At 74.9% G+C, this 56,681-nt stretch carries 49 protein-coding genes (2 of these 49 running past the window's edge); 27 read left to right on the top strand and 22 right to left on the bottom strand.

Going from position 1 to position 56,681, the window contains the following annotated elements:
- Positions 1-2 carry a 2-nt sliver of a CoA transferase gene (locus AB0C99_RS07100; RefSeq protein WP_362470515.1) on the bottom strand. Its footprint begins 1,180 nt before the window's first position, so just 2 of its 1,182 coding nucleotides fall inside the window; the start codon is cut by the window's left edge — 2 of its three bases fall inside, at positions 1-2; its stop codon lies off the left edge, out of view.
- A gap of 148 nt (positions 3-150) precedes the next feature.
- Between AB0C99_RS07100 and AB0C99_RS07105 the strand changes: the two genes are divergently transcribed.
- Positions 151-1,356, top strand: coding sequence for an acyl-CoA dehydrogenase family protein (locus AB0C99_RS07105; protein WP_362470518.1), 1,206 nt, complete (start codon positions 151-153; stop codon positions 1,354-1,356).
- Between the two features lie 56 nt (positions 1,357-1,412).
- Here the strand turns inward: AB0C99_RS07105 and AB0C99_RS07110 are convergent, their stop codons facing one another.
- The gene (locus AB0C99_RS07110; protein ID WP_362470521.1) at positions 1,413-1,916 is read right to left on the bottom strand and encodes an FBP domain-containing protein; all 504 of its coding nucleotides are present in this window, start codon (positions 1,914-1,916) and stop codon (positions 1,413-1,415) included.
- 122 nt (positions 1,917-2,038) lie between these two features.
- Complete coding sequence (locus tag AB0C99_RS07115) at positions 2,039-3,520, bottom strand: PLP-dependent aminotransferase family protein (protein ID WP_362470524.1); 1,482 nt, start codon at positions 3,518-3,520, stop codon at positions 2,039-2,041.
- 306 nt (positions 3,521-3,826) lie between these two features.
- Here AB0C99_RS07115 and AB0C99_RS07120 point away from each other — a divergent pair, with 306 nt between their 5' ends.
- Positions 3,827-4,363, top strand: a complete 537-nt coding sequence (locus AB0C99_RS07120; RefSeq protein WP_362470527.1) for a universal stress protein — start codon at positions 3,827-3,829, stop codon at positions 4,361-4,363.
- Here AB0C99_RS07120 and AB0C99_RS07125 read toward each other — a convergent pair.
- Complete coding sequence (locus tag AB0C99_RS07125) at positions 4,348-5,526, bottom strand: DUF6777 domain-containing protein (RefSeq protein ID WP_362470530.1); 1,179 nt, start codon at positions 5,524-5,526, stop codon at positions 4,348-4,350. The genes AB0C99_RS07120 and AB0C99_RS07125 overlap by 16 nt on opposite strands.
- Before the next feature lie 393 nt (positions 5,527-5,919).
- On the opposite strand from AB0C99_RS07125, the gene AB0C99_RS07130 reads away from it, so the two are divergent.
- Positions 5,920-7,239, top strand: a complete 1,320-nt coding sequence (locus AB0C99_RS07130) for a streptophobe family protein (RefSeq protein WP_362470533.1) — start codon at positions 5,920-5,922, stop codon at positions 7,237-7,239.
- A gap of 32 nt (positions 7,240-7,271) precedes the next feature.
- On the opposite strand, the gene AB0C99_RS07135 is transcribed toward AB0C99_RS07130, so the two are convergent.
- Genes AB0C99_RS07135 through AB0C99_RS07145 form a run of 3 tightly spaced genes read right to left on the bottom strand, consistent with a single transcriptional unit; the run spans position 7,272 to position 11,707 of the window.
- The gene (locus AB0C99_RS07135; protein ID WP_362470536.1) at positions 7,272-8,363 is read right to left on the bottom strand and encodes a serine/threonine-protein kinase; all 1,092 of its coding nucleotides are present in this window, start codon (positions 8,361-8,363) and stop codon (positions 7,272-7,274) included.
- Positions 8,360-9,148, bottom strand: a complete 789-nt coding sequence (locus tag AB0C99_RS07140) for a hypothetical protein (protein WP_362470538.1) — start codon at positions 9,146-9,148, stop codon at positions 8,360-8,362. The genes AB0C99_RS07135 and AB0C99_RS07140 overlap by 4 nt, the downstream gene beginning before the upstream one ends.
- A gap of 6 nt (positions 9,149-9,154) precedes the next feature.
- The gene (locus AB0C99_RS07145; protein WP_362470541.1) at positions 9,155-11,707 is read right to left on the bottom strand and encodes an FHA domain-containing protein; all 2,553 of its coding nucleotides are present in this window, start codon (positions 11,705-11,707) and stop codon (positions 9,155-9,157) included.
- A gap of 128 nt (positions 11,708-11,835) precedes the next feature.
- Between AB0C99_RS07145 and AB0C99_RS07150 the strand changes: the two genes are divergently transcribed.
- From AB0C99_RS07150 to AB0C99_RS07165, 4 genes are all read left to right on the top strand, one after another.
- Positions 11,836-12,444 carry a DJ-1/PfpI family protein gene (locus AB0C99_RS07150; RefSeq protein WP_362470544.1) on the top strand — a complete coding sequence of 203 codons (609 nt, stop codon included), beginning with the start codon at positions 11,836-11,838 and terminating at the stop codon, positions 12,442-12,444.
- A gap of 106 nt (positions 12,445-12,550) precedes the next feature.
- On the top strand, positions 12,551-13,177 hold the full coding sequence (locus tag AB0C99_RS07155) for a TetR/AcrR family transcriptional regulator (RefSeq protein ID WP_362470547.1): 627 nt from the start codon (positions 12,551-12,553) through the stop codon (positions 13,175-13,177).
- A 75-nt stretch (positions 13,178-13,252) separates the two neighbouring features.
- Positions 13,253-13,960, top strand: coding sequence for a ThuA domain-containing protein (locus AB0C99_RS07160; protein ID WP_362470550.1), 708 nt, complete (start codon positions 13,253-13,255; stop codon positions 13,958-13,960).
- A 154-nt stretch (positions 13,961-14,114) separates the two neighbouring features.
- Positions 14,115-15,506, top strand: a complete 1,392-nt coding sequence (locus AB0C99_RS07165; protein ID WP_362470552.1) for an NADP-dependent succinic semialdehyde dehydrogenase — start codon at positions 14,115-14,117, stop codon at positions 15,504-15,506.
- Between the two features lie 65 nt (positions 15,507-15,571).
- On the opposite strand, the gene AB0C99_RS07170 is transcribed toward AB0C99_RS07165, so the two are convergent.
- Both AB0C99_RS07170 and AB0C99_RS07175 read right to left on the bottom strand, forming a co-directional pair.
- Positions 15,572-16,585: a PHP domain-containing protein gene (locus AB0C99_RS07170; RefSeq protein WP_362470555.1), complete on the bottom strand. Its 1,014-nt coding sequence runs from the start codon at positions 16,583-16,585 to the stop codon at positions 15,572-15,574.
- Positions 16,586-16,604: 19 nt separating this feature from the next.
- Positions 16,605-18,695: a SpoIIE family protein phosphatase gene (locus AB0C99_RS07175; protein ID WP_362470557.1), complete on the bottom strand. Its 2,091-nt coding sequence runs from the start codon at positions 18,693-18,695 to the stop codon at positions 16,605-16,607.
- Between the two features lie 94 nt (positions 18,696-18,789).
- On the opposite strand from AB0C99_RS07175, the gene AB0C99_RS07180 reads away from it, so the two are divergent.
- Positions 18,790-22,206: a BTAD domain-containing putative transcriptional regulator gene (locus tag AB0C99_RS07180; protein ID WP_362470560.1), complete on the top strand. Its 3,417-nt coding sequence runs from the start codon at positions 18,790-18,792 to the stop codon at positions 22,204-22,206.
- Positions 22,207-22,389: 183 nt separating this feature from the next.
- On the opposite strand, the gene AB0C99_RS07185 is transcribed toward AB0C99_RS07180, so the two are convergent.
- Positions 22,390-23,313, bottom strand: a complete 924-nt coding sequence (locus AB0C99_RS07185; protein WP_362470563.1) for a siderophore-interacting protein — start codon at positions 23,311-23,313, stop codon at positions 22,390-22,392.
- 252 nt (positions 23,314-23,565) lie between these two features.
- On the opposite strand from AB0C99_RS07185, the gene AB0C99_RS07190 reads away from it, so the two are divergent.
- Together AB0C99_RS07190 and AB0C99_RS07195 are read left to right on the top strand one after the other, a co-directional pair.
- On the top strand, positions 23,566-23,766 hold the full coding sequence (locus tag AB0C99_RS07190; RefSeq protein ID WP_362470566.1) for a hypothetical protein: 201 nt from the start codon (positions 23,566-23,568) through the stop codon (positions 23,764-23,766).
- Between the two features lie 162 nt (positions 23,767-23,928).
- Positions 23,929-25,119, top strand: a complete 1,191-nt coding sequence (locus AB0C99_RS07195; RefSeq protein ID WP_362470569.1) for an acyl-CoA dehydrogenase family protein — start codon at positions 23,929-23,931, stop codon at positions 25,117-25,119.
- 23 nt (positions 25,120-25,142) lie between these two features.
- Here AB0C99_RS07195 and AB0C99_RS07200 read toward each other — a convergent pair whose 3' ends face one another.
- Positions 25,143-26,102, bottom strand: coding sequence for an ADP-ribosylglycohydrolase family protein (locus AB0C99_RS07200; RefSeq protein ID WP_362470571.1), 960 nt, complete (start codon positions 26,100-26,102; stop codon positions 25,143-25,145).
- A 10-nt stretch (positions 26,103-26,112) separates the two neighbouring features.
- A complete protein-coding gene (locus tag AB0C99_RS07205; protein ID WP_362470574.1) occupies positions 26,113-26,514 on the bottom strand; it encodes a helix-turn-helix domain-containing protein in 402 nt (133 codons plus the stop codon).
- Positions 26,515-26,663: 149 nt separating this feature from the next.
- Between AB0C99_RS07205 and AB0C99_RS07210 the strand changes: the two genes are divergently transcribed.
- On the top strand, positions 26,664-27,323 hold the full coding sequence (locus tag AB0C99_RS07210) for an NAD(P)-binding domain-containing protein (RefSeq protein WP_362470577.1): 660 nt from the start codon (positions 26,664-26,666) through the stop codon (positions 27,321-27,323).
- 22 nt (positions 27,324-27,345) lie between these two features.
- Here AB0C99_RS07210 and AB0C99_RS07215 read toward each other — a convergent pair whose 3' ends face one another.
- Entirely contained in the window at positions 27,346-27,702 is a 357-nt protein-coding gene (locus AB0C99_RS07215) for a hypothetical protein (RefSeq protein WP_362470580.1), read from the bottom strand.
- A 159-nt stretch (positions 27,703-27,861) separates the two neighbouring features.
- Positions 27,862-28,296 (bottom strand): VOC family protein, encoded by a 435-nt coding sequence (locus AB0C99_RS07220; RefSeq protein WP_362470583.1) that lies wholly within the window; start codon positions 28,294-28,296, stop codon positions 27,862-27,864.
- 265 nt (positions 28,297-28,561) lie between these two features.
- Between AB0C99_RS07220 and AB0C99_RS07225 the strand changes: the two genes are divergently transcribed.
- Positions 28,562-29,152, top strand: a complete 591-nt coding sequence (locus tag AB0C99_RS07225) for a hypothetical protein (protein ID WP_362470586.1) — start codon at positions 28,562-28,564, stop codon at positions 29,150-29,152.
- A 145-nt stretch (positions 29,153-29,297) separates the two neighbouring features.
- Here the strand turns inward: AB0C99_RS07225 and cynS are convergent, their stop codons facing one another.
- Entirely contained in the window at positions 29,298-29,768 is a 471-nt protein-coding gene (cynS, locus tag AB0C99_RS07230) for a cyanase (RefSeq protein WP_362470589.1), read from the bottom strand.
- Between the two features lie 77 nt (positions 29,769-29,845).
- Positions 29,846-30,448 (bottom strand): carbonic anhydrase, encoded by a 603-nt coding sequence (locus tag AB0C99_RS07235; protein ID WP_362470592.1) that lies wholly within the window; start codon positions 30,446-30,448, stop codon positions 29,846-29,848.
- Positions 30,449-30,617: 169 nt separating this feature from the next.
- Between AB0C99_RS07235 and cynR the strand changes: the two genes are divergently transcribed.
- Entirely contained in the window at positions 30,618-31,547 is a 930-nt protein-coding gene (cynR, locus tag AB0C99_RS07240; protein WP_362470595.1) for a transcriptional regulator CynR, read from the top strand.
- A gap of 81 nt (positions 31,548-31,628) precedes the next feature.
- On the opposite strand, the gene AB0C99_RS07245 is transcribed toward cynR, so the two are convergent.
- Positions 31,629-32,627 (bottom strand): aldo/keto reductase family protein, encoded by a 999-nt coding sequence (locus AB0C99_RS07245; RefSeq protein ID WP_362470598.1) that lies wholly within the window; start codon positions 32,625-32,627, stop codon positions 31,629-31,631.
- Between the two features lie 188 nt (positions 32,628-32,815).
- On the opposite strand from AB0C99_RS07245, the gene AB0C99_RS07250 reads away from it, so the two are divergent.
- The 8 genes from AB0C99_RS07250 (at position 32,816) to AB0C99_RS07285 (ending at position 43,126) form a co-directional block, all read left to right on the top strand.
- Positions 32,816-34,129, top strand: a complete 1,314-nt coding sequence (locus tag AB0C99_RS07250; RefSeq protein WP_362470601.1) for a hypothetical protein — start codon at positions 32,816-32,818, stop codon at positions 34,127-34,129.
- An 84-nt stretch (positions 34,130-34,213) separates the two neighbouring features.
- Entirely contained in the window at positions 34,214-34,759 is a 546-nt protein-coding gene (locus tag AB0C99_RS07255; protein WP_362470603.1) for a hypothetical protein, read from the top strand.
- 39 nt (positions 34,760-34,798) lie between these two features.
- Positions 34,799-35,725: an oxygenase MpaB family protein gene (locus tag AB0C99_RS07260; protein ID WP_362470606.1), complete on the top strand. Its 927-nt coding sequence runs from the start codon at positions 34,799-34,801 to the stop codon at positions 35,723-35,725.
- Positions 35,701-37,983 (top strand): serine/threonine-protein kinase, encoded by a 2,283-nt coding sequence (locus AB0C99_RS07265; RefSeq protein ID WP_362470608.1) that lies wholly within the window; start codon positions 35,701-35,703, stop codon positions 37,981-37,983. Before AB0C99_RS07260 ends, AB0C99_RS07265 begins: the two co-directional genes overlap by 25 nt.
- A gap of 214 nt (positions 37,984-38,197) precedes the next feature.
- Entirely contained in the window at positions 38,198-39,775 is a 1,578-nt protein-coding gene (locus tag AB0C99_RS07270; protein WP_362470611.1) for an NAD(P)/FAD-dependent oxidoreductase, read from the top strand.
- A gap of 169 nt (positions 39,776-39,944) precedes the next feature.
- Positions 39,945-40,973 (top strand): L-threonine 3-dehydrogenase, encoded by a 1,029-nt coding sequence (gene tdh / locus AB0C99_RS07275; protein WP_362470613.1) that lies wholly within the window; start codon positions 39,945-39,947, stop codon positions 40,971-40,973.
- A gap of 43 nt (positions 40,974-41,016) precedes the next feature.
- The gene (locus tag AB0C99_RS07280; RefSeq protein WP_362470616.1) at positions 41,017-42,216 is read left to right on the top strand and encodes a glycine C-acetyltransferase; all 1,200 of its coding nucleotides are present in this window, start codon (positions 41,017-41,019) and stop codon (positions 42,214-42,216) included.
- 4 nt (positions 42,217-42,220) lie between these two features.
- Positions 42,221-43,126 carry a LysR family transcriptional regulator gene (locus AB0C99_RS07285; protein ID WP_362470619.1) on the top strand — a complete coding sequence of 302 codons (906 nt, stop codon included), beginning with the start codon at positions 42,221-42,223 and terminating at the stop codon, positions 43,124-43,126.
- Between the two features lie 10 nt (positions 43,127-43,136).
- On the opposite strand, the gene AB0C99_RS07290 is transcribed toward AB0C99_RS07285, so the two are convergent.
- Positions 43,137-43,562 carry a hypothetical protein gene (locus AB0C99_RS07290; protein ID WP_362470621.1) on the bottom strand — a complete coding sequence of 142 codons (426 nt, stop codon included), beginning with the start codon at positions 43,560-43,562 and terminating at the stop codon, positions 43,137-43,139.
- Positions 43,563-43,641: 79 nt separating this feature from the next.
- On the opposite strand from AB0C99_RS07290, the gene AB0C99_RS07295 reads away from it, so the two are divergent.
- The gene (locus AB0C99_RS07295) at positions 43,642-44,283 is read left to right on the top strand and encodes a GNAT family N-acetyltransferase (RefSeq protein WP_362470623.1); all 642 of its coding nucleotides are present in this window, start codon (positions 43,642-43,644) and stop codon (positions 44,281-44,283) included.
- A gap of 106 nt (positions 44,284-44,389) precedes the next feature.
- On the opposite strand, the gene AB0C99_RS07300 is transcribed toward AB0C99_RS07295, so the two are convergent.
- Positions 44,390-46,231 carry a serine hydrolase gene (locus AB0C99_RS07300; RefSeq protein ID WP_362470625.1) on the bottom strand — a complete coding sequence of 614 codons (1,842 nt, stop codon included), beginning with the start codon at positions 46,229-46,231 and terminating at the stop codon, positions 44,390-44,392.
- 98 nt (positions 46,232-46,329) lie between these two features.
- Here AB0C99_RS07300 and AB0C99_RS07305 point away from each other — a divergent pair, with 98 nt between their 5' ends.
- The 3 genes from AB0C99_RS07305 to AB0C99_RS07315 all read left to right on the top strand — a co-directional run bounded on the left by AB0C99_RS07305 (position 46,330) and on the right by AB0C99_RS07315 (position 50,199).
- A complete protein-coding gene (locus AB0C99_RS07305) occupies positions 46,330-47,439 on the top strand; it encodes a nitronate monooxygenase family protein (RefSeq protein ID WP_362470627.1) in 1,110 nt (369 codons plus the stop codon).
- Positions 47,436-49,013 (top strand): acyl-CoA synthetase, encoded by a 1,578-nt coding sequence (locus tag AB0C99_RS07310; protein ID WP_362470630.1) that lies wholly within the window; start codon positions 47,436-47,438, stop codon positions 49,011-49,013. Before AB0C99_RS07305 ends, AB0C99_RS07310 begins: the two co-directional genes overlap by 4 nt.
- Positions 49,014-49,092: 79 nt before the next feature.
- Positions 49,093-50,199: an ionic transporter y4hA gene (locus AB0C99_RS07315; RefSeq protein WP_362470633.1), complete on the top strand. Its 1,107-nt coding sequence runs from the start codon at positions 49,093-49,095 to the stop codon at positions 50,197-50,199.
- Here AB0C99_RS07315 and AB0C99_RS07320 read toward each other — a convergent pair.
- On the bottom strand, positions 50,189-52,663 hold the full coding sequence (locus tag AB0C99_RS07320; protein WP_362470635.1) for a penicillin acylase family protein: 2,475 nt from the start codon (positions 52,661-52,663) through the stop codon (positions 50,189-50,191). The two genes, AB0C99_RS07315 and AB0C99_RS07320, sit on opposite strands and share 11 nt — an antisense overlap.
- A 131-nt stretch (positions 52,664-52,794) precedes the next feature.
- Here AB0C99_RS07320 and AB0C99_RS07325 point away from each other — a divergent pair, with 131 nt between their 5' ends.
- The gene (locus AB0C99_RS07325; RefSeq protein ID WP_362470638.1) at positions 52,795-54,327 is read left to right on the top strand and encodes a fatty acyl-CoA synthetase; all 1,533 of its coding nucleotides are present in this window, start codon (positions 52,795-52,797) and stop codon (positions 54,325-54,327) included.
- Between the two features lie 15 nt (positions 54,328-54,342).
- Here the strand turns inward: AB0C99_RS07325 and AB0C99_RS07330 are convergent, their stop codons facing one another.
- Together AB0C99_RS07330 and paaK are read right to left on the bottom strand one after the other, a co-directional pair.
- A complete protein-coding gene (locus tag AB0C99_RS07330; protein ID WP_362470641.1) occupies positions 54,343-54,723 on the bottom strand; it encodes a VOC family protein in 381 nt (126 codons plus the stop codon).
- A gap of 23 nt (positions 54,724-54,746) precedes the next feature.
- Positions 54,747-56,036, bottom strand: coding sequence for a phenylacetate--CoA ligase PaaK (paaK, locus tag AB0C99_RS07335; protein WP_362470643.1), 1,290 nt, complete (start codon positions 56,034-56,036; stop codon positions 54,747-54,749).
- A gap of 360 nt (positions 56,037-56,396) precedes the next feature.
- Between paaK and AB0C99_RS07340 the strand changes: the two genes are divergently transcribed.
- On the top strand, positions 56,397-56,681 hold the start of the coding sequence (locus AB0C99_RS07340; RefSeq protein ID WP_362470646.1) for a type III polyketide synthase. It continues 918 nt past the right edge of the window; only the first 285 of its 1,203 coding nucleotides appear in the window; the start codon lies at positions 56,397-56,399; the stop codon falls past the right edge of the window.

A 56,681-nucleotide genomic window follows, 5' to 3' on the forward strand; every position in this document is an offset into this window, starting at 1 on the left:
ATGGCGCGCTCCTTCGTCGGTGATCGGGAGGTCCCCGGACCGTATGCGGTGGAGAGCGGGGTTTCAAGACTGGATCCAATATCCAATCGGCGGCTAGGCTGCGGCACGCCGTTTGCCTTTCGAGTCGTCGCAGTCGCCAGGAGGCCGTCCGTGAAGTCGTCGCCGAAGCCGTCGCGTCCGTCGCAGTCCTCGCCCGTCCACCCCCTCGACCTGCTCGCCGTCGACGGGCTGCTGACCGACGAGGAGCGCGAGATCCGCCGCACCGTCCGGGCCGCCGCCGACCGCGAACTGCGCCCGCACGTGGCCGAGTGGTTCGAGCGGGGCACCATCCCGGCCCGCGAGCTCGCCCGCACCCTCGGCGGCCTCGGCGTCCTCGGGATGCACCTGGAGGGCTACGGCTGCGCCGGGACCGGCTCCGTCGCCTACGGCCTGGCCTGCATGGAGCTGGAGGCCGTCGACTCCGGCCTGCGCTCGCTCGTCTCCGTCCAGGGCTCGCTCGCCATGTACGCGATCTGGAAGTACGGCTCCGAGGAGCAGAAGCTGCGCTGGCTGCCCGGGATGGCGGCCGGCGAGTACATCGGCTGCTTCGGCCTCACCGAGCCCGACGCCGGCTCCGACCCGGGCGCCATGCGCACCCACGCCAAGCGGGACGGCTCGGACTGGATCCTCAACGGCACCAAGATGTGGATCACCAACGGCTCCGTCGCCGACGTCGCCGTGGTCTGGGCCCGCACCGAGGACGGCGTCCGGGGCTTCGTCGTCCCCACCGACACGCCCGGCTTCAGCGCCCCCGAGATCAAGCGGAAGCTCTCCCTGCGCGCCAGCGTCACCAGCGAGCTCGTCCTGGACGAGGTGCGGCTGCCCGGGGAGGCGATGCTGCCGGAGGCCCGCGGCCTGTCCGGCCCGCTCGGCTGTCTCAACGAGGCCCGCTTCGGCATCGTCTTCGGCGCGCTCGGCGCCGCCCGCGACTGCCTGGAGACGGCGATCGCGTACGCCGCCGACCGGACGGTCTTCGCCCGCCCCCTCTCCTCGTACCAGCTCACGCAGGCGAAGCTCGCCGACATGTCCGTGGAGCTCGGCAAGGGGATGCTGCTCGCCCTGCACCTCGGGCGGCTGAAGGACGCGGGCGGGCTGACCCCCGAGCAGATCAGCGTCGGCAAGCTGAACAACGTCCGCGAGGCCATCGCCATCGCCCGCGAGTGCCGCACGATCCTCGGCGCCAACGGCATCACCCTGGAGTACCCGGTGCTGCGCCACGCCAACAACCTGGAGTCGGTCCTCACCTACGAGGGCACGAGCGAGGTCCACGCCCTGGTCATCGGCAAGGCGCTCACCGGCGAGCAGGCGTTCCGCTGACCTGCCCGCCGCGCGGCCCGGGCCCGCCCGGGCCCGGGCGGCCGGGGCCGGACCGGTCAGCCGGCCGTCACGCGGTCCACGAACGCGTGCAGGTTGCCCATCATGCGCTCGACGCGCTCCGGCACGCTCAGGGACTCCTCCTGCCGCAGCCCGCGCAGCCGGGGCTCGCGCTTGCCGCGCACGTACAGCGGGCAGGCGAGGTCGGCGCACACGTACGTGCCGATGGTGTTGCCCTCCCGGCCGCGGCTGCCCGCCAGCGGCGCGGCGAGCAGCGTGACACCAGAGGAGGCGTGGGCGGTCAGGCAGATCTGGCACATGCTGGACTTCACGGCGCTCGTCCGGCTCACCGCGGGCACCCGCAAGGTCACCCCGACCGGGCCGTCGGGGCGCGGTACGACCAGGTGCGCGCGCAGCGGCGCGCCCGGGTCCACCCAGCCGAGGAAGTCCAGGTCGGGCCACGGCAGTTCGGCGAAGTCGAGGGGGGTCTTCAGGCGGGCCGTGTCGCCCTTCGTGCAGTTCACGAAGGACGCGCGGATCTCTTTGTCGGTCAGCGGTTCCACCCTGGGACGGTACACACCTTCCGGTGCCCCGGGCATCCGGTTATCGGGCGTCCGGGTCCCCGGGCCACGGGCTGCGGGCCCCAGGGCCCCGGTCCCTGGGTCCCGAGTCCCGGGCCCCCGGCTCAGGCCACCCACTCCGGCAGGCCGGGCACCGACACCCGCGCCGGAGCGCCCGCCAGGGCCGCCGCCAGCCGTTCGGCGGCCGTCTCGTACACCTCGGGCGGCAGCGTGTACGGGATGCGCAGCCGGTGCTCGTGGGTGCCGGGGTCCACGCCGAACCGGGCCCCGCCCTCCACCCGCACCCCGTGCCCCAGGGCGCGCGCCGCGAGCTGGGAGGCGATCGGGCGGCCCAGGTCGATCCACAGGCACAGGCCGCCCGGCGGCAGCGTCCACCGCCACTCCGGCACGTGCCGGGCGAGCGCCGTCACCAGCGCGTCCCGGCGCCGCCGCAGCTCCTCGGCGCGGCGCGGGAGCAGCGGGTAGATCCGGTCCATCAGGGCCACGGCGACGAGCTGGTCCAGCACCGACCCCGCCAGGTCGTGGGTGATCCGCACCCGCGCCAGCTCCGTCACCATCCGCGACGAGGCCCGCGCCCAGCCGACCCGCAGCCCGCCCCAGCAGCTCTTGCTGAGCGAGCCCACGCTGATGATCTGCTCCGCCGCGCCGGGCCCGGCCGAGGCCGCGAACGGGCGGGGCGCGGGCACGTCCAGCGCGATGTCGGACAGGGTCTCGTCCACCAGCAGCCAGGTCCGCGTCGACCGGGCCGCCCCGGCCACCTCCCGCCGCTGCTCCTCCGGCATCAGCCGCCCGGTCGGATTGTGGAAGTCGGGGATCAGGTAGGCGAGCCGGGGCGCGGTCTGCCGCAGCGCCGCGTCGATCAGCCCGCTGTCCCAGCCGCTCTCGGTGACCGGCACGGGCGTGATCCGCAGCCGGTGGCCGCGCATGGCGTCCAGGGCGTTGGTGTACGAGGGGTTCTCGGCGAGCACCCGGTCACCGGGCCCGCCCAGCAGCGCGAGGGCCAGCGCCAGCGCCTGCTGGGCCCCGGTCGTCACCAGGATCTGCTCGGGCCGGGTCGGCAGCCCGCGCGCGGTGTACCGCTCGGCGACGGCCGCGCGCAGCTCCGGCAGCCCGTACGGGTGGTAGCCCTGGGTCGTCGCGTAGCGCGGCAGCTCGGCGGCGGCCACGGCCAGCGCCTCGGCGAGCAGCCCGGCCGGGGCCTCGGGCGCCGCGAGCGCGAAGTCGATCACCTCGCCCCCGGCGCCGTGGATGGCGGCGGGCCCGATCGGCGACTGGCCCTCGGGCAGCGCCGTCCAGGTCCCCGCGCCCTGCCGGCTGTGCGCGTAGCCGCTCTCGCGGAGCAGGTCGTACGCGGAGGTCACGGTGGTCCGGCTGACCCCGAGGGCCGTCGCCAGCTCCCGCTCGGCGGGCAGCCGCATCCGCAGCGCCACCCGCCCGTCGAGCAGGGTCTCGCGCACGGCCCGGGCCAGTTCCCGGTAGCCGAAGCGGCCCTCGGGCGGCGGGGTGAGCAGCGCGGCGAGCTGCCGCCCGCTGAGCACGCGGTCCGCCACGGTGACCACGGATCGGACCACTCGGCCCTGTGCCATGCCAATCACTCTCCATTGGCTCTGCTGTCCAGGCCAATAAGGCTACAGACTCCGGTCAAGTGGCCCTCGGGTCACGGCGGGACGAAGAACCAGGGGAGAGGAGCGCGGTATGTCCGGACACTTCACGGACCGGGACGAGAGGGCGTGGCAGGAGCGGGCGGAACAGCGGATCGCCGCACCGTGGGGCGTGGGGCGGTGGCTTCGGTCGCTCGGGCCGCTCGGGCCGCTCGGGGGGCCGTCGCGTCGGCGGCCCGCCCGCCGCGCCGCCGCCGTCCCGGTCGCCCGGCCCCGTCCGCACGGCCCGGCGTGAACAGGGTCGTGGTCGGCGTCAGCGGCTCGCTGGCCTCGCTCGCCGCCCTGCGGCACGCGACCGCCCTGGCCCGCCGCGAGGGCGCAGGGCTCCTGACCGTCCTGGCCTGGGAGCCGCCGGAGGGGGAGGCGGCGTACGCCCGCGCCCCCGACCGGGCCTGGGCGCGGCTGTGGGCCGACGAGGCCCGGGCCCGGCTGACGCGGGCCTTCGACGACGCGCTCGGCGGTGTCCCCGACGGGCTCGTGGTGGAGCGGCGGACCGTACGGGACGCCCCGGCGGCGGCCCTGCGCCGGGCGGCCGACGGCCCCGGCGACCTGCTGGTCCTCGGCACGACGACGGGCACCGGCCGGTTCGGCCGGGCCCGCCGCCGCCCGGTGCTGCGCGCGGTCCTGGCCGGCGCCCCGGGGCCCGTCCTGGTGGTGCCGGGGCCGGTGCTGCGCCGGGGCGAGGCGCGGGTCCTGCGGCGGCACGCCCGTACCGCCACGGGGGTGCCGGGGGAGTACCCGGCACCCTCCTCTCAGACGAGCCGCTGAGGCCCGGGAGCGCCCGGGGCGGGCGGTGAGGCCGGGCCGGACGCCGAGGACGGCGAGACGGCGGCCGAGGCCGAGCCGGACGCCGTACCCGCCGACCGAGTCGAAGCCGACGCCGAGGAGGAGGACGCGCTCGCCGACGTGGACGCCGAGCCCGTGACCGACGACGCCGTCGCGGGCGCCGACTCGCTGGAGGCGGAGGACGCGGGCGACGAGGGCGACGAAGCCGATGACGACGGGGCGGACGGCGAGGACGACGAGGTCGAGGGCGACGGGCTCGTCGACGAGGTGGACGGCGACGTCGACGGGGAGGTCGAGGTCGACGGCGATGTCGAGGGCGAGGTGGAGGTGGACGTCGACGTGGACGGCGAGGCCGAGGGGGACGTCGTCGGCGGGGGCGGCGGCGTCGTGGGCCGGTCGTGGCGGCCGGTGTCGCCAGGCTTCCGGGCGATCCAGCCGTCCTCGTGCGGGTCGTAGATCACGAACACGTTGATGACCGTCACCGAGGGCTGCACGACCACGGTGTTGCCCGCCCGGTAGCCGGGCCAGCCGGTGCCGACCTGCCGGGGCGCCGACTGGGCGACCGGCGGGGTGAGCGGGTTGCCGCAGGCGCACCGCACCCGGGGCACCCCGTGGTCGTCCACCAGGACGGCCGTACCGGCCTGGAGCACGGACTGGAACGGGGTCGCGGACCCGTCGCGGAAGCCGTGGTTGGTCACGCGGGTGTCGACGCGGAGCTGGACCGAGGTCAGGGAGCGCAGATAGCCGGGGACCTCGTTCGCCGAGATGCCGACGACCTTGGCGAAGGCCGCGTTCTTCGGCGGCTCGGCGGCGAGGAAGCCGATCTGCCGCTCGACGTCGCAGCTCGCGGTCCGCTGCGTGCCGCCGTACAGGCCGGGGGCCGAACCCTGCACGCTGCGCGTCGCGTTGGTGTCGGCGCCGGTCTCGCTGGGCAGCGGGACGGGCGACATCGACGCGCCGCTGGACCGGGCCGTCGAGCGGGTGAAGGGGTCGGGGCCGGACGCGGAGGTGTTCTGGAGGAAGACCTCGCCCCCGCCGCCCCCGCCGGCCTCGTTCTTCCCGCCGCCGCCGTCGCCCCGGGTGAGGACGACGACGAGCGCGACGGCCGCCACCAGGACGGCGGTGAGAGAGGCGACCTTGGGCACGGAACGCCACCAGGGGCGCTTGCCGCCGCCCCCGGCCGCGCCGCCGGGACCTTCGGGACCGGGGCCGCCGGGGCCGGACCCGCCGCCCCCTCCGGAGCCACCGCCTCCGCCTCCGCCGCCGGATCCGCCGGATCCGCCGGAATCGCCGCCTCCGCCGGAACCGCCGTACGACGGGCCCGGAGGCGGTGGGGGTACGGCCTGCCCGGGCCGCGTGGTGGGGCCCGAGAGGGGTCCCGAGGGCGGGCCCGCGGGAGGAACCGGGGGAACCGAGGGGGTGCCGGACGGCGGGTGGGAAGTCACGTTTTTCCCTTTCTTCCGTTCCGCGCCCATTGTGTGCTCCCACCGGGTCCCGCCCGCAAGCGGACCGCGCCCGCCGGTACTAGCGTGGGCGAGGTGAGCACCTCCCCGGGGAACCCGGCCCGTGACGTGGCCTCGGCCCTCCTCACGGTCGTCGCCGGATTCCTCGCGATGGGCGTCGTCGCCGGTCTCGGCCTCTGGGCCGCCGGCGCGACGGACCTCCCCGGCGGCGCGGGCGCGTTCACCGCCGTCCTCGCCGCCGTCGTCGTCATGGCCGCGGGCGGACAGGTCGGCCTCGCCGGCAGCGCCGGCGACCTCGCCGGGACGCGGGCCGAACTGACCGCCATGCCGCTCAGCGTCACCCTGGTGGGCGCACTCGTCGCCGGCTGCTGCTTCCTGCGCCCGCTGCGCCACCACGCCGTCGCGCGCGGGCGCGCCCTGCTGTCGCTCGCCGTGCCGACCGTCGTGCTCTGGCTGCTCGCCCTCGCCGGCCTCTCCGCGCTCGCGCGGCACGACTTCCCGATCAGCGTCGGCGGCTCCCAGGACACCGGGAGCCTCGGCGACCTCTTCAACGAGCTCCTGAACGCCGTGAACCCCACGGTCGGCTTCCGCACCGATCTCGGCCCCACGCTCTTCTACGGCCTGCTGTGGATCCTCGGCGTCCTCGTCGTCGCCCTCCTGGTCTCCCGCGCGACCCCGCTCCCGGCCCGCCTGGTCCGCCACCACCAGGCCGTCCGGCCCGCCGCCTCCGCGATGCTGCTGCTCGTCCTCGCGTACGTGGCGATCGGCCTCGTCATCGGGATCGTCGTCGCCGCGACCAAGGGCCACGTCGCGCAGACCCTCGCCGTGCTCCTCCTCGGCCTGCCCAACGTGAGCTGGCTCGCCCTCGGCGTCGGCATCGGCGGCTCCTGGCAGGGCAGGGCGGAGGGCCCCTTCGGCCTGCCCATGCCCCAGATCCTCGACGACGTCCTGCGCGGCGGGAACGGCGGCAAGGACCTGTCCACGGTGGACCTGTCGGCCCTCGCCTCCTACGACTCCCGCGCCTGGTGGCTGCTGCCCGTCGCCGCCGTCCTGGTGCTCGCCGCCGCGTTCGTGGCCGCCGTGCGCTCCCCGGCCGGCACCCGGCTGTGGCAGCACGCCCTGCGCCTCGGGATCGCCTTCGCCGTCACGATGCTGGTCATCGTCCCGCTCACCCTCGTCGAGGCGCGCTTCGGCCTCTCGGTCATCGGCATCGGCGACCTGTCGTCGCTCGGCGGCGAGGTCCTGCTCCGCCCGGACGTCTGGCGCACGGTCGGCCTCGCCCTGCTCTGGGGCCTGGTGGCCGGCCCCCTCGGCGCCCTCCTCGCGCACCCGGTCCGGTGCCGGGGCGAGGTGCCCGTACGAGGAGAGGACGCGGGCCCGCCGCCGAGGGGGTGAGGTCGCCGGGGGCCGCCCTCGGGCGGCTGCGGTTACCCGCCGATCCGCCGGAACACGGCCCGCGCCCACGCGGGGGGCTCGGGCGGCGGGCCCTGTGCCGCGGCGCCGTTGGTCGTGTCGCGCGCCGGCTCCTTCGCGGGCCTCCCGCGCTCCAGCGCCGCCCGCAGCTCCGCCACGAACTCCAGACACGTCCCGTACCGCTCCTCCGGCGCCTTCGCCAGCGCCTTCGCCAGGACCGTGTCCGCCGCCTCCGGCAGCCCGGCCCGCACCTCCGACAGCGGCGGCGGGGGATCGTACTGCTGGGCCCACAGCACCGCGATGTCGTCGTCGCGGCGGAACGGCACCACCCCGGTCAGCATCTCGAAGACCACGCACCCCAGGCTGTACACGTCGCAGCGCCCGTCCACCGGCTTGCCCGAGATCTGCTCGGGCGCCACGTAGTCCAGCGTCCCGACGAACTGCCCCACCGTCGTGAACCCGGTCAGGGACAGCGACTTCTTCGTCAGCCCGAAGTCGGTCAGATAGACGTGCTCCGGATGGTCCCGGTCGGTGCCCTCGGCCACCAGGATGTTGCCGGGCTTCACGTCCCGGTGCACCAGGTCGTGCGCGTGCGCCGCGTCCAGGGCCGAGGCCACCTGGCCCGCGATGCGCGCGGTCGCCACCGGGTCGAGCGCGCCCTCGCGGTCCTCCAGGGCGCGCAGGTCCTGCCCCGGCACGTACCGCATCGCGATGTACAGCAGCCCCTCCGTCTCGCCCGCCTCGAAGACCGGCACGATGTGCGGGTGGTCGATGGCCGCCGCCACCCGCGACTCGTGCGCGAAGCGCCTGCGGAAGGTGTCGTCGCGGGCCAGTTCGGGCGCGAGCAGCTTCAGCGCCACGGTCCGGTCCAGGTTCAGGTCATGGGCCCGGTACACCACCGCCATGCCGCCGCGCCCGATCTCGTCCTCGACCCGGTAGCCCGCGATGCGCTTGCCGATGAGCCCCGAGTCGCGGCCCACGGGCAGCTCGGCGAACGGGGGCTCCGGGGCCGGGGCCGCACCAGGCGCGGTGTCGGTGGGGACCGCCCGGGGCGGGTCGGGGCCCCGGTCCGGGCCTGGGGCAGGGGGACCGCCGGGGGCCGTCATCGGCCGTCACCCGAGCCGTCCGTGCCCTCTCCCCTGTCCGCGTCGGACCAGGGGACCACGCGCGTGCGCGAGGCGCCGGGCGGAGGAGCGGCGGCGTCCGGGGGAGGCGTGACGGCATCCGCAGCCGCGGGATCCAACCGGGGCACGACCTGCGTCGGCTCGTGCGAGCCCACCGCCCCACCAGACCCGCCCGCTCCACCAGGCCCGCCCGCCCCACCAGGCCCACCCACCTCACCAGGCCCGCCCGGTCCGTCCGGCCCGGCCGCCGCCGAAGGCGCGGAGGAGGCCGCGTACGTGCGCAGCCCGGTCCCGTCGCAGTACAGCCAGCGCTCGTGCTCCGCGTCGTACAGCCACAGCGACTCGCCGTCGACGACCATCCCCACCCGCAGCCCCCGGGTCCGCCGCCGGAACGTCTCGCCGTCCGCCCGGCCCCCGGCCAGCTCCTCCGCCGCCCGCCGGTACCGCCCCAGGGCGTCCTCCGCGCGGGCGATCAGCGGCCGGGGGTCGGCGGTACGGGCCAGGGGGCGCCCCGCGGCGGGCGGGTCGTCGGGCACCGAGACGAGCAGGCGCGCGTCGACCCAGGCGGACCAGCCGTTGGAGCACAGGATCCGGCCCCAGTCCCCGGCCCGGTCCACGAGCCGCACCGGCAGGAAGGCGTCCAGCGGCGTCGTCGGCAGCCCGGGGTCGGGCGACTCCCAGGCGGGCAGCCCCGCGCGGGGCACGACGTGCGTGGGCCGGAAGTCGGGCACGTACGAGAAGCCGGATTCCGGCGCGACGGTGTTCACGGCACGCTACCTCCGCATGACGACGGGCTCGTGCCGGCGCAGCAGCCGGGCGACGACGAAGCCGAGGACGGCACAGAGCACCACCAGCATCCCCATGTCGAAGAGCCAGGCGCCGAGGGTGTGGGCCATCAGCGGGTCCGCCGTCTTGGGGCTCGGCGCGACGGTCCCGATGTCGATGGTCGCGCCCATCGCCGCGAACGCCCACCGGGACGGCACCAGCCAGGCGAGCTGTTCCAGGACGGGCGTCCCCCGCACGCTGAGCAGGGCCCCGCAGAACACCACCTGCACGATCGCGAGGAGGACGAGCAGCGGCATCGTCACCTCCTCCTTGCTCACCAGGGCGGAGACGAACAGGCCGAGCATCATCGCGGTGAACGCGAGCAGTGCGACGGCCAGCGTGAGCTCCACCAGCGGGGGCATCAGCACGCCCTTGCCGCCCGGGACGTTGAGCGGCACGCCGATGAGCGCCACCAGGGTCAGGACCACGGCCTGCACGACCGTGATCACGCCGAGGACGACGACCTTCGACATGAGGTACGCGGAACGGGACAGGCCGACGGCTCTCTCGCGCCGGTAGATCGTGCGCTCCTTGACCAGCTCGCGGACCGCGTTCGCGGCCCCGGTGAGGACGCCGCCGACGCACAGGATCAGGAGCACGTTGAACGTGGACTCGGAGTTCAGGCTGCCCTCGGAGAGGGCCCGGGCCATCGCGCCCATGACGAACGGCAGCGCCACCATGATCACGAGGAAGGTGCGGTCGGCGGAGAGCGCGGCCGTGTAGCGGCGCACCAGCGTCCGCAGCTGCGACCACCAGCTCTGCGCCTTCGGCGGCGGCGGTACGGGGACCCCCGGGGCGCCGGGGCCTTCCGGCACCCCGGGGGCGACTCCGCCGGTCCCCGGCCGGGCCATCGGCTCGTCGATGTACCGCCGTTGGAGGGGCGAGGCGCGGTACCGGCCGGCCCAGTCGCGGTCCCGGTCGTTCTCGAAGGCTTCGAACGCCTCCGGCCACTGGTCGTAGCCGAAGAAGCCGAGGGTCTCGTCGGGCGGGCCGAAGTACGCGACCCGGCCGCCCGGCGCGAGGACCAGCAGCCGGTCGCAGACGTCGAGGCTGAGCACGCTGTGCGTGACGACGATGACGGTGCGCCCGTCGTCGGCGAGCCCGCGCAGCATGTGCATCACGGAGCGGTCCATGCCCGGGTCGAGCCCGGAGGTCGGCTCGTCGAGGAAGAGCAGCGAGGGCTTGGTGAGCAGCTCCAGGGCCACGCTGACCCGCTTGCGCTGCCCGCCGGAGAGGCTGTGGATCGGCTGCCCGGCCCGCTCCCCGAGCCCCAGCTCGCCGATCACCTCGTCGACGCGGGCGCGCCGCTCGGCGGGGTCGGTGTCCTCGGGGAAGCGCAGCTCGGCGGCGTACGAGAGGGCCCGGCGGACGGTGAGCTGGAGGTGCAGGATGTCGTCCTGCGGGACGAGGCCGATGCGGCGGCGCAGCTCCGCGTAGTCGCGGTAGAGGTCGCGGCCGTCGTAGAGGACGGTGCCCCGGTCGGCGGGCCGCAGCCCGGTGAGCGCGTTGAGCAGGGTCGACTTCCCGGCGCCGGACGGGCCGACGACGGCCAGCAGGCACTTCTGCCCGACGGGGAAGGTGACGCCGTCGAGGAGGGTCTTGTGCCCGTGGTCGACGGTGACGGCGAGCCCCTGCACGTCCAGCGAGACCTCGCCGGTGTCGGTGAACTCGACGAGGTCGCCGCCGATGAGGCAGAAGGCGTGGTGGCCGATGCCGACGATGTCCTCGGCCGTCACCCGGGCGCGCTCGACGGGGGCGCCGTTGAGGAAGGTGCCGTTGTGGCTGCCGAGGTCGTGGATCCAGTACGTGCCGTCCGGCGCGGCCAGCAGCTCGGCGTGGCGGCGCGAGACGGTCAGGTCGTCCACGACGAGGTCGTTGTCGGTCCCGCGCCCGATCCGCACCCCGCGCGCGGGCAGCGGCCGCACGGAGGTCGGCTGCCGGAAGGTGCCCGTCCGCGCGGGATACGAGACGGAGGACGGGCGTGGGGGGACTCGGGGCGGGAGGGGGTGGGGCTCGGGCGGCGGGGCGGGTTCGGGTTCCGGTGGTGGGCCGGGTACCGGTCCGGCCACGGGCTCCGCTGGTGCGGGCTCGGGCTCCGGCTCGTGCTCTGCCTCGTACTCGGGCTTGGCCTCCGCCTCCGCCTCCGGATGCGGTCCAGGCTCCGGTTCCGGCGGGGCGGGCCGAAGCGACGAGAGGGTCGCCGTCGGGCCGTCCGCCGGGTGCCCGAAGCGGATGACGGTGCCGGGGCCGACCGCGCTCAGGTGCACCCGCCGGTCGTCCGCGTAGGTGCCGTTCGTGCTGCCCTCGTCCTCGACCGTCCACCGGCCCCCGGCCGCCCGCAGCACGGCGTGGTGCCAGGACGCCCGGGCATCGGTCAGGACGAAGTCGCTGGTGGGGTCGCGTCCGATGCGATAGACGCGGCTCGGGTTCATCACGGTCGCGTCCCCGCCGATCTCCACGACCAGCTCGGGCGCGGCGGGCGCGACGGGCCGCTCTCCCATACCCGAAATCCTACGGGGACGGGCACGATCGCGCGCTCGCAGACCACCGGCCGGCGATTGGCCCTCCACCCCTGGCCGCCCGGCCCGGAGACTGCGGATCCGATGCCGTACGTCGTGGAGGAGTGCTGATGCGGGTCGCCGTGGTCACGTTCGACGGGTTCAACGAGCTCGACAGTTTCATCGCCGCCGCGCTGATCAACCGGTGCCGCGCGGACGGCCTGGAAGCCTTCATCACGACGCCGACTCCGGTGGTCACGTCCATGAACGGTGTGGAGGTGACCGGGCAGCGCCCGATGGAGTTCCTGACCGAGGCCGATGTCGTGCTGATCGGCAGCGGGGTGAAGGCGCGCGAGGTCGTCGCCGACGACCGGCTGGTCTCCAGGCTGCGGCTCGACCCGGCGCGCCAGCTGATCGGCGCCCAGTGCTCCGGCGCGCTGGTGCTCGCGCGGCTCGGCCTGCTCGGCTCCATGCCGGTCTGCACGGACGTGAAGAGCCGCCCCTTCGTGGAGGCCCTCGGCGTCACCGTGCTGGACGCGCCTTTCCATGCCGAGGGGAACATCGCCACGGCGGGCGGCTGCCTGGCGTCCCAGTACCTCGCCACGTGGGTCGTCACCCGGACGCTGGGGGAGGACGCGGCGCGGGACGTCGTCGACTACGTGGCTCCGGTCGGCGAGAACCGGGAGACCGTCGAGCGCGCCCTGCGCGCCGTCCGCGCGGGCGAGGTCGTGCCGCGCTGACACCGGGGGCGAACACGCCGCCGCCGAGTATGGTGGTCGCCCCCGCCGACCGGCGGCCCGCGCCGACGACGTGCGGGAACGACGAGGAGCGAGAGGGAGGGGCACCGTGCCGAAGGGTGTCACCGGGCGTCGGCCGCATACCCGCGAGGCCCTGCTGAAGGCGGCTCTGGAGACCTTCGCCGCGTACGGGTTCCACGCCGCCTCGATCGAGCGGATCTGCGAGCGCGCCGGCTTCACGCGCGGCGCCTACTACTCGAACTTCGCCGGGAAGGAAGAGCTCTTCCTCGCCCTCTTCGACGCGCACGGCGAGAAGATCGTGCGCCGGCTCGCCGAGTCCGTCGACGCGCTCGCCCCCGAGGAGTGCACGCTGGAGCGGATCGCGGAGCTGGCCTCCCGGGTGGACCCGGAGGAGCGCGACTGGTACCTGGTCAGCACGGAGTTCACCCTGCACGCCGTCCGCGACCCGCAGGCCGCCTGGGTGCTCGCCCGCCACGACGCCCGGCTGCGGGCCGAGATCGCCCGGGGTGTCGAGCTGGTCCTGCGCCGCGCGGGGCGCGAACTCACCGTCGACGCCGACCGGTTCGCCCGCCTGATCGTGGCCCTGCGGGAGGGCGGCCTGGCCCAGAGCTACGTAGAACCGGCCGCGCTGCCCCCGGGCACCCTCGAACGGGACTTCCTCGCGCCGCTGCTGGAGTCCTGCACCCGGCCCGTACGGCCCGTGCCCCTGCGCTAGCGCCGCACCGGCCAGGCAGTGTAGAAAGCGCTTGCTGTCTCTGTCGAGCAGCCACCCGCCCGAGGAGCGAGCAGCGTGAGCGACACCCCCGTGAGCGACACCCCCGTGAAAGGCGTCCTCGCGAAGGACGTCCTCGTCTACACCCGCACCGCCGGCTACCGCCACGACTCCATCCCGGCCGGGTCCGCCGCGTTCGCCGCACTGGCCGGAGCGGCGGGGCTGCGCGCCGAGGCCACCGAGGACCCGGGGGCCTTCACACCCGCCCGGCTCGCCCGCTGCGCCGCCGTCGTCCTCCTGTCGACGACCGGGACCGTCCTCACCGACACCGGGCGCGCCGCCCTCGAAGCGTACGTACGCGGCGGCGGCGGCCTCCTCGCCGTACACGCCGCCGCCAACGCCGAACCCGACTGGCCCTTCTACGGCGAGCTCCTCGGCACCCGCTTCGCCGGGCACCCCGAGATCCAGCCGGGCACCGTCCTCGTGGACGCCCCCGGGCACCCGGCGACGGCCTGCCTGCCGGCCCGCTGGCGGTGGACGGACGAGTGGTACGACTTCACCGTCAACCCCCGCCCCACCGGCGTCCGCGTCCTCGCCCGCGTCGACGAGACCGGCTACCGGGGCGGCACCCTCGGCGCGGACCACCCGCTCGTCTGGTCCCGGGAGACCGGGCCCGGCGGCGGCCGGTTTCTGTTCACGGCCCTCGGACACGCCCCGGAGGCGTACGCGGACCCCGCCTTCCGCGCCCACCTCGCGGGCGCCCTCCGCTGGGTGACCGGCGGCTGAGCCCCCGGACCGCCGGTCACCCCCGTCCCCGAGCCCCGTCCCCGCGCAGCGCGCCCCCGCGTCCGGGCGTGTCACCCCACCGCCCCGCCCCGATTGCGCCGGGCGCCGGGGCGCGAAAGGTTTCCGGAGGGGGCGGAGGCCAGGAGGAGACGACATGGGCATCGCCACCGTGAACCCGGCGACCGGCGAGACGCTGCGCACCTACGAGGCCCACGGGCCCGCCGAGGTGGAACGCCGGATCGACGCCGCCCACGAGGCGTACCGCCAGTACCGCACCACCCCCTTCGCCGACCGGGCCCGCCTGATGCGGGCCGCCGCCGCGCTCCTCGACGAGGACACCGACGACATCGCGCGCACGATGACGACCGAGATGGGCAAGCCGATCGCCGCCGCCCGCGCGGAGGCCGCGAAGTGCGCGAAGGCCATGCGCTGGTACGCCGAGCACGCCGAGGCGCTGCTCGCCGACGAGCACCCCGCCGAGCACGACGTGCAGGACGCGGGCGCGGACACCGCCCGGGTCGTCTACCGGCCGCTGGGCCCGGTGCTGGCCGTCATGCCGTGGAACTTCCCGCTCTGGCAGGTGATCCGCTTCGCGGCCCCCGCCCTGATGGCCGGCAACACCGGGCTGCTCAAGCACGCCTCGAACGTCCCCCAGACCGCCCTCTACCTCGGCGGGCTCTTCCGCCGGGCCGGCTTCCCCGAGGGCTGTTTCCAGACCCTGCTGATCCCTTCCGGCGCGGTCGAGGGCGTGCTGCGCGACCCCAGGATCGTCGCCGCCACGCTCACCGGGAGCGAGCCGGCGGGCCGGTCCGTCGCCGCGATCGCCGGGGACGAGGTGAAGAAGACGGTCCTGGAGCTCGGCGGCAGCGACCCGTACATCGTGATGCCCTCCGCCGATATCCCGCGCGCGGTCAAGACGGCGGTCACCGCCCGCGTGCAGAACAACGGGCAGTCGTGCATCGCCGCCAAGCGCTTCCTCGTCCACCGGGACGTCTACGACGACTTCGCCGAGCGCTTCACCGCCGCCATGAACGCGCTCACCGTCGGCGACCCCCTCGACGAGAGCACCGACGTCGGCCCCCTCGCCACCGAACAGGGCCGGGCCGACCTGGAGGCCCTCGTCGACGACGCCGTACGCCGGGGCGCCACCGTCCTGTGCGGGGCGAGCCGCCCCGAGGACCGGCCGCGCGGCTGGTTCTACCGCCCGACCGTGCTCACCGGCATCACCCCGGAGATGCGAATCCACCGCGAGGAGACCTTCGGCCCCGTCGCGACCCTCTACCCCGTCGCCGACGTGGAGGAGGCCGTCGCCGTCGCCAACGACTCGCCGTTCGGGCTCAGTTCGAACGTCTGGACCCGCGACGCCGACGACCTCGCCTTCTTCGTACGCGACCTGGAGACGGGCGGCGTCTTCGTCAACGGCATGACCGCCTCCCACCCCGCCCTCCCCTTCGGCGGCGTGAAGCGCTCCGGCTACGGCCGCGAGCTCTCCGGCCACGGCATCCGCGAGTTCTGCAACGTGACGACGGTCTGGCAGCGCCGCTGACCGCACCTCGCGCCCGCCCGGCCACCCGTCGGTCCGGCTGTTCGTCCCCCTGACTGCCCGTCCGGCTACCCGCCCCGCGTCCACTCCAGCAGCTCCTCCGCCGCCCAGGTGTTGACGACCCGGTCCGCCGGGACCCCGCACTCCTCCGCGCGGGCGCAGCCGAGGATCTGCCACTCCAGCTGGCCCGGGGCGTGGGCGTCCGTGTCGACGGCGAAGTACGTCCCGGCCGCCAGCGCGAGACGCAGCAGCCGGCGGGGCGGATCGCGGCGCTCCGGGCGGCTGTTGATCTCCACCGCCGTCCCGGCCTCGGCGCAGGCGGCGAAGACCCGTTCCGCGTCGAACTCCGACTCCGGGCGCAGCCGCCCGCCGCTCACCAGCCGCCCCGTGCAGTGCCCGAGCACGTCCATCAGCGGATTGCGGACCGCCTTCTCCAGCCGCCGCGTCATCACAAGCGACTCCATCCGCAGCTTGGAGTGCACCGAGCCGACCACCAGGTCCAGCCGGTCCAGCAGCTCCGGCTCCTGGTCCAGCGAGCCGTCCTCCAGGATGTCGCACTCGATGCCGGTGAGCAGCCGGAACGGCGCCCACTCCGCGTTCAGCCGCGCCACCAGGTCCAGTTGTTCGCGCAGCCGCTCCGGGGACAGACCGCGCGCCACCTTCAGGCTCGGCGAGTGGTCGGTCAGCACCGCCCACTCGTGCCCGATCCGGGCCGCCGTCCGGCCCATGTCCACGATGGTGCTGCCGCCGTCCGACCAGTCCGAGTGGAGGTGGCAGTCGCCGCGCAGCGCCGCCCGCAGCGCCTCCCCGCCCGTCACCTCCGGCATCGGGATCTCCCGCTCCAGCCGCTCCAGATACGCGGGCACCCGGTCCTCCAGCGCCTCGCGCACGACCGCCGCCGTCTTCGGCCCGATGCCCTTCACCGACTCCAGCGTCCCGGCCGCCGCCCGCCGCGCCACCTCCTCCGGGCCCAGCGCCGTCACCGCCGCCGACGCCGTACGGAAGGCGCGCACGCGGTACGTGGGTGCCTGCCCGCGCTCCAGCAGGAACGCGATCCGCTCCAACGCAGCCACCGGATCCATGGCCCGCACCTTTCTTCGCTCAGCCCGCCGGGTCGGCCGGGTCGGCCTGGCTCGTCGCCGGCGCGGGTCCGATCTCGCACCACACGGCCTTGCCCTCGCCCCGAGGCTCCACGCCCCACCGCGAGGCCAGCGCGTCCAGCAGCAGCAGTCCCCGGCCCGAGGTCGCCGCCTCGCCCGGCGTGCGCCGCCGGGGCCACGCGCTCGACCGGTCCTGCACCGACAGGCGCACCCGCCGCACCGGCTCCGGCAGCACCTCCAGGGTCAGCACCGCGCCGCCCTCCGTGTGCAGCAGCACGTTCACCAGCAGCTCGCCCGTCAACAGCTCGGCGTCATCCGCCAGTTCCGGCATCCCCCAGTCCGCGAGCGCCTGCCCGACCGCGGCCCGCGCGTCCGACAGGCCCTGCGGGTCGGCCTGGTGGATGTACTGGTGGATGCGCGGCGCCCGGGGCGTCCCCGGATCCGGGCTGCGCCGCAGCACCAGCAGCGCCACGTCGTCCCCCGCGCCCCAGCGCTCCCACAGCTGCTCCGACAGGTGGTCGGCCAGCGCCTCGGCCTGCGGCGGCCCGCTGCCCACCGCCTCCGCGAGCGCCGAGAGGCCCGCCTCGATGTCCGTGCCCGGCTGCTCGACCAGGCCGTCCGTGCACAGCACCAGCGTCTCGCCCGGCACCAGGTCGAGCCGCGTCTCCGGATACTCCTCGTCCCCGAAGACCGTCGCCAGCCCCAGCGGCAGCCCGCCGCGCAGCTTCGGCCGCCCGACCCGCCCGTCCGTGTGCCGGATCAGCGGCCCCAGGTGCCCCGCCCGCACCCCGCGCACCGTGCCGCCCGCCAGGTCCACCTGCGCGTACGTACAGGTCGCGAAGCGGTTGGTGTCCAGCTCGGCGAGGAAGCGGGAGGCCCGCGCCAGCACCGTGGACGGGGCGTGGCCCTCGCCCGCGTACGCCCGCAGCGCGATCCGCAGCTGGCCCATGATCGCGGCGGCGTGCGTGTCGTGCCCCTGCACGTCGCCCACGACGATCCCGACCCGCCCGCGCGGCAGCGGGATCACGTCGTACCAGTCGCCGCCGACCTGCCGCCCGCTCCACGCCGCGTGGTACCGCACCGCGATCTCGCCGCCGGTGATCACGGGGATCCGGCGCGGCAGCATCATCGCCTGGAGCCCGGTGGCCAGCTCCCGCTCCTCGTCGAACAGGATCGCCCGCTGCAACGACTGCGACACGATCGCCGCGAGACCGAGCAGCAGGTTGCGCTCGTCCGCGTTGAACGCGCTGCGCCGCCGGTAGAACAGCGCCAGCCCGCCCAGCTTGCGCGCCTGCGCGATCAGCGGCAGATAGCAGGCCGACGTGAACGGCATCCGCTTCACGTACGGCGCCAGTTGGGGAAAGTCCCGCCCCAGCGACGCGAAGGTCGGCACGAACCGGGGCCGGCCGCTCAGCACCGTCTCCGCCAGCGGCAGCCCCCGGTCGAGCCGCCGCACCCGGAAGTCGTCGAACACGTCCAGCGCCTCGCCCGACAGCGCGATGATGTGGAGCGAGTCGTTCTCCACCAGCCCCAGCGCGAGCCCCTCCGCGCCGAGCCGGGCCAGCCCGCCGGGACCGGTCAGCGCCGCCGTCACGTCGTCCACCGTGACCGCCCGCGACAGCGCGCGCGTCGTGCGCTCCACGATGGACGTCTGCACCTCGCGGCGCTTCGCCAGCTCCTGCAGGAACGCCGAGTGCGTCACCTCCGCCGTCGCGTCCCGCACGATCCCCACGATCCGGTGCGCCAGGCGCCCGTCCCGGCGCAGGATCCGCGCCTGCACATGCGTCCATTGGGGTGTCCCGTCGGCCCGCTCCAGCCGCACATGCGCCGTGTACGAGGACTCCCCGCCGGTGATCGCCCGCTTGATCACCGCGTCGAGCCGCGACCGCTCCTCCGGGTCGAGCCCGCGCACCAGGGTGGCGGGCCGCCCGTCGAACCGCTCGGCGGGCACTCCGAAGACCAGCAGCCCGGCGTCGTCGACATCGATGGTGCCGGTGTCGAGATCCCAGTCGAAGCTGCCGGTGCGGTTCATGGCGAGACGCTCGGTCGGCCCGATCTCGCCACCGCGCGCGCTCAGCTCGTCCTCGGTCATCCTCCCCATTGTCGAACCGCCGCCTCCCGTACGCCATGGCGACGACAACCCCCGTCGGCCGGGCCCGGCGCGGAGCCTCGGCCAGAATGGGGCGGTGCAGCCCCTCTACCGCATCCTCGGTCCCGCCCAGGCCCTCCGCCCCGACGGGACCGCCGCCGCCCTCAACGGCGCCCGGCTCCGCGCGCTCCTCACCGCCCTGGCGGCGGCGGGCGGACGCCCGGTGCGCACGGACGCCCTGATCGACCAGGTGTGGGGCGAGGAGGGGGATCCGGCGGGGTACGGGGGCGGGGGGCCGGGCGCCGGGGCGACAGCGGGTGTGAGTACGGGCGCCGGGACCGGCCCGGGGCGGCTGGCGGCGCTCCAGGCGCTCGTCGGGCGGCTGCGCCGGGCCCTCGGGGCGGCGGCGGTCGCCTCGGAGCCCGGCGGCTACCGGCTGGTCGTCACGGCGCCCGAGGACATCGATTACTTCCGCTTCGAGCGGAACGCCGACGCAGCCGCCCGCGAGCTCGACGCGGGCCGCCCCGGCCGCGCCGCCGAGCTCCTGGACGAGGCCCTGGAACTGTGGCGGGGCCCGGCTCTCGCCGACCTCCCCGGCCACGACACCGACCCCCTCGCCGTCCGCGCCGAACACCGCCGCACCCGCGCCCGCCGCGACCGGCTCGCCGCCGCCGTGGCCCTCGGCGAGGCCCGGGACGCCGTCGCCCCGCTGGCCGAGCTGGCCGCCGAGCACCCGCTGGACGAGCCGCTCCAGGCCCTCCACCTCCGCGCCCTGCGGGCCGCCGGCCGCCCGGCCGAGGCCCTCGCCGCGTACGAGACGGTGCGCGGCACCCTCGCGGAGCGCCTGGGCACCGACCCCGGCCCGGAACTGCGGGCGCTGTACGAAGAGCTGCTGACGGGCACGGCGCCCGGGCCCACTCAGCCCCCCGCTCACGGAGCCGGCCCGCATCCGACCCCGCTCCCGAACCCGCACCCGCTCCCGACCCCGAACCCCCGTCCGGCACTGCCCCTCCCGCTGACCTCGTTCCTGGGCCGGGAGAAGGAGCTGTCCGAGGTGGCGGCGGAGCTGGTGAGGACGCGGCTCGTCACCCTGCTGGGTCCCGGCGGCGTCGGGAAGACCCGGCTCGCGATGGAGGCGGCCCGGGGCGTGGAGGCGGGAGCGGAGCGCGAGGTCTGGGTGGCCGAACTCGCCGCCGTACGCGCGGAGTCCGAGGTGCCGGCCGCCGTCCTCACCGCGTTCGGCGCCCGGGAGACCCAGCTCTGGAGCGGCCCCGCCCTGGCCGACGGCAAGACGCGCGACCCCCTCGCCGCGCTGGTGGAGCACTGTGCGCGGCGGCGGATGCTGTTGGTGCTGGACAACTGTGAGCATGTGGTGGGTGCGGTGGCGGAGTTGGTGGAGGTGTTGCTGGCGCGGTGTCCGGGGGTGACGGTGCTGGCGACGAGTCGGGAGCCGTTGGGGGTGCCGGGGGAGGTGGTGCGTCCGGTGGGGCCGTTGCCGGTGGAGGCGGCGGTGCGGCTGTTCGGCGAGCGGGGGGCGGCGGTGCGGCCGGGGTTCCGGGTGGAGGAGGAGCGGGGGGCCGCGGAGGAGATCGTGCGGCGGCTGGACGGGCTGCCGTTGGCGGTGGAGTTGGCTGCGGCTCGGTTGCGGGTGTTGTCTGCGGGGCAGATCGCGGAGCGGTTGGATGACCGGTTTCGGTTGTTGAGTTCCGGGGCTCGGACGGTGTTGCCTCGGCAGCAGACGTTGCGGGCGGTGGTGGACTGGTCGTGGGAGTTGCTGGACGAGGAGGAGCGGGAGGTCCTTCGGCGGCTCTCGGTCTTCACCGGCGGCTGCGACCTGGACGCCGCCGAGGCCGTGTGCGGGGGCGGGGGCGGGGCGCCGGAAGTGCTGGATGTGCTGGGGGCCCTCGTCGACAAGTCGCTCGTCGTGGCTGTGCCGGGGGAGCGGGGGATGCGGTACCGGCTGCTGGAGACCGTCGCCGAGTACGCCTCCGAGCGGCTGGACGAGGCCGGGGACCGGGCGGCGGCCGAGCGCCGCCACCTCACGTACTACCGGGAGCTGGCCCGCCTCGCCGACCCCGAACTCCGCACGGGCCGCCAGGCGTCCGCGCTGGCCCGCCTGGAGACGGAGCACGACAACATCCGGGGCGCGCTGCGGACCGCCGTACGGGAGGGCGAGGAGCAGGAGGCACTGTGCCTCGTGCACGCCATGAGCTGGTTCTGGCAGCTGCGGAACCACCAGCTCGACGCCCGCACCTGGGCCAGGGCGGCGGCGGGCCTGGGGCCCGACCCGTTCGCGGAGGTGCCCGTGCGCCCCGCCGGGCCGTTCCCCGGGCGGTGCACGGACGTGCCGCCGCCGTGGACGGGGGAGCGCCTGTGGGAGGCGCGGCGCGGCGGCCGTCTGTTCGTCCTGGCGACGGAGGGCGGCGAGGGCAGCGGCGGCGCGTCCGTGCTGGAGCGGCCCGAGACCCGCGCCCGGCTGGCGGCCGTGGTCGCCGCGTACCGTCCCGGGCTGCCGCAGACCTGCCGTCAGCCGGGGGCGATGTGGTACTTCGCGCGCCTGATGACCGGCGGGTTCACGGGGCTGGACGAGACCCTCGCCGCGCTCGTCGCCGCCGCCCGCGCACACGGCGACGACTGGGACGTGGCCTTCGACCTGCTGCTGCGGGCCAAGCTGCTCGGCGCGCAGCCCGGGGACGCGGAGGAGGCCCTGGGGCTCTTCGAGGCCGAGGGGGACTCCTGGGGCATCGCCGAGTCGCTGGCCGCGCGCGGCGAGACGTACGAGCGGGCGGGCCGCTCGGCCGAGGCCGCGGCGGACTTCGCCCGCGCCATGGACGCGGCGGCCCGGCTAGGGGCGCACTCCCAGGTCCCGGTGTTCAAGGCGCTCCTCGCCGCCGTGCGGCTGCGGACCCGCGAGGCCGCCGAGGACCCGGAGGTGTGGGCGGAGGCGGAGCGGCTGCTGGCCGAGGCGGCCGAGGAGGCGGGGGACGCGGGCACGGAGGCGGTGAGCACGGCGCGCCTGCTGCTGACCCAGCACTACGGGAACACCGGCCGCACGGACCTGTCCCGTGCGCAACTAGAGCTGATGGAGGGCGAGTTCGACGAGGACACGCCCGGCCTGTTCCGGGGCATGACCGGCGGGCTGCGCGGCTGGCTGGCGTGCGTGGACGGCGCGTACGAGGAGGCGAGCGCCCATCTTCGGCTCGCGGTACGGGAGATGGAGGTCCTGGCGTACCTGGTCGCCCCCTACCTGATCGTCGCCCAGTTCGCCCCCGCCGCCTGGGCCCACGCGGGCACCGGCACCCCCGAGCGGGGCGCCCGCCTCCTTGGCGCGTACGACACCCACCGCACCGGCTCGGAGGGCGCCGGCTTCCGCCCGTACACGGCCCAGACGGAAACCACGACCCGCACCCACGCGGAGGCGGCCCTGCGCAAGACCCTGGGCGAGGGGGAGTTCCGCGCACTGTACGAGGAGGGGGCCACCCTGTCGGTACGGGAGGCGGCGGAGCTGCTGTAGGGGCGGGCGGGGCGGGTAACCCGTCGGCCACCTTCGCGCACCTGAAGGGGCTCCTGACCGACGACGGCCCCGAGCAGTGGCGGCCCTACGTGGGCACTGCGTGACGTAGCGTTCGGCGGTCCCGAGTGGTCCCCGGCGCTCCCCGGCCGGCCCGGGCGGGCCCGTGCCGACCGGGGACCGCACTCAGTCCTGTCCCCACAGGGCGACGCGCTCGCGGGCCTCGGCCAGGTCCTCCTCCGTGGGGGCGTCGTCCTGGGTGAGAGCGCGGCGCCAGTAGCCGGTGAAGTCGACGGCGCGGCGGTCGATGCCCCGCTCCTCGACGAGGTGGCGGCGGAGGGCCCGTACCGTACCCGCCTCTCCGGCCAGCCACGCGTACGGCCGGCCGGCGGGGAAGGCGGCGGCCCGTACGGCGTCCACCGGCGAGGCGTCGCCGTGGAGCCAGCGCACCGTGAGTCGCCCGGCCGTCGGCAGCGGCTGCTCCTCCGCCGCGTCGGCGACCTGGACGTACGAGAGGGCCCGGTGCCCGGGCGGCAGGGCCGCGACGAGCGTGGCCAGGGCGGGCAGGGAGCACGCGTCGGCGACGAGGAGGGCCCAGTCGCCCGCGCCCGGGTCCACGGGCGGCGCGAAGGCGTCGGAGGGCCCGAACATGCCGAGCACGTCACCCACCCGGGCGCCCCGGGCCCAGCGGGTGGCGGGGCCGTCCCCGTCGCCCGCGCCGTGCAGGAGGAAGTCGACGTCCACGGTGGCGGCGACCGGATCGTGGGCGCGCAGCGTGTAGCCGCGCATCCACGGGCGCTGGGCATCGGGGATGGCACCGTACGCCGCGTACCAGCGCATGAAGTCACCGTCGGGGTCGGGCGCGGGCAGCACGGGCTCGGCCTGCCCGGCCCGAGGGAAGTACAGCTTGACCTGCCGGTCGGGCCCGCCGAGAGAAGCTCCGGCCAGGGAGGGGGAGCGGAGGGTGACGCGGACCATGCGGGGGGTGAGGGCGCGGACGGAGGCGACGGTGAGGCGATGAAGGGGGAGGGGGAGGGGCACCGCCTGGTCGGACGGGGCGGACAGGACAGACGGGGCTGACGGGTCGGATCCGGAAGGGGCGACGGTCATGGGGGCGGACTCCTGATCTCTGGCAACGGGAGGGGCACGGAGTATGCGTAGGCGGGCACGGACTGTCCGGGTCACCCTCCCCGCCCCCGCCGACACGGCACCGACACGCCGTCGACGCGGGCTCCCGCACCACGGCCCGCAGCCAGGTCCCCACCCCCCCCACCCCAAGGGCCGCCCCCGCGCCCCGCCCGGATGCGGGAGCGGGAACCGGACACGAGAATGGCGAGTGCCTGCAGAACACGAGGAGGCGGCATGAACGGTGACACCGACAAGACGTCCCCGGGGGACTTCCCGACACCCGACAACCTGCTGCATGCCGGCTCGGAGGGGGAGTTCTCGGCGGAGGACCTGGTCCTCGCGTCCGGCCGGGACATGACACCGCAGAACCTCGCCTGGGCCGAGCGGCGCATGGCCGAGAAGGGGCGCGCCTCACTCGACGAACTGCTCCCCTGAGCGAAGCGCGGTGAGCCGGGGCGCCGAGGCGGCGCCCCGGGAGGTGGCGCCGCGACCCTTCCCCATTTATGGAACACGTTCTACCGTGGCGCCGCACGCGCGCCGAGCCTCGGCCGGGGCGCCCGCGGAGACCGATCCAGGGGAGCCAGGGGAGACCACGCCATGCACCTCGAGTACACGCCCGCCCAGCACCGCCTGCGCGCCGAGCTGCGCGCGTACTTCGCCGAGCTCGTCCCCGAGGACGTCCACGCCCGCTACGCCGACCCCGCCGCGCAGAAGCGCTTCTACCGCGAGACCATCCGCCGCCTCGGCGCGGACGGCTGGCTGGGCGTCGGCTGGCCGAAGGAGTACGGGGGGCGCGGCCTGACGCCGATGGAACAGTTCATCTTCTTCGACGAGGCCGCGCAGGCGGGCGTACCGCTGCCGCTGATGGCGCTGAACACGGTCGGCCCGACGATCATGCAGTTCGGCACCGAGGAGCAGAAGGCGTACTTCCTGCCGGGCATCCTCTCCGGGGAGATCGACTTCGCGATCGGCTACAGCGAGCCGGACGCGGGCACCGACCTCGCCGCGCTCAAGACGCGCGCGGTGCGGGAGGGGGACGAGGCCACGGGCACGTACACGGTGAACGGCCAGAAGATCTGGACGACCAACGGCGACACCGCCGACTGGGTCTGGCTCGCGGTCCGCACGGACCCGGCGGCGCCGCCGCACAAGGGCATCACCATGCTGCTGGTGCCGACGAGCGACCCCGGCTACTCCTGCACCCTGATCAACACGCTGGCCTCGCACGACACCGCGGCCAGCTACTACGAGAACGTGCGCGTGCCGTGCTCGCGCCGGGTCGGCGAGGAGAACAAGGGCTGGCGCCTGATCACCAACCAGCTCAACCACGAGCGGGTGACCCTCGCCGCGCACGGCACGATGGCGATCCGGGCGCTGCACGACGTGCGCCGCTGGGCCGCCGACACGAAGCTCGCCGACGGCCGCCGGGTCCTGGACCTGGCCTGGGTCCGCCGCTCCCTGGCCCGTACCCACACCCGCCTCGACGCGATGAAGCTGCTCAACTGGCAGATGGTGAACGCCGTCCAGAACGGCACCCTCACCCCCCAGGACGCCTCCGCCGTCAAGGTCTACGGCTCCGAGGCCCGGCGCGACGCCTACGCCGCCCTGATGGAGGTGACGGGCGCGGCCGGCGCCCTCAAGGAGGGCTCGTCGGGCGCGATCCTGCACGGCGAGCTCGAACGCGGCTACCGCTCCGCCGTCATCTTCACCTTCGGCGGCGGCAACAACGAGATCCAGCGCGAGATCATCTCCTGGATCGGCCTGGGGATGCCGAGGGTCCGCCGCTGAGAGAAGACTCGTGATCCAGCCGCCTAAGCCGTGAGCGGCAGGGGTTCGAGGGCCGTGTGCCAGGCGGGCGGGAGGCCGGAGACGCCGGTGCGGGCGGCGATGACGCCGCCCGCGATCGCGCAGGTGGTGTCGATGTCGCCACGCCCCGCGACCGTGAGCCACAGGCCCTCCGCCAGGTCGTCCAGGTGGCCGGCCGCGCACCACAGGGCGTACGGCACGGTGTCGGGTCCGGACATGCGGTAGCCGGAGCCGAGGACCTCGGCGGCGTGCCGGACCGAGGTGTGCGCGGGCATCCGGGCCGCGATCCGGATGCCGGAGCGGACGTCGCTGTCGGGAAGGAGCCCGGCGACCGCGTCGAGGAAATCCGGCCGCGACGGCGCCGCCCCGCCCCGGCTGCGCGCGGCCAGCGCCGCGGCGAGGGCGACCGCGACCGCCCCGGCGACGGCCTCCGGGTGGTGGTGCGAGACCACGCTCTGGGCCGCCGCCTGCTCGGCGACGAGGCCGAGGTCGGCCGCGTGCCACGCCCCGAGCGGGGCGACGCGCATCGCGGCGCCGTTGCCCCAGGACCCCTGCCCCTCGAACTGCCCGGCGACGACGTCCCGCCACGGCTCGCCCGCCCCGATCCGGCGCAGCACCTCGTGCATGGAGGCCCCGTAGCCGCGGTGCGTGTCCCCGGCGTACGCCTCGGCGAGCCGCAGCGCGAACCGGTCCTGGTCCACGAGCCCCCCGCCCTCGGCGAGTTCGCGTACGAGGACGAGGGCCTGCGCCGTGTCGTCGGTCCACTCCCACACCGCCTCCACCGGCGCCGCCCGCGCCTCCAGAGCGCCCTCCCCGTCCCGCCGCAGAATGCCGAACCAGCGGTCGCCGAAGGCATCCCCGAAGGCGAGCCCGGAGAGGGAGTCGAGGACGGGGCCGGGGAGGGGGAGGGAGCCGTGGGCGGGGCCGTGGGCGGGGCCGGGGGCGGGTACAGGCACGCTGGTCATCGGCCGAGTATCACAGCCCACCGCCCCCTCCGGCACGCCGATTTCCCGGGCGGGGCGCGGTCCGGTCCGCCGCCCGTTCCTGCGCCTCCATCACCTCGTCGCCGTGGGAGAAGGCCCAGGCGCCGAAGGCTTCGATCGGAGGGAGCAAGGTCCGCCCCAGGTCGGTGAGGCCGTACTCGACGCGGGGCGGCGACCCGGCGTACGCGGTGCGCGTGACCAGGCCGTTGAACTCCAGTCGCCGCAGCGTCTCGGTCAGGACCTTGGGGCTGATGCCGCCGATGAGCTCACGGAGCTCACCGGGGCGGCGCGGGCCGTGCCGCAGGACCCAGATCAGCACCGGGTTCCAGGTGTTCGACATGAGGTCGAAGGCGAGCCGGGCGCGGCAGTCGGCGAGATAGGCGTCTGTCGTCACTTACCAGATGGTGCCCGACGGGTTTCCTACTGTCGTCCCGAAAGCCGTTGAACGGTCTAGCCGTTGGGCTCTGTCAAGCCGTCGGGCTTTTGGGCTGTTGGGCTCTTGGGCTGTCGAGTCGTTGTTCGAGGAAAGGGCAGGGCAGGGCGATGAGGATCGGTGTGCTGGGTACGGGGAACATGGCCGAGGCGCTGGCCACGCACTGGGCGCGGGCCGGTCACCCGGTCCGCGTCGGCGGCCGGGACGAGGGCCGAGCCCGCCGGCTCGCCGCGCGCCTCGGGTACGGCGCCGAGCACGGGAGTCCGCGCGAGGCGGCCCGGTTCGGCGAGGCGGTGCTGGTCGCCCTGCCGTACGGCCCGGCGGCGGAGGTCGCGGGCGCGCTCCGCGACGAGCTGGCCGGGAAGGCCCTGCTCGACTGCGTCAACCCCGTCGGCCCCGGCTTCCGGCTGCTCACCGCCGACGGGCCCTCGGCCGCGCGCCGGCTCGCCGCCGCCGCACCCGGCGCGCACGTCGTCAAGGCGTTCAACCTCTGCCACGAGGACGTCTGGCGCATGGACCCGCCCGCCTTCGACGGGCAGCCCCTCGCCGTACCCGTCTGCGGCGACGACCCGGCCGCGCTCGCCGCCGCGCACCGGCTCGTACGCGACACCGGCTGCGCACCCGTCGCAGCCGGTGGCCTGGAGCGTGCAGGGCTGCTGGAGGCGACCGCCGCGCTCTACATCGGGCTGTGGGTGGGGGAGGGGGCCGACGTGCGGGCGATCGCCCCTCCCCTCGTCTTCGCCGCGGGGCCGGGACGCGGGAACGGGTGACGGCGGCCCGCCCCGGGCGGGTTCAGTGGAACTCGTGGACCACTTCGATCGCGTCCACGATGTGCGCGTTGAACTCGTCCAACTCCTCCGCCGGTACCCACAGTTCGAGAATCGTCCGCCCGCCGGCCTGCTGCACCGGGTAGCGGCTCAGGAACTCCGACTCGACCTCGAAGCGCGTCACGTAGCCGACGCCGCTGTGCTTCACGTTCCAGTCGCGCGCGATCCGGATCGCGTAGTCCTCGTTCAGGACCGGATAGAAGATCGGCTGGTCCGGCAGCCTCGGCGGCCACGCGCGCCACTCCAGCTCGCGCACCAGGTCCAGCTCCTCGGGGCCCGTGGGGCGCCATAGGGTCGTCGTCGCCCGCTGCCGGCCGTTCATGGGTCGCATCGCCTTCCTGAGGGCTCCGGTGGCGGTTCCACGGGGGCTCGGGAAAACGGACGCTATCGAGGGTGCGGGTGCGGCGGCCAGGCATTTTCCGCGCCTCCGGTACCGGAGGGCGCCGTACCGGGTACCCGTCCCGCGCCCTCCCCGCCCCGCTCAGTCGAGGCAGAACTCATTGCCCTCCGGGTCCAGCATCACGATGCAGGACTCGTTCTCCTCGTCGGCGATCATCACCCGCTGCTGCACCGCGCCCAGCGCCACCAGACGGGTGCTCTCGGCCTGGAGGGTGGACAGCCGCTCGTCGCCGACGAGCCCCGTGCCGGCCCGTACGCACAGATGCACCCTGTTCTTCACGACCTTCCCCTCGGGAACGCGCTGGAACAGCAGCCGCGGGCCCTCGCCGGAGGGGTCGGAGCACGCGAACCACGCCTGCGTCGCCTTCGCGTCGGGCGAGCGGTGATACGCCTCCCACGAGTCGAAGCCCTTCGGCGGCGCCTGTGCGACGTAACCCATCACCTCGCACCAGAACCGGGCGAGACGCTCCGGGTCCGCACAGTCGAAGGTGACCTGGACCTTCTTGATCGTTGACATCCGGCCACCGTAGCAGGGCGTCCAACGTCCATGTCTCCCTAATAAAACGGGCGTTGGGCCTTCGTCGCGGGCCGGTCGGGGCACGTGGCGCCGGCGGGCTCGACGCCGTACGGACGTGGGCGAGCCCGGCGCACTCCGTCCTGCCCGGGGCCTCCCCGGGGCCTCCCCGGGCCCGCGCATCCCCCGCGCGGGCCGTACGTGGAAGAGTGGAGGGGAGGAGTGCGGAGTCCCGCCGTTCGGGACCGCCGCCGCTCGGAGGTGCGCCATGGTCCATCACGAGCCGTTCCCCGGCCGCCGTGCCGCCCTCGTGTTCGTCCTGCTCCTCGCTGTGATCGTCGGCGCGGTCACCGCCGGGATGCTGTGGACGGCCGGGGCCAGGGCCGACCGCGCGCTCGCGGTCCACCGCCACGAGGTCACGGCGACCACGACCGGTCCCGCGAAGGAACCGCAGATCGCCACGCGGTTCGGCGGCGAGGCCCAGGCCGTCGCGCCGGCGGTCTGGGACTATCCGGCGCACGTCCAGCGCAGCGGCAGCGTCGTCGTGCCGCCCGGCTCCGCGCGCGGCCACACTCTCGCCATCTGGGTCGACGACTCCGGTACGCAGGCCAGACCGCCCGGGGACGCGGCGAACCGCGCCCTCGTCGCCTTCTCCGGCGGCACCGCCACGGGCGTCGCCGTCGGCGCGATGGGCGCGGGCCTGCTGATCTTCGTGCGCCGCACCGTCGACGCGCACGGCCTCGCGGCCTGGGAACGGGAGTGGGAGCAGGTCGAACCGGTCTGGTCCGGGCGCCTGCGGCGGGGGAGCGGCAGCGGGGGCGGGGGCGGGGGCGGGCCGGGGCCGGAGGACGACGGCTGACGACGGCCGACGACGGCCGACGGCGGCCGAGGGCGGTCGACGGGGGGCGACGACGGCCGACAGGGGCCGCACCCAAGGCGCGGCCCCTGTCGGGTCGAGTCCCGGAGTCCCGGAGTCCAGGGTCCCTGGGTCCCGGAGTCCCGGATCAGAAGGGCTTGGTCGGCAGGTACTTGCCGTCCAGGGTGATGACGGCGCGCTCGCCGCCCTCGGGGTCGGCGACCTTCTTCACGTCCAGCTTGAAGTTGATCGCGGAGATGATGCCGTCGCCGAACTGCTCGTGGACCAGGGCCTTGAGGGTGGTGCCGTAGACCTGGAGCATCTCGTAGAAGCGGTAGATCGTCGGGTCGGTCGGGATGCCTCCGGGGATCGAGCCCCGGGTAGGGATGGTCTGCAGCAGCAGGACCGCGTCCTCGTCCAGGCCGAGGAGTTCCGCGACCGCCTTCGCCGAGTCCTCCGGCAGGGCGTGCTGGCCGAGGACGGCGGCGGTGACGAAGGCGACGGACAGGCCGGCGGCGTCGGCGATCTGCTGCCAGGACAGGTCCTTGCGCGTCTTGGCCTCGACGGCGGCGATGGCCAGGGACTGGCGGGCGGTGGGGTCGAACTGGGCGTGCAGCATGGGTGGGACTTCCTCTTCCTGTGTGCGGGGGAGTTCTCGGTGGGTGTGGGGGCAGGTCGGGAGGGGTGCGGTGGGCGTCAGGCGGCCGACGTGGCCGTCATCGCCGTCGCCGGGTCCGCGGTCGTCAGGTCCTCCACGCGGCCGGTGCCGATGTCGTAGACCCAGCCGTGCAGGGCGATCCGTCGCTCCGCGAGCGCGCGGGCCACCGACGGGTGGGTGGCCAGGTTGGACAACTGGGCGAGCACGTTCTGCCGCACCAGCGCGGGTACGTCACCGGCGGCGGCGCGGGCCCGGGATGCGTCCGCGTGCCGCAGCCAGGCGGCGACCGCCGGGGCGCCGCTCAGGTCGTGGCCCTGGGCGAGCGCGGTCATCGCGCCGCACGCGGAGTGCCCGCAGACGACGACGTCCCGCACCCCGAGCGCGGAGACGGCGTACTCGATGCTCGCCGCGACGCCGTCGGCGCCGGGGGTGTGCGCGGGGACCAGGTTCCCGGCCGTGCGGACGACGAACAGGTCGCCCGGCTCGGTGCCGGTGATCAGCTCGGGGACGACGCGGGCGTCGGAGCAGCTGATGAACAGGGTGTGCGGGGCGTGCTCGGTGGCCAGTCGGGCGAAGAGCTCCGCCTTGGCCGGGAAGACGTCCTGCTGGAAGCGGGCGACGCCGTCGGCGAGGTCCTGCATGGGGGCACTCCCTTCGGGGGGTGGCTACGGGAGACGGGGAGGGTTGGGGTCGGGCGGGTGCTCCGGCCTCGACGTGGTCCACCCTGCATGACCTGTGCCTATAGCGTCCAAGACTTGCTGTCCATGGCGGTCAGTGGTGCGATCTATGGGTCCGCCTATAGTGGTCCCCATGGCCGCCCTGGAACTCCGTCACCTGCGCTATCTGCTCGCCGTCGCCGAGCGCGGCAACTTCACCCGTGCCGCCGAGGACCTGCACATCTCCCAGCCCACGCTCTCCCAGCAGGTCCGCCAGCTGGAGCGGACCCTCGGCGTGCAGCTCCTCGACCGCAGCGGGCGGACGGTACGGCTCACCGACGCCGGTGCCGTGTACGCGGAGCACGCCCGACGCGCGCTCCGTGACCTGGCCGCCGCCGAACGGGCCGTACGGGACGTCCAGGACCTCTCCGGCGGGCACCTGCGCCTCGGTGTCACGCCCACCTTCACGGCCTACCTCGTCGGCCCGCTCGCCGCCGAGCTCGACGCCCGGCACCCCGGCATCGGGCTGACGCTCACCGAGACGACCCAGGACCGCGTCGAGAGCGCGCTGCTCGCGGACGAGCTCGACCTGGGGATCGCCTTCGCCGGGCCGCATCAGCCGGGCATCGCGGCGACGCCGCTGTTCACCGAGACCCTGGGACTCGTCACGGCGGGGGAGCCCGCCGGTACTCCTCCGGATCCCGCCGGGCCGCTACCGGTCCAGGCCCTCGCCGACCGCCGACTCGCGCTGCTCAGCGCCGACTTCGCGACCCGGGCGCACATCGACGCCTACTTCGCCGCCCAGCGCGTCAGCCCGCGGATCGCGGTGGAGGCCAACTCCATCCAGGCCCTCACCGAGATCGTCCGGCGCGGCCCGCTCGCCACCGTGCTGCCCGACGCCGTCACCCACGACCACCCCCACCTCACGCCCGTCCCCCTCGACCCGCCCCTCCCCGCCCGCACCGTCGTGCTCCTCCACCGCCACGACGCGTATCGCAGCGCCGCCGCCCACGCTTTCGTACGGCTCACCCGCGAGGTCGTCCGCGCCCGCGGCTACACGGGCGCGACGACGGCGGGGGCCTGACCGGACCCGGAGCCGGGCCGCGCCCGTGGCCGTCCTCGCGCCCGCGATCGCGGGCGCCCGCGATCGTCGCGGGAGGGCCCGTCAGCGGCGCATGATGGCCGTCTCGGCCTGCGGGGCCAGGGTCGGCTCCGTCAGGGGCGCGTCGCCGAGGGCCCTGTCCACGGCGGCCAGCAGGTCGGGGGTGAGGTCGATCCCGGAAGCGGCCGCATTGGCGTGGACCTGCTCGGGGCGGGAGGCGCCGGTGATGGCGGAGGAGACCTCCGGCCGGCGCAGCACCCAGGCCAGGGCCAGGGCTGGCAGCGTGAGCCCGGCCTCCTCGGCGATCGGCACGAGCCGCTGGACGGCTTCCAGGTTCGCCTCGTTGTAGACGAGGTCCCGGGCGCCCGCCATCGTGTCGCTGGCGAAGCGGCTGCCCTCCGGGACCGGGCGGCCCGGCAGGTACTTGCCGGTCAGGACGCCCTGCGCGAGCGGCGACCAGACGATGTTGCCGATGCCGTGCGCCTCGGTCAGGCCGAACAGCTCCGCCTCGGGGGCCTGCCACAGCATCGAGTACTGCGGCTGCGAGGAGACGAACAGCTCCGGTCCCGCCAGCTCGATCGCCGTCCGGACCTGCTCGTTCGTCCACTCGCTGAAGCCGAGGTAGCGGGCCTTGCCCTGCTCGACGACCTTCTGGAGGGCCTCGATCGTCTCCTCGATCGGCACCGACGGGTCGAAGCGGTGCGCCTGGTAGAGGTCCACGTGATCGGTGCGCAGCCGGGTGAGGGAGGCGTCGATCTGGCGGGCGATCTGGTCGGCCGAGAGCCCGGCGTCCTCCGGTTCGTCGGACATCCGGCCCCAGACCTTGGTCGCCAGGACGTACGAGTCGCGCGGATGCGAGGACAGGATCTCGCCCCACGCGCTCTCGGCCGCCCCGCGGCCGTACACGTTCGCCGTGTCGAAGAAGTTGATCCCGGCGTCGAACGCCGCCTCCGTGCAGGCGCGGGTCGCGTCCGCCTCGACGCCGCCGGAGTAGGTGAGCCAGGAGCCGAGCGAGATCTCCGAGACCTCCAGGTCCGAGTCGCCCAGCTTGCGGTACCGCATGGGGAATTCCTTTCTCAGCGGAAAGAACGCGCGTGGCACCCACGGCGTCGCCCTCAACCTAGGGCGCCCGCCCCGCCCCCACCCCCGTTCCGCGCCCACGGCGCGCGGGACGGGGGTGAGGGCGTTTGACAGACTGACGCGGCCCCGGGGCCCCGGGGCACTCCGAACCACCCCGAGGAGCGGCGTCGTTGAGCGTCACGATCGAAGGACAGAGCGAAGGACAGACCGAGGGACAGACCGAAGGACAGACCGAAGGACGGATAGACCTCGCCGGTCCGGCCGGCACCCTGCTCCACCGGCGTCGGCTGCGGAACGCCACCGTCATGCAGTCGTTCGGCATCGACCCGGTGTCCGGCGACATCTTCGTGCTCCAGGTCATGGAGCACGACGTCCAGCTGCCCGGCGAGCCGGCTCCGGTCCCGTACGACACCCGCAAGGCCGACGGCGACCTGTGCCTGACCCGGCTCACCGAGGCGGGCGCGATCGTCGGGTCCATGTTCCTGCGCGGCTTCGGCCACGGCGTCAGCCTGGGCGTGGAGAACCGCGACGGGACGGTCCGGCTCTGGACCGAGACCGCCTCCAAGCCCAACTCGGCCGGTGAGGGCTACGGTTCGGCCGTCACCAGTTTCGCCTACGCCGACGGCGTTGTCCTCACCTACGGCTCTCCCGGGCACACCACGCCGTACACGCCCCACCCGTCGGCCCGGTTCCTCACGGCCACCATCGACCGCGCCAGGAACGAACTCATCGTTCGTTTCTCTCTCAACGGAATGAACTGGGAGCGGTACGACCTCGCCAAGGCGGCGGCCGGTGTGTGGGAGCCGATCCAGCGGATCACCCCCACCCTGTCGCCGGGCGTGTTCCAGGGCTACGCCTCCCACGCCGGCGTCCTGTACACCCTGCACGGCGAGGCGTACTCCGCCGCCAACCCGGCCCCCGGCAACGCGTACCTCACCGCCGTCGACTGGGCCACCGGCGCCGTCCTCGACCGCCGGCTGTGCACCGCGGCGCCCGGCCTCGCCTACCGCGAGCCCGAGGGCCTGGCGGTCTCCGTCCGCGACGGCGTCCCGCACCTGCACATCGGCTTCGCGGGCGAGGACCCCGGCCCGCGCACCTGCACCATCGTGTCCCTCTCGGGCGCGCCCGGCACCGACGGCGTCAAGGTCCTCACCGACTGGCAGCCGATCGCCCTCGCCGCCGGGGTCGAGGCCGACGGCAACGCCCCGCGCGGGCGACTGATCAGCCTCGCCGGAACTCCCATGCTCCAGCTCTCCGGCGGCGTCAAGGGCACCTTCGACACCGACGCGGTCATCGGCCACCTGCCCGACGCGCTCACCCCGAGCGTCACCGCCCGCGCCAACGTGCCCCGCAACAACAGCGGCGGCCACAGCGTCGCCCGCGTCGAGGCCGGGACCGACCGCGAACTGCGCCTGTTCGGCGGACGCGCCGCCAACGCCATCACCTGGGCCCAGCTCGACAGTTTCAGCGCCACCTGGCGCTGACCCCGCACCGAAGCCGCAGTGGAGCCGGCCCGAAGCCGCGCCGCCGCCCCCCGCCCGCCACACCTCCCGGAGGAGCCACCCCACATGTCCCAGCCCACCCACCCCACTCCCCCCACCCCCAACCGCCGCAGCCTCCTCGGCGCCGCCCTCGCCCTGCCCGCCGCCCTGACCGTCGGCGGACTCGCCGCAGCGCCCCCCGCAACAGCGGCCCCAGAAGCCGCTGCCACCCCGCAAGCCCCCACAGCCCCGGAAGCCCCCGCCACCCCCGTCCCGTCCGCCGCCGTCGAAGCGGGCGAGTGGACCGACCTCGCCCTCGAACCCGGCATCACCGCCACCGCCGGCGCGCCCCCGCAGGTGCGCCTGCTCACCCTCGCGGGCACCGTCTTCCTCCAGGCGCGCGGCCAGGTCACCGGCTCGTACACCGCCGACATGAAGATCGCCACGCTCCCGCCCGGCTTCGCCCGCCCGACCTGGTACGTGCGCGGCGTCGCCGCCCGCAACAACAGCCAGGGCATCAACGCATGCCGCTTCGAGATCAACCCCGCGGGCGCCGTCACCGTCTACGGCGGGAACGCCGGAAACCCGGTCACCTGGGTCCAGTTCGACTCGGTCCAGACGATCTGGCGCTGACCCGTCGACCCCCGGGGCCAGGCCGCCTAGCCTGGGGTCATGGCAGTCACCGGCACGGACCCGGGCGGGGACCCGGGGCTCTTCGGCCCCGGGTCCGTCACCTGGCAGCTGCACGGCGATCCCGTGATGTGGATCGGCGGGGTGCGCGCCCTGTACCTCCAGGCGCTGCACCCCGCCGCCATCCGCGGCGTCATGGCCAACAGCGACTTCCGCTCGGACGCCTGGGGCCGGCTCCTGCGCACCGCGAGCTTCGTCGGGACGCTCACCTACGGCACCACGGAGGCGGCCGAGGCCGCGGGCGCGCGCGTCCGGAAGATCCACCGCCTGCTCGGCGTCGACGACCCCGGGCTGCTGCTCTGGGTGCACTGCGCCGAGATCGACTCGTACCTCCACGTCGTACGGCGTTCCGGCATCCCGCTGACCGACGCCCAGGCCGACCGGTACGTGGACGAGCAGCGGACCGCCGCCCGGCTCGTCGGCCTCGACCCGGACGAGGTCCCCGGCGACACCGGCGCGCTCCGGCGCTACTTCGAGCGCGTCCGCCCCGAGCTGGCCGCCGGCCCGGACGCGCGGGCCGTCGACGACTTCCTGCGCGCCCCGCCCGTACCGCCCGCGCTCGTGCCCGCGCGCGAGGCGATCTGGCGGCGCGTGGCAGCACTCGCGTACGCCACTCTGCCCCCGTACGCCCATGAGCTGTACGGGCGCCCCGCGCCGCCCCCGGAGGCCGTCACGCACCGGCTCACGGCCACGGCCAATCTGCTGCGCTGCCTGCCGGACCGGCTCCGCTGGCGGCTGCCCCCGCGGCACATCCCGCGCGCGATGGAGCGGCTCGGCCAGGACACCCGGCCCGCGCCGTACAGTCTGCGCGCGAAGGCAGCCATACTGGACCGGCCGGGCCGGGAGGGGCGCGGCCACGGGGCAAACGGGGGCGACGGCACGCGATGGCGGACACGGACACCAGGCTGATCCAGGGCCGGTACCGGCTGCACGAGGTGATCGGTCGCGGCGGCATGGGCGAGGTGTGGCGGGCGACGGACGAGGCGCTCGGCCGGCGCGTCGCCGTCAAGTGCCTCCGGCCGCTCGGCCCGCAGCGGGACCCGGCCGCCCTCACCGTGCTGCGCGAGCGCTTCCGCCGCGAGGCCCGGGTGGCCGCCGCGCTCCAGCACCGCGGGATCACCGTCGTGCACGACTTCGGCGAGTCCGACGGCGTGCTGTTCCTCGTGATGGAGCTGCTCGACGGGCGCAACCTCAGCCAGCTGCTCGGCGACAACGGCAAGGACCCGCTCCCGGTCGGCCAGGTCGTCGACATCGCCGGACAGGTCGCCGACGCCCTCGCGTACACCCACCGCCAGGGTGTCGTGCACCGCGACCTGAAGCCCGCCAACATCGTGCGGCTCACCGACGGGGCGGTGAAGATCTGCGACTTCGGGATCGCGCGGTTCGCCGCCGACCACGGCATCACCTCCCGCCTCACCGGCACCGGCATCGCCATGGGCACCCCGCACTACATGTCGCCCGAGCAGATCGGCGGCGGCGGGGAGATCGACCACCGCAGCGACCTGTACTCGCTGGGCTGTGTGCTCTACGAGATCGCCACCGGCGTCCCGCCCTTCGACCTGGACGACACCTGGGCGGTCCTCGTCGGGCACCGCGACACCGTGCCCGCGCCGCTGCGCAGCCACCGCCCCGAGCTGCCCGCCGCCCTGGACCTGCTCGTCCTCGACCTGCTGGCCAAGGCCCCGGAGGCGCGGCCCCGGGACGCCGCCGAGATCCGTGCCCGGCTCACCGGCGCGCCCGCCGCCGCCCCGCCCGGGGCCCTCCCCGGCTGGGCCGGCGGGATCGGGACCGGCCGCGCGGCGACCAGCACGTTCATGGGCCTGCCCACGGCCCCGTACGACCCGGCGACGGCGCTGACGGGGGAGTGGACCCGGGCGACGGTGCCGGGCGCGGCGACGGGCACCGTGGCGTACGCGTACGGGGCGGCGGGCGCCGCCCCGGCCGCCGCCCCCGCCTCGGCGCAGACCTCCGCGCCCGGCCACGACCACAGCACCCTGCCGGGCACCGGACCGGTCCCGCTGACCGCCCCGGACCCCGGCACGGGCCCGGAGCCCGCCGACTCCCCGGCCTCGGCCTCCGCCTCGGAGCTGATCGCCGTGCTCTCCGGCCGGCACCGCGCCGGTCTCGGCCTCGGCCGGCTGGGCCGCTGGGCGGAGGCGGCCCAGGTGCACGGGACCGTCGTGCGGGACCGGGGCCGGGTCCTCGGCGCCGACCACCCGGACACCCTGGCCAGCCGCTACGAACTGGCCTTCGCCCTCGCCCGCTCGGCCCGGCCGGAGGACGCGCTGCGCGAGTTCGGCGGCGTCTCGGAGGGCCGCGCCCGCGCCCTCGGCGCCGACCACGCCGACACCCTCGCGGCGCGCCAGGAGACCGCGTACGTCCTCGGCGGGCTCGGCCGCCACGGCGAGGCGCACGCGGTCTACGCGGCCGTGCTCGCCGCGCGCGAACGGACCATGGGCGAGCGGCACCCGGACACCCTGCGCTGCCGGCACAACCTGGCCTTCACCCTCGGCCGCCTCGGGCGCCTCCCGGAGGCGTACGCGACGGCCCGCGAGGTCGCCGACGCGCGCGCCCGGCTGCTCGGCGCCGACCACCCCGACACCCTCGCCACCCGGCACGAGGTGGCGCACCTGCTGGGCCGGCTCGGGCGCTGGCGGGACGCGCTGGACGAGTACGGCGAGGTGGCCGACGCGCGGACGGCCGCCCTCGGCACCGACCACCCCGACACGCTGGCCGCCCGCTACGAGGCGGGCATCTGCCTCGGCCGCCTCGGGCGCTCGGCCGAGGCCGCCGAGCTGTACCGGGAGCTCGCCGAGGACCGCGCCAGGACCGCCGGGCCCGAGCACCCCGAGACGCTGCGCGCCCGGCACGGCCTCGGCGTGAGCCTGGGGCGGCTCGGCCGGTGGGAGGACGCGCTGGCCGAGGCCCGCGCGGTGGGCGGGCTGCGCACGCGCGTGCTCGGCCCGGACCATCCCGACACGCTGATCAGCCACCGCGAGATCGCCATAGGGCTCGGCTGGCTGGGGCGCCACGACGAGGCCCTGGCGGAGTACCGCCGGGTCGCCGACACCCGCACCCGCACCCTCGGCGCCACCCACCCGGACACGATCGCCGCCCGCGCGGACGAGGCCCACTGCCGCGAACGCGGGGCGGGCCACCGCCCCTGAGACCGCCCGGTCCGGGCGGGCCACCGCCCCTGAAGCCGCCCGATCGAGGCGGGCCACCGCCCCTGAGGCCGCCCGGTCCAGGCGGGCCACCGCCCCTGACCGCCGGTCCGGCCGGGCCACCGCCCCCGGCACCGCCCGGTCCGGGCGGTGTCGCCCCTCCGGCCTCGCCCCACGCCCTCTGTCCCTCCCGCCCTCCCAGGTGCTAGCAAGGGGCATGACCGCACACGCACAGCGCTCCTACGACGCCGTCATCGTGGGCGGTGGGCACAACGGCCTCGTCGCCGCCGCCTACCTCGCTCGCGCGGGACACCGCGTCCTCGTCCTCGAACGGCTCGGCACCACCGGCGGGGCCGCCGTGTCCACCCGGCCGTTCCCCGGGGTGGACGTCCGGCTGTCCCGGTACTCGTATCTCGTCTCGCTGCTCCCGCAGAAGATCGTCCGCGAGCTCGGGCTGCGCTTCGCCGTCCGGAAGCGGACCGTCTCCTCGTACACCCCGTACGGCGACTCCGGACTGCTCGTCGGCGGCGACGCCGAGCGCACCCGGGCCTCGTTCGCGGCGCTCACCGGCTCGGACCGGGAGTACGAGGCGTGGCGCGCCTTCTACCGGCGGACCGTGCGGGCCGCGCGGCGGATCTTCCCGACGCTGACCGAGCCGCTGCCGGAGCGGCACGTGCTGCGCGCGCGGGTCGCCGACGACACGGCCTGGAAGATGCTGTTCGAGGAGCCCATCGGGGTCGCGGTGGAGCGGGAGTTCGCCAGCGACCTGGTGCGCGGGGTGGTCCTCACCGACGCCCTGATCGGCACGTTCGCCGACGCCCACGACCCCTCGCTGGTCCAGAACCGCTGCTTCCTCTACCACGTGATCGGCAACGGCACCGGCGACTGGGACGTGCCGGTCGGCGGCATGGGCGCCCTCACCGACGCGCTCGCCGACGCCGCCCGCGCGGCCGGCGCGACGATCCTCACCGGCCACGAGGCCGTCCGGATCGACACCGACGGCGCCCGCGCGGAGGTCGCGTACCGCACCGCCGAAGGCGAGGGCACGGTCGGCGCCCGGCACGTGCTCGTGAACGCCTCCCCGCAGGCCCTGGCCGCCCTGGTCGGCGACCCGGCGCCGGCACCGGCCGAGGGCGCCCAGCTCAAGGTGAACATGGTGCTCACCCGCCTCCCCAGGCTCCGCGACCGGGCCGTGGACCCGCGCGAGGCGTTCTCCGGCACCTTCCACATCGCCGAGGGGTACGGGCAGTTGGCGACCGCGTACGCCGAGGCGGCGAGCGGGCGGCTGCCCTCGGCGCCGCCGTCCGAGATCTACTGCCACACCCTGACCGACCCGAGCATCCTCGGGCCCGAGGCCGCCGCTCGCGGCCTTCAGACCCTCACCCTCTTCGGGCTGCACGCGCCCGCGCGGCTCTTCGCCGCCGATCCGGAAGGCGCGCGGGAGGCGCTTCTCAAGGCCACGCTCGACCAGCTCGACACATGTCTCGACGAGCCGATCGCCGACTGCCTGGCCCGCGACGCCGACGGGCGGCCCTGCGTCGAGGCGAAGAGCCCGCTCGACCTCGAACGCGAACTGCGGCTGCCCGGCGGGCACATCTTCCACCGCGACCTGTCCTTCCCGTATCTGGCTCCGGACGCCGGCCGCTGGGGCGTGGCGACGCGGCACGCCAACGTGCTGCTGTGCGGCGCGGGCGCGGTGCGCGGCGGCGGGGTGAGCGGGGTGCCCGGCCACAACGCGGCGATGGCGGTGCTGGAGGCGGACCGGCGAAGGGCCTGGCGAGGGGCCGCCGGTTGACCCGCCGGCTGCTCCCACCGGCGGCGTGAAGCTGATCTGCGAGTGCGCTTAAGAAATCCTCGATGGACCATGGGCTCCAGGTACGGAAGATTCTCTTCCAGGGATCTTGGGTGCTTCGTCGCGCCCGGGGCCTGCACATCACAGGACGCGTACGTCGGGAGCCGTTACATTGAAGGCGCTGGTCAAGCAGAAGGCGGAGCCGGGACTCTGGCTCATGGACGTTCCCATGCCCGAGGCCGGTCCGGGTGACGTACTGATCAAGGTGAAGCGGACCGGCATCTGCGGGACGGATCTGCACATCCGCTCCTGGGACGGCTGGGCGCAGAAGACGATCGCGACCCCGCTGACCCTCGGCCACGAGTTCGTCGGCGAGGTCGTCGAGACCGGCCGCGACGTCGTGGACATCGCGGTCGGCGACCTGGTCAGCGGCGAGGGCCACCTGGTGTGCGGCAAGTGCCGCAACTGCCTGGCCGGCCGCCGCCACCTCTGCCGCGCCACCGTGGGCCTCGGCGTCGGCCGGGACGGCGCCTTCGCCGAGTACGTGGTGCTGCCCGCGTCCAACGTCTGGGTGCACCGCGTCGAGGTGGACCTCGACGTCGCCGCGATTTTCGACCCCTTCGGCAACGCGGTGCACACCGCGCTGTCCTTCCCGCTCGTCGGCGAGGACGTGCTGGTCACCGGCGCGGGCCCGATCGGCATCATGGCCGCCGCCGTCGCCAAGCACGCCGGCGCCCGCCACGTCATGATCACCGACGTGAGCGAGGAGCGCCTGGCGCTGGCCCGCAAGGCGGGTGTCTCGCTCGCGCTGAACGTCGCCGAGCAGACCATCGCGGACGGCCAGCGCACGCTGGGCCTGAAGGAGGGCTTCGACGTCGGTCTGGAGATGTCCGGCAACCCGCGCGCGATGCGCGACATGGTCGCCAACATGACCAACGGCGGCAAGATCGCCATGCTGGGCCTGCCGAGCGAGGACTTCGCCGTCGACTGGGCGAAGATCGTCACGTCCATGATCACCATCAAGGGCATCTACGGCCGCGAGATGTTCGAGACCTGGTACGCCATGTCGGTGCTCCTGGAGGGCGGCCTCGACCTCGCCCCCGTGATCACCGGCCGCTACGCCTACACCGACTTCGAGGCGGCCTTCGACGACGCCGCCTCCGGCAAGGGCGGCAAGATCATCCTCGACTGGACCGTCTGAACCGCCTGACCCCGTACGAAGACCTTCAGGAGCTGCACCCCTCATGTTCGATTCCGTACGCGACGACGTCCGCACCACCCTCGAAGAGATCAGGCAGGCCGGTCTCCACAAGCCCGAGCGGGTCATCGGCACCCCGCAGAACGCGACTGTCGAGGTCACCTCGGGCGGCCGCCCCGGCGAGGTGCTGAACTTCTGCGCCAACAACTACCTCGGCCTCGCCGATCACCCCGAGGTCGTCGCCGCCGCCCACGAGGCGCTCGACCGCTGGGGCTACGGCATGGCCTCGGTCCGCTTCATCTGCGGCACCCAGGAGGTCCACAAGGAGCTGGAGGCGCGGCTGTCCGCCTTCCTCGGCCAGGAGGACACGATCCTCTACTCCTCCTGCTTCGACGCCAACGGCGGCGTCTTCGAGACGATCCTCGGCCCCGAGGACGCCGTCATCTCCGACGCCCTCAACCACGCCTCCATCATCGACGGCATCCGCCTCTCCAAGGCCCGCCGCTTCCGCTACGCCAACCGCGACATGGCCGACCTGGAGCAGCAGCTCAAGGCGGCCGACGAGGGCGGCGCCCGGCGCAAGCTCATCGTCACCGACGGCGTCTTCTCCATGGACGGCTACGTCGCGCCGCTCGACGAGATCTGCGACCTGGCCGAGCGCTACGACGCCATGGTCATGGTCGACGACTCGCACGCCGTCGGCTTCGTCGGCCCCGGCGGGCGCGGCACGCCCGAGCTGCACGGCGTGATGGACCGCGTCGACATCATCACCGGCACCCTCGGCAAGGCCCTCGGCGGCGCCTCCGGCGGCTACGTCGCGGCCCGCGCCGAGATCGTCGCCCTGCTGCGCCAGCGCTCGCGCCCGTACCTGTTCTCCAACACCCTCGCCCCGGTGATCGCCGCCGCCTCCCTCAAGGTCCTCGACCTGCTGGAGTCCGCCGGCGACCTGCGCGAGCGCCTCAACGCCAACACGGCGCTGTTCCGCTCCCGCATGACCGAGGCGGGCTTCGACATCCTCCCCGGCGACCACGCCATCGCCCCCGTCATGATCGGCGACGCCGCCGAGGCGGGGAAGATGGCCGAGCTGCTCCTGGAGCGCGGGGTGTACGTGATCGGCTTCTCGTACCCGGTCGTCCCGCAGGGCGCCGCCCGCATCCGCGTGCAGCTCTCGGCGGCCCATTCCACGGACGACGTGCACCGCGCGGTGGACGCGTTCGTCGAGGCCCGGGACGCCCTGCGAAACTAGGGGCATGATCGAAGCGCGGCGGCTGCACATCCTCCGGGCGGTGGCCGACCACCGTACCGTCACGGCGGCTGCCGCCGCGCTCTACCTCACCCCCTCCGCGGTCTCCCAGCAGCTCGCCGCCCTGGAGCAGGAGACCGGCCACCGGCTGGTCGACCGCAACGCCCGCGGCGCCCGGCTCACCCCCGCCGGCGAGATCCTGCTGAGCCACGCCAACGCCGTCCTGGCCCAGCTGGAGCGGGCCGAGGCCGAGCTGGCGGCGTACGGCTCCGGCGAGGCCGGTACGGTCACGGTGGCCGCCTTCGCCACCGGCATCGGCCTCGCGGTCGCCCCCGCGATCGGCTCGCTGGCCCGCACCTCGCCCGGCATCCGGGTCCGGGTCCAGGACGCGGAGGGCGACGAGAGCCTGCTGATGGTGCTGGACCGGCAGGTGGACGTGGCGGTCGCGGTCGAGTACCGGGGCGCGCCCCGCGAGGACGACCCCCGGCTCACCCGCGTCCCGCTGTACGCGGAGCCGTTCGACGTGGTGCTGCCACCGGACCACGCGCTCGCCGGCCGCGAGCGGATCTCGCTGGCCGAGCTGGCCAAGGACCCCTGGATCGGCCAGTCCGCCGGCAACCCCTGCCACGACGTCACCGTCCTGGCGTGCGAGTACGCGGGCTTCGAACCGGGCTTCGCGCACGTCTCCGACGACTTCCGCGCCGTGGTCGCGCTGGCCGGGGCGGGCGCCGGGGTGGCGCTGGTGCCGCGCTCGGCGCTGCGCGGCACCGACCTCACCGGGGTGGTCGTCCGCCCCGTCGACGGGGTGGCCCCCACCCGCCGCGTCTTCGCCGCCGTCCGGCGCGGCGCCGAGGAGCACCCGCTGATCAGCCCGGTCCTCGACGCCCTGCGCGAGGCGGCCGGGAGGGACTGAGAGGCCGCTGTCAGTCGGCGAGGCCCGCCTCACGGTCCGCCGCCGCGATCTGCCCGTGGAACCGGCGGTGCACCCAGTGGCGCTCGCCGAGCAGGTCGAGCCGCCCCCAGCGGCCGGAGACCGGGCCGAGCCGGGTGGCCCGGGGCAGCGTGGCCGCCAGCCCGCGGGGCCGGGCGCCGCCGGAGAAGGCCGTGCCGTCCAGCACGTACACGGCGTCCTTGGTGACCGCCACGCAGCGGTAGGTGTTCCGGAGCATCGTGAGGCCGGTGAGATAGGTGAGGACGAAGTAGCCGAAGTTCGGCGCGCTCTGACAGACGAACGCCTGCCGGATCTCGCTCCCGTCGGGCAGGAACGCCGCGGCGCGCCGCGCCAGGTCGGGCCGGGGCGCGGGGTCGGGCGGCACCGGGCCGGGCCCGGCGGTCGAGTCGTGCGTCATGCCGCCTGTCTGCCCGCGCGCCTGGGGCGGTACGCCCGGATCCGGTCCGCCGCCGGGCCGCCGGTCCTATCATCGGCTGATGATCGACACTGTCGTCCTGCGCACCGAGCCGGTCCCGTCCCCGTCCCCCTCCCCGTCCCCGTCCGCCCTCGTGCTCCGGCCCTGGGTGGCACAGGACGCCGCCGCTGTGGTCGAGGCGTACCGGGACCCGGTGCTGCGCCGCTGGGTGCGCGCGGTCCCCGAGACCGAGGCGGACGCCCTGCGCTGGGTCGGCGAGCAGCAGCGGGCCTGGGCCGAGGGGACCCGGTACGCCTTCGCGGTCCTGGCGGCCGACGGGGGCGCCGGGGCGGACGGGGCCGACGGTGCCGGTGCGGCGGTCGGGTCCGACGGGGCCGGTGCGGCGGTCGGCCCGGCGCTCGCCAACGTCGTCCTCAAGCGTCCGGCGGGCGGCGGCCCGGTGGCGGAGGTGGGGTACTGGACCGCGGCGCCCGCCCGGGGCCTGGGTGTGGCGCCGCGTGCCCTGGAGGCCGTCACCCGCTGGGCCTTCGCGACCTTCGGGCCCGCCGGTCTGGAGCGGCTGGAGCTGCTGCACCAGGTGGACAACCCGGCCTCCTGCCGGGTGGCCGGGAAGAGCGGCTACGCCTTCGCGCGGATCCTGCCCGCGGCGCCGCCGGACTTCCCGCTCGACGGGCACCTGCACCTGCGTCACCGGGACGGCTGAGCCCCCGCGCCCGAGCCCCCCGTACCAGAGCCCCCCCGTACCAGAGCCCCCCCGTACCAGAGCCCCCCCGCCTGAGCCCCTCCGCGCCCGAGCTGCCGCGCCCGGCTCAGTCCGCCGACCGCACCCACCCCACCGCCTCGATCCGGGCGCCGTCCGCCGGGCGGGCCTCGTCGAAGAGCGGGCGGCCCGCCGCGTCGAGGAGCCGCAGCGCGTCCACGTACACGCCCCGGCCGACGTAGCGCCGGTCCGTCGCGCAGCGCCAGCGGAGGCGCGCGGGCGGGCCGTCCGCCGGGAGCTCGGCCGTGACCGTGTGCCAGGTGCGGCCGGACCAGCCGCTCGCCGCCCCGGCGGGGTGGGCGGCCGGGGTGCCGTCGGTGGTGGTGAAGGGGACCGGCCGCCAGGTGGCGCCGCCGTCCCGGGTGGCCTCCAGGAAGACGCCGTCGGCGCCCGGCTCGGTGTCCCACCACAGCGCGCAGCCGAGCCGCCCGGCGCCCGGGACGGCGGGCAGGGTGAGGGTCGCGGCGGTGTCGTTCGCCATGCCGGCGAACCAGGCGGTCCGCCCGCACGCCGGGAGTACGGGCACGGCGCGGGCGAGCCGGTCGGCGGCGGCGACCCGGGGCGCGGAGCCGGAACGCCAGGTGCGGACGGGGTGGACGGAGTTGCCGAGGACGATGAGGAAGGAGTCGGTGGTGGGGTCCAGGACGAGACTGGTGCCGGTGAAGCCGGTGTGACCGGCGGTGCGCGGGGTGGCCAGGGCGCCCATGTACCAGTGCTGGTAGAGCTCGAAGCCCAGACCGTGCTCGTCGCCGGGGAACGCGGTGTTGAAGTCGGTGAACATCAGCTCCACGGAGGCGGGGGAGAGGATCCGCGCCCGGCCGTATGCCCCGCCGTTGAGCAGGGTGCGGGCCAGGACGGCGAGGTCCCAGGCGGTGGCGAAGACCCCGGCGTGACCGGCGACCCCGCCCATCCCGTACGCGTTCTCGTCGTGCACCTCGCCCCACACCAGGCCCCGGTCCAGTCCCGACCAGGGCGCGCGGGCGTCCTCGGTGGCGGCGATCGAGGGCCGCCACGAGAGCGGGGGATTGAAACGCGTGCGGTGCATCCCGAGCGGAGCGGTGATCTCGGTCCGGAGCAGGTGATCCAAGGGGTGACCGGTGATCCGCTCCAGGATCAGCTGGAGCGTGATCAGGTTGAGGTCGGAGTAGAGGTAGACCGTGCCCGGCGGGTTCGCGGGCACCTCGTTCCACAGCAGCCTCAGCCGCCCCTCGTGCGTCGGCTCCTTGTAGAGGGGGATCCAGGCGCGGAAGCCCGAGGTGTGGGTGAGCAGCTGACGGACCGTGATGCCGCCCTTGCCGCCGCCCCCGAACTCCGGCAGATACGCCGTGACCCGCTCCTCCAGGGCCAGCGCGCCCCGCTCGATCTGCTGGACGGCCAGGATCGAGGTGAAGAGCTTGGAGACCGAGGCCAGGTCGAAGACCGTGTCCTCGCGCATCGGGATCCGCCGCTCGGGCGGCAGCTCGACGCCGGTGTCGGTCTTCTCGTCGTACGCCGCGTAGCGCACGGCCATGCCGATCGGCCGGTGCAGCGCGACCGTCCCGCCGCGCCCCGCGAGCAGCACCGCGCCCGCGTACCACGGGTGCGCCGCGCCCCCGGTGGGCCGGAGGAAGCTCTCGGCGTCGGCGACGAGGCGGTCCAGGTGCTCCGGGAGCAGCCCCGCGCGCTCGGCCGAGCCGTGCCGCAGCACGGTCCGCCGCGCCCCGCCGCCGCCCGCCCCGCCCGCCCCCGCGGAGCCCGGGGCCCCGTCGCCTCCTCCGGGCTCGGCGGCTCCGGCCGCCCCCGGCACCGTACCGATCATCAGCGCACCTCCCAGCGCGAGCACTCCGCCGCCGAACCTCCGACGGCTCGGTCCCGAACCCCCGTACCCCGGTGTCCTCGTGGATTCCGTCATGCCCAGCCTCTCCCACGCGGCCCGCCGCCCCGAAACAATCTGACACTGCATCAGAAAATCTCTTCCCTCGGCACACCGGCTGCGGCACCATGCCGCCCATGCAGACGGAGCTGAGTCGCACCCTGGGCATCGAGCACGCCATCTTCGGCTTCACGCCCTTCCCGGCGGTGGCCGCCGCCATCACCCGAGCAGGCGGATTCGGCGTCCTGGGCGCCGTCCGCTACACCGCCCCCGACGACCTCGCCCGCGACCTCGACTGGATGCAGGAGCACACCGACGGGCTGCCCTACGGCCTCGACGTCGTCATGCCCGCCAAGAAGGTCGACGGGGTCAGCGAGGCGGACGTGGAGGCGATGATCCCCGAGGGGCACCGCGCCTTCGTCCGCGACACCCTCGCCAAGCACGGCGTCCCCGAGCTCGCCGAGGGCGAGAGCTCCGGCTGGCGCATCACCGGCTGGATGGAACAGGTCGCCCGCAGCCAGCTCGACGTCGCCTTCGACTACCCGATCAAGCTGCTGGCCAACGCCCTCGGCTCGCCCCCCGCCGACGTCGTCGAGCGGGCCCACGCCCACGGCGTCCTCGTCGCCGCCCTCGCCGGCAGCGCCCGGCACGCCCGCCACCACGCCGAGGCCGGCATCGACGTCGTCGTCGCCCAGGGCTACGAAGCCGGCGGCCACACCGGCGAGATCGCCTCCATGGTCCTCACCCCCGAGGTCGTCGAGGCCGTCGGCCCGCTGCCCGTGCTCGCCGCCGGCGGCATCGGCAGCGGCGAGCAGATCGCCGCCGGCCTCGCCCTCGGCGCCCAGGGCGTCTGGCTCGGCTCCCTCTGGCTCACCACCACCGAGGCCGAGCTCCACTCCCGCGCCCTCACCGCCAAGCTGCTCGCGGCCGGCTCCGGCGACACCGTCCGCTCCCGCGCCCTCACCGGCAAGCCCGCCCGCCAGCTCCGCACCGAGTGGACCGACGCCTGGGACGACCCGGCGGGACCCGGCACGCTGCCCATGCCGCTCCAGGGCCTCCTCGTCGCCGAGGCCGTCTCCCGGATCCAGAAGTACGAGGTGGCGCCGCTGCTCGGCACGCCCGTCGGCCAGATCGTCGGCCGGATGAACACCGAGCGCAGCGTCCAGCAGGTCTTCGACGAGCTGACCAGCGGCTTCGAGAAGGCCATCGACCGGATCAACCGCATCGCCGGAAGGAGTACGTCGTGACCGTGGAGTCGTGGGGGTCCCCCCGGACGAAGTCTGGGGGAGGGTTTTGGTCCCAGGCCGCCGCCGACCCCGCCCGTGCCGTCCTGGTCGCCCCCGACGGCGAGACCTGGACCGCCGGACGCCTGCTCGCCGACGCGAACCGGCTGGTGCACGGGCTGCGCGCGGCCGGGATGGAGCGCGGCGACGCCTTCGCCGTCGTCCTGCCCAACGGCGTCCCCTTCCTCACCGCCCACCTCGCCGCGACCCAGGCGGGCTTCTACCTCGTCCCGGTCAACCACCACCTGGTCGGCCCCGAGATCGCCTGGATCGTCGCCGACTCCGGCGCCAAGGTCCTGCTCGCCGACGAGCGCTTCGCCGAGGCCGCCGTCCAGGCCGCCGACGAGGCGGGGCTCCCGGCGGAGCGGCGGTACGGGGTCGGGGCGCTGCCCGGCTTCCGCCCGTACGCCGAACTCCTCGACGGACAGCCCGAGTCGGCGCCCGCCGACCGCACCCTCGGCTGGGTGATGAACTACACCTCGGGCACCACCGGCCGCCCCCGGGGCATCCGCCGCCCGCTGCCCGGCAAGCTGCCCGAGGAGACCTACCTCGGCGGCTTCCTCGGCATCTTCGGCATCCGGCCCTTCGACGGCAACGTCCACCTGGTCTGCTCGCCGCTCTACCACACGGCCGTGCTGCAGTTCGCCGCCGCCGCCCTGCACATCGGGCACCCGCTCGTCCTCATGGACAAGTGGACCCCCGAGGAGATGCTGCGGCTCATCGACGTCCACCGCTGCACCCACACCCACATGGTGCCGACCCAGTTCCATCGGCTGCTCGCGCTGCCCGCCGAGACCCGGGACCGCTACGACGTCTCCTCCATGCGGCACGCCATCCACGGCGCCGCGCCCTGTCCCGATCACGTCAAGCGCGCGATGATCGAGTGGTGGGGCCACTGCGTCGAGGAGTACTACGCGGCCAGCGAGGGCGGCGGCGCCTTCGCCACCGCCGAGGACTGGCTCAAGAAGCCCGGCACCGTCGGCCGCGCCTGGCCCATCAGCGAGCTCGCCGTCTTCGACGACGACGGCGAGCGGCTCCCGCCCGGACGGCTCGGGACGGTGTACATGAAGATGAGCACCGGCGGCTTCCGCTACCACGGCGACGAGGCCAAGACGCGCTCCAGCCGCATCGGCGACTTCTTCACCGTCGGCGACCTCGGCGTCCTCGACGAGGACGGCTATCTTTTCCTCCGCGACCGCAAGATCGACATGATCATCTCGGGCGGGGTGAACATCTACCCCGCCGAGATCGAGTCCGCGCTCCTCGCGCACCCGGCCGTCGCCGACGCCGCCGCCTTCGGCATCCCGCACACCGACTGGGGCGAGGAGGTCAAGGCGGTCGTCGAGGCGGCCGAGGGCCACGCGCCCGGACCGGAGCTCGCCGCCGCGATCCTGGCCCACTGCGAAACCCGCCTCGCCGGATATAAACGTCCGAAGTCCGTGGACTTCATCACGGCCATGCCCCGCGATCCGAACGGCAAGCTGTACAAGCGCCGGCTCCGTGATCCGTACTGGGAGGGCCATGACCGGCCGCTCTGACGGACTCTGACCTTCTGTCAGCTCCCGGCCCACGCGGTGGGACGGAAGGCGATCCTCCCTTTATGGCAGGATTCAAGGCATGAGTTCGAGCACGGCAGCACTGACCCGACAATGGACCACCTGGGGGCCGATCGTCGCCGCGGTGGGCCTCGCCCTCGGCTGGGGGCGTGACCTGCCCGGCTTCGCGGTGGTCCTCATCGCGGCCTGTCTCTTCGCCGCGGTGCTCGCCGCCGTGCACCACGCGGAGGTGATCGCCCACCGGATCGGCGAGCCCTACGGCTCCCTCGTCCTCGCGGTCGCCGTCACCATCATCGAGGTCGGCCTGATCGTCACCCTGATGGCCGGCGGCGGCAGCGGCACCTCCACCTACGCCCGTGACACTGTCTTCGCCGCCGTCATGATCACCTGCAACGGCATCGTCGGCCTGTCGCTGCTCGTCGGCGCCCTGCGCAACCGCGTCGCCGTCTTCAACGCCGAGGGCTCCGGCGGCGCCCTCGCCACCGTCTGCACCCTCGCGGTGATGACCCTGGTGCTGCCGACCTTCACCACCAGCCACCCCGGCGCCGAGTTCTCCAGCGCCCAGCTCGCCTTCGCCGCCGTCGCCTCCATCTGCCTGTACGGCGTGTTCGTCGCGGTGCAGACGGTCCGGCACCGCGACTACTTCCTCCCGGTGCCACGGCCCGGCCAGGGCGGCAAGGAGTCCGAGGACGACCACGCCGACCCGCCGACCTCCCGCGAGATGTGGATCAGCCTCGGGCTGCTCCTCCTCGCCCTGATCGCCGTGGTCGGCAACGCCAAGCTGGTCTCGCCCACCATCGAGGAGGGCGTCGAGTCCGCCGGACTGCCCAAGGCGGTCGTCGGTGTCGTGATCGCCCTCATGGTGCTGCTCCCCGAGACCCTCGCCGCCGTCCGCGCGGCCCGCCGGGACCGGATGCAGACCAGCATGAACCTGGCCTACGGCTCCGCCATCGCCAGCATCGGTCTGACCATCCCGGCGATCGCGCTGGCCTCCATCTGGCTCTCCGGCCCCCTCGTCCTCGGCCTGGGCCCCCTCCACATGGTGCTGCTCGGCCTCACCGCCGTGGTGAGCGCCCTGACCGTGGTGCCCGGACGGGCCACGCTGCTCCAGGGCGGCGTCCATCTGTCGATCTTCGCCGCCTTCGTGTTCCTGTCGTTCAGCCCCTGACGACCACGACCCTCAGCTCCGGCGAGCGCAGGATGTCCTTCTCGCAGAAACGGGAGGTCACCCAGCGCTCGCCGGAGTACAGCGCCGTCTGGTCGCTGTAGTGCGGCGAGCGAGGGTTCGAGGACTGGGAGTAGGTCAGCAGCGTGCGGGCCACCGGGCACCGCCCGCCGTCCCAGCCCACCGCCTGCACATGGCTGGTCCCGTGCGCGACCTCCGTGTAGCCGCCGCCCGCCGGGTTCCACACCGGCTCCGTCTTGTTCCAGACGCCCAGCGCCTCGGTGCCGCCGCCCACCGGGATCCGCACCCCGTCGCGCACCACGAACTGGTGCCGCCCGAGTGGCGCGTCCAGCGCGATCCCCGCCGCCCGCAGCTCGGCCACCGCGTCCCGCAGGGCCTTGGCGAAGCCCGGCGCGCCGGTGTTCAGGGTGTTCGGGGTGCCGACCGGGTCGGCCGCCGAGAACGGCACCTTCCACTGCTCCGCCCCCGGCACCGTCGCCGTGAACCGGCGCCAGAACCGGTCGAAGAGCAGCGCGCCCCGGCTCCCCGCGTCCATCGTCCGGTCCCACGCGCCCAGCACCCGGCACGCCTCCGGCTCGTCCGCGAGCACCGCCGCGCAGGCCCGCGCCGTGTCGGCCGCCGCCAGATCACCGGCCGGCGCCCGGTCGGCGTACTGCTGCCGCTGGAGGTCGGCCACGGTCAGGCCGCCCCGGGCCGCCATGGCCGCCACGTCCTCGACCGCGCCCCGGGTGCGCAGCGAGCGCTGCGTCCCGATCGTGCCGAAGATCCGCTCGTAGCCGGTGACCGGCCGCTCGGCGTTGGCCAGCCAGGCGCTGTCGTTGGAGTTCTCCACGTACGGGGCGTCCCGCAGCACCGGCATCCGCGCGGGCCCGAAGATCCCCGGCTGCGCCGCGTCCGGGTCCGAGCCGAGCGCGCACTCCGCGCGCGAGCCGTCCAGCACCGCGACGCCCGAGGCCGGGTAGGTGGCCCGGCCGAGCGGGGTCGAGCAGCGCGCGGCCAGCTCGTCGGTGATCCTCGGCAGCACCTGGGACTGGGTGAAGAGGGTGTGGCCCGAGGAGTCGGCGGCGATCGTGTTCACCCACGGCAGGCCCTGGGTCCGCCGCAGCGCGTCGGCCAGGCCCTGCGTGGACCGGGCCCGGGCGAAGCCCAGCGCCGTGTCGGAGGCCCGCAGGTTCGCCGCGTTCGGGTCGTTCAGCGCGTACGCCGTCGTCGCGGTCCACGGCAGCGGGAGCTGCGCGCCGAGCCCGGAGACGACCGGCCCGTACCGGGTCCACCACTGGGTACGGGTGACGGGGGCGCCGTCCTTGACCGCGACCGTGACCGTCCGCCGGGTCATCCGCTCCGGCCTGCCGTCCACCAGGTACGCGGTGGGGTCGGCCGGGTCGAGGGTGAGCTGGTGCAGGCTGAGCGGCACGCCGGTGGCGACGGTGTGGCTCCAGGCCACCTTCTCGTTGAAGCCGATGCTGACCGGGACGGTGCCGAGCAGCGAGGCGCCGGAGACGTTCAGCTCGCCGGGGATCGTCTGCTGCGACTGCCAGAAGCGCCGGCCGCCCTGCCAGGGGTAGTGCGGGTTGCCCAGCAGCAGCCCGCGCCCGTTCGCCGTGGTGCCGCCCTGGAAGGCGACGGCGTTCGAGCCCATCGTGGCGTTCTCGGCCGCGAACAGCGTCCGCGCCGCCTCGGCGGTGCGCTCCGGGTCCGGGACGGCGGGGGAGCCCCCGGCCCCGGCGGCGCGCCCGGCGGCGGCCGGCCCGGCGGCGGCCGGCCCGGCGGCGGCCGGCCCGGTGGCCCCGGTCCCGGCGGCGGCCGGGGGCGCGGCGGCCGTGATGCCGTCGGCGCCCCGCCCCTGCCCGCCGAGGACGGACACGGCCCAGCCGCGCCGGGCCACGTCGAGCTCGGTGACCGGGCGGACCCAGGCCGCGCCCGCGCAGGCCGGGTCGGTGATCCGGTTCTTCCGCAGCCAGGCGTTGTACCCGGCGGCCCAGCCCCGCATCAGCTCCCGGGACTGCCGGCTCGGACCGGCGGGCGCGGGTGTGGCGAGCAGCGCCTCCACCGTGCGGGCGTCCTTCGCGCCGCGGAAGAACAGGTCGCTGGAGAGGTTCCTCGTCGCCGAGGACAGCGAGCCGTCGGGAGCGCCGTCGGCGCCGAAGTACCGCGAGCGTTCGCCGTCCACGGTGACGAAGCCGTCGGCGAGCACGCAGACCTGGTCCGCGGCCTGCGCCCAGCCGGTGCCGAAGCCCAGGTTCGCGTAGTCCTTCGCCACGATGTGCGGGATGCCGTACTCGGTGTAGCGGATGACGGCCGACAGGCCGCGGTCCGAGGGGTGATGCCCCCGGTCGCCGGTGTCGGCGACGGCCGCGGCGGGCAGTGAGGCGGTGACGGTCGCGAGGGCCGCGCCGACCAGGGCCAGGCGTCGGAACCGGGCGGGGAGCGTGCTGCGCGAGTGCAAGGTTTCCTCCCAACGGGCGTACGGAGCGTGCGGGTTGGGCCATGCATTCAGCTGAGCGCTTGCTTTGTCAACATCCCGTTCGGTATCCGGGTACTTGACCGGCCGCCCCGGCCCGCCCAAGATCGGCGTCCATGGACCGAGGACTGGATCGAGGCCCGGAGCGCGGCCTGCTCACCCGTACCGTCGACAGCGTGCTGCGCCACAGCGCCCGGCGCGTCCCCGACCGGACCGCCGTCCGCTACGCCGACCGGACCTGGAGCTACGCGGAGCTGGACACCGCCGTCTCGACCGCCGCCGCCGTGCTGCGCGACCCCGACGGCGCCGGGCTCGCGGCCGGGGACCGGGTCGCCACCTACGGGCACAACTCGGACGCGTACCTGATCGCCTTCCTGGCCTGCGCCCGCGCCGGACTCGTCCACGTGCCGGTCAACCACCACCTCACCGGCGAGGACCTCGACTACCTGCTGCGTCAGTCCGGCAGCGCCCTGGTCCTCGCCGACCCGGCGCTGGCCGGCCGGGTGCCGGAGGACGTGCCCGTGCGGGCGCTGCGGGACGCCGAGGGCTCGCTGCTCGCGGAGCTGGCCGCGCCCCGGCCGTACGACGCCGACCGCGACCCCGGCGACCTCGTCCAGCTCCTCTACACCTCGGGCACCACCGCCCTGCCCAAGGGCGCGATGATGACCCACCGGGCCCTGGTCCACGAGTACGCGAGCGCCATCGAGGCCCTGGACCTCGGCGAGGACGACCGGCCCGTGCACGCGCTGCCGCTGTACCACTCGGCCCAGCTGCACGTCTTCCTGCTGCCGTACCTCGCCGTGGGCGCGGAGAACACCATCGTCGACGGCCCCGACCCGGAGCTCCTCTTCGGCCTCGTCGAATCCGGCCGCTGCGACAGCCTGTTCGCGCCGCCGACCGTGTGGATCGGGCTGGCCAACCACCCGGGCTTCGCCACCCGCGACCTCGCCGCCCTCGGCAAGGCGTACTACGGCGCCTCGATCATGCCCGTACCGGTCCTGGAGCGGCTGCGCGCCCGGCTGCCCGGACTGCGCTTCTACAACTGCTTCGGGCAGTCCGAGATCGGCCCGCTCGCCACCGTCCTCGGCCCGGCGGAGCACGAGGGCCGGCTGGACTCCTGCGGGCGCCCGGTCCGTCACGTCGAGGCCCGGGTCGTCGACGAGGACGGCGCGGACGTCCCCGACGGCACCCCGGGCGAAGTCGTCTACCGCTCACCGCAGTTGTGCGCGGGCTACTGGGAGAAGCCGGAGGAGACCGCGGCGGCCTTCCGCGGCGGCTGGTTCCACTCCGGCGACCTGGTCGTGCGCGACGCCGAGGGCTTTCTGACCGTCGTCGACCGGGTCAAGGACGTCATCAACTCCGGGGGCGTCCTCGTCGCCTCCCGGCAGGTCGAGGACGCCCTCTACACCCACCCCGCCGTCGCCGAGGCCGCCGTCGTCGGCCTCCCCGACGCGCGCTGGATCGAGGCGGTCACCGCCTTCGTCGTGCGGCGCGCCGAGGTCACCGAAGCCGAACTCCTCGCGCACGCACGGGAGAAGCTCGCCCACTTCAAGGCGCCCAAGCGGGTGCGTTTCGTGGCCGAGCTGCCCCGCAACGCCAGCGGGAAGATCCTCAAGCGCGAGCTGCGCGACCGCTACGGGGCGGCCTGACGGCCGGCGCGGGCTTCAGCCCTCGCGGGTCTCCATCACGCACAGCACGTTGCCCTCGCTGTCCTTGAACCAGGCGCCCCGCATGTCGTCCGACTCGACCACGCCGTCGACCGTCTTCAGGCCGGGCAGGTCGTACTCCTCGAAGGTCACGCCCCTGCCCCGCAGCTCCTTCATCTCGCCGTCGAGATCGGCGACCTTCCAGCTCGCGAGCGTGTGCTGGGCCTGGCCGCCGTAGGGGGTCTCGTACAGGCCGATCATGGACCCCCCGGTCTCGAACATCACGTCCTGGGGCGATTCCTTGACGAGCGTCAGGCCGAGGGTGTCGGTGTAGAAGCGCTTCGCGCGGGCCATGTCGTTGACCGGAATGATCGCGGCGATGGGGGACTCCGACAGCATCGCAACCACCTCCTGCCTCCAGGCTACGCGCCGTCCCGGAGGTCGACGATCCGCTTGATCTTCCCCACCGAACGCTCCAGCGTCTCCGGGTCCACCACCTCCACACCGACCGAGACACCGATCCCGTCCTTGACGGCGGCGGCGATCGCGCGGGCGGCCTCCCGGCGCTCCTCCGGCGTGGCCCCGGCGCGCGCCTCGGCCCGCACGGTCAGGGCGTCCAGGCGTCCCTCGCGGGTGAGCCGGAGCTGGAAGTGCGGGGCGACGGCGGGGGTGCGCAGGACGATCTCCTCGATCTGGGTGGGGAAGAGGTTCACCCCGCGCAGGATGACCATGTCGTCGGTGCGCCCGGTGACCTTCTCCATCCGCCGGAAGACCCGGGCGGTGCCGGGCAGCAGCCGGGTGAGGTCCCGGGTGCGGTAGCGGATCACCGGCATGGCCTCCTTGGTGAGCGAGGTGAAGACCAGCTCGCCCTCCTCGCCGTCCGGCAGCACCTCGCCGGTGATCGGGTCGACGACCTCCGGAAGAAAGTGGTCCTCCCAGATGTGGAGGCCGTCCTTGGTCTCCGCGCACTCCTGCGCCACCCCCGGGCCCATCACCTCGGACAGCCCGTAGATGTCCACGGCGTCCAGGGCGAAGCGCTCCTCGATCTCCCGGCGCATCTCCTCGGTCCAGGGCTCCGCCCCGAACACGCCGACCTTCAGGGAGGTGGTGCGCGGGTCGACGCCCTGCCGCTCGAACTCGTCGAGCAGGGTGAGCATGTACGAGGGGGTGACCATGATGACCTCCGGCCGGAAGTCCTGGATCAGCTGGACCTGCCGGGCGGTCATGCCGCCGGAGGCGGGGATCACCGTGCAGCCGAGCCGCTCGGCCCCGTAGTGGGCGCCGAGGCCGCCGGTGAACAGCCCGTAGCCGTAGGCCACATGGACCTTGTGGCCGGGCCGGGCGCCCGCCGCGCGCAGCGAGCGGGCGACCACGTCCGCCCAGGTGTCCAGATCCCGCTCCGTGTAGCCGACCACGGTGGGCCGCCCGGTGGTGCCGCTGGAGGCGTGGATGCGGCGGATCTCCGACTGGTCGACGGCGAACATCCCGAAGGGGTAGTGGGCGCGCAGGTCGGCCTTGGCGGTGAAGGGGAAGCGGGCCAGGTCGGCCAGGCTCCGGCAGTCCTCGGGCCGCACCCCGGCCGCGTCGAACGCCTGCCGGTAGAAGTCCACGTGCGCGTACGCGTGCCGCAGGGTCGCGCGCAGCCGTTCCAGCTGGAGGGTCTCCAGCTCCTCGCGTCCGAGTCGCTCGCCCGCGTCCAGCAGCTCGCCCATGTGCGCCACTCCCTCGCCTCGCGTACCACCCGCCGCCCGCCGTAAAACGGACGACCGATCATTCGGTCGATCTTCCGGGATCAGTAAATCCGGCCGCCCCCGGGGCTTGGCAAGGGGTCGGGAGGGGTTTTTCCTCGCTCGGGTGTCCGGCCGCCCGCCGCGCCCCCGGGAGCCGTCGTCCGGGCCGCCGCCGACGCGCTCCCGAAGCGCTTTCCCGCAGGTCACGGACGTCTGCCGAAGATCACACATTCGGGTGTGATTGTCCCCGGGAGCGCAGGAACGGTGCTGCGCCGGGGAAGGGGGAACGGAAGATGATCCCGTCCGGCTCCCCTCCCCACCCCCCGGACGAAATGGACCCCCATGCCTGTCCTGTGCCGTCCCGCCGTCGCCGTGCCCGAGCACGTCATCACCCGGGAAGAGACCCTCGATCTGGCCCGCGCCCTGCACGCGGACCACGAGCGGCTCCCGCTCGTGCTGCGCCTGATCGAGAACACCGGCGTCGCCAAGAGGCACCTCGTGCAGCCCATCGGGCGCACCCTCGCCCACCCGGGCTTCGAGGCGCGCAACGCGACGTACGAGACCGAGGCCAAGGCACGCGTCCCCGCCGTCGTCGCCGAGGCGCTGCGCAACGCCGGACTCCAGGCC

Origin of the sequence: Streptomyces sp. NPDC048659 (assembly GCF_040650575.1) — a bacterium.
Taxonomy (GTDB): Bacteria; Actinomycetota; Actinomycetes; order Streptomycetales; family Streptomycetaceae; genus Streptomyces.

Coding starts and splice junctions, on each gene's coding strand:
- AB0C99_RS07260 (WP_362470606.1), top strand. CDS start 34,799: ATGGCAGTCACCGGCACGGACCCGGGCGGGGACCCGGGGCTCTTCGGC.
- AB0C99_RS07290 (WP_362470621.1), bottom strand. CDS start 43,562: ATGACGCACGACTCGACCGCCGGGCCCGGCCCGGTGCCGCCCGACCCC.
- AB0C99_RS07135 (WP_362470536.1), bottom strand. CDS start 8,363: ATGACGGCCCCCGGCGGTCCCCCTGCCCCAGGCCCGGACCGGGGCCCC.
- AB0C99_RS07315 (WP_362470633.1), top strand. CDS start 49,093: ATGAGTTCGAGCACGGCAGCACTGACCCGACAATGGACCACCTGGGGG.
- cynS (WP_362470589.1), bottom strand. CDS start 29,768: ATGCTGCACGCCCAGTTCGACCCCACCGCCCGCCAGTCCCTGGCCATC.
- AB0C99_RS07145 (WP_362470541.1), bottom strand. CDS start 11,707: ATGGGAGAGCGGCCCGTCGCGCCCGCCGCGCCCGAGCTGGTCGTGGAG.
- AB0C99_RS07265 (WP_362470608.1), top strand. CDS start 35,701: ATGGCGGACACGGACACCAGGCTGATCCAGGGCCGGTACCGGCTGCAC.
- AB0C99_RS07330 (WP_362470641.1), bottom strand. CDS start 54,723: ATGCTGTCGGAGTCCCCCATCGCCGCGATCATTCCGGTCAACGACATG.
- AB0C99_RS07270 (WP_362470611.1), top strand. CDS start 38,198: ATGACCGCACACGCACAGCGCTCCTACGACGCCGTCATCGTGGGCGGT.
- AB0C99_RS07305 (WP_362470627.1), top strand. CDS start 46,330: ATGCAGACGGAGCTGAGTCGCACCCTGGGCATCGAGCACGCCATCTTC.
- AB0C99_RS07200 (WP_362470571.1), bottom strand. CDS start 26,102: ATGACCAGCGTGCCTGTACCCGCCCCCGGCCCCGCCCACGGCCCCGCC.
- paaK (WP_362470643.1), bottom strand. CDS start 56,036: ATGGGCGAGCTGCTGGACGCGGGCGAGCGACTCGGACGCGAGGAGCTG.
- AB0C99_RS07255 (WP_362470603.1), top strand. CDS start 34,214: ATGTCCCAGCCCACCCACCCCACTCCCCCCACCCCCAACCGCCGCAGC.
- AB0C99_RS07115 (WP_362470524.1), bottom strand. CDS start 3,520: ATGGCACAGGGCCGAGTGGTCCGATCCGTGGTCACCGTGGCGGACCGC.
- AB0C99_RS07150 (WP_362470544.1), top strand. CDS start 11,836: ATGCGGGTCGCCGTGGTCACGTTCGACGGGTTCAACGAGCTCGACAGT.
- AB0C99_RS07285 (WP_362470619.1), top strand. CDS start 42,221: ATGATCGAAGCGCGGCGGCTGCACATCCTCCGGGCGGTGGCCGACCAC.
- AB0C99_RS07190 (WP_362470566.1), top strand. CDS start 23,566: ATGAACGGTGACACCGACAAGACGTCCCCGGGGGACTTCCCGACACCC.
- AB0C99_RS07295 (WP_362470623.1), top strand. CDS start 43,642: ATGATCGACACTGTCGTCCTGCGCACCGAGCCGGTCCCGTCCCCGTCC.
- AB0C99_RS07280 (WP_362470616.1), top strand. CDS start 41,017: ATGTTCGATTCCGTACGCGACGACGTCCGCACCACCCTCGAAGAGATC.
- AB0C99_RS07225 (WP_362470586.1), top strand. CDS start 28,562: ATGGTCCATCACGAGCCGTTCCCCGGCCGCCGTGCCGCCCTCGTGTTC.
- AB0C99_RS07175 (WP_362470557.1), bottom strand. CDS start 18,695: ATGACCGAGGACGAGCTGAGCGCGCGCGGTGGCGAGATCGGGCCGACC.
- AB0C99_RS07300 (WP_362470625.1), bottom strand. CDS start 46,231: ATGACGGAATCCACGAGGACACCGGGGTACGGGGGTTCGGGACCGAGC.
- AB0C99_RS07215 (WP_362470580.1), bottom strand. CDS start 27,702: ATGAACGGCCGGCAGCGGGCGACGACGACCCTATGGCGCCCCACGGGC.
- AB0C99_RS07235 (WP_362470592.1), bottom strand. CDS start 30,448: ATGCAGGACCTCGCCGACGGCGTCGCCCGCTTCCAGCAGGACGTCTTC.
- AB0C99_RS07195 (WP_362470569.1), top strand. CDS start 23,929: ATGCACCTCGAGTACACGCCCGCCCAGCACCGCCTGCGCGCCGAGCTG.
- AB0C99_RS07170 (WP_362470555.1), bottom strand. CDS start 16,585: ATGGATCCGGTGGCTGCGTTGGAGCGGATCGCGTTCCTGCTGGAGCGC.
- AB0C99_RS07325 (WP_362470638.1), top strand. CDS start 52,795: ATGGACCGAGGACTGGATCGAGGCCCGGAGCGCGGCCTGCTCACCCGT.
- cynR (WP_362470595.1), top strand. CDS start 30,618: ATGGCCGCCCTGGAACTCCGTCACCTGCGCTATCTGCTCGCCGTCGCC.
- AB0C99_RS07245 (WP_362470598.1), bottom strand. CDS start 32,627: ATGCGGTACCGCAAGCTGGGCGACTCGGACCTGGAGGTCTCGGAGATC.
- AB0C99_RS07210 (WP_362470577.1), top strand. CDS start 26,664: ATGAGGATCGGTGTGCTGGGTACGGGGAACATGGCCGAGGCGCTGGCC.
- AB0C99_RS07220 (WP_362470583.1), bottom strand. CDS start 28,296: ATGTCAACGATCAAGAAGGTCCAGGTCACCTTCGACTGTGCGGACCCG.
- AB0C99_RS07185 (WP_362470563.1), bottom strand. CDS start 23,313: ATGACCGTCGCCCCTTCCGGATCCGACCCGTCAGCCCCGTCTGTCCTG.
- AB0C99_RS07165 (WP_362470552.1), top strand. CDS start 14,115: ATGGGCATCGCCACCGTGAACCCGGCGACCGGCGAGACGCTGCGCACC.